Below are 54,496 nucleotides of genomic sequence, written 5' to 3'. Positions count from 1 at the left end.
GGCAGTCGCAACGTCGTGCTGCAACCTCGTAGCTCTCTCCCTGGATCAGGACGATATCCAGGGCCTGGCGATAGTGAGCGGGCAGTTCCGAAAATGCCTTTTCAAGTTCCCGGGCGCGGACCGACCATTCCTGGGGCGCCTGGACCGACGGCTGTGCCGAAATGCCTTCTCCCAGACCGATCACCTCTCGCTTGGCAAGGCCAAACTTCGTGCAGAACGTGTTGCGCATGATCGTGAAAAGCCAGGATTTCAGGCTGGTGCCCGGCTGGAACTTGTCGAGATTAGCCAGCGCTCTGAGAAGGGTCTCCTGCACGAGATCATCCACGTCGCTCGGCGTCCGGTGAAACCGGCGCGCGAAGGATCTGAGCGCAGGTATCAGATCCACGACCTCCGAACGAACATGAGAACTGGATTTATCGACCGTCATGGGGCCTCCTCACACGACAATCGACGGAACTGCGGCGAGAGCCAATTTGTTCCGATGTTTTATCTAAACCCCGGGGCGGCGTCGGAGTGACGACGGCATCGTAGTCAGCGTCCCTCGCCGATACCGCCACGTCATCCCGTCAGGCAAGGCTGTAATCATTTTGTCCTCCGCTGCGAATCCTTGTTGCAATTCATTCGCAATTGCAGAATATGAATGTAACGAGAGTGCCCATCGTTGTTGCAGGCGATCCCGAGCTGCGACGAGGCCATTCCGAACACTGATTGCAACTAAGTCCTATTCGCAAAAGGAGGCGTGCATGCTTGACAAGATACGATGGCTGGTCCTGACTGGAATGATAGGAACGGCGTTCGCCGCCGTTCTGACGGTCATGCCGGCATCGGCTCAGGACAAGTTCAAGGCGGTGACGACTTTCACGGTGATCGCAGACATCGCGAAAAACGTCGCCGGCGACGCCGCGGTCGTCGAATCCATTACCAAGCCCGGTGCGGAAATCCACAACTACCAGCCGACACCCGGCGACATCCAGCGGGCGCAGGGCGCCAAGCTCGTCTTCTGGAACGGGCTCAATCTCGAGCTCTGGTTCGAGAAGTTCTTTCAGAACCTGAAGGCCGTGCCGGGCGTCGTGGTCTCGACAGGCGTCGAGCCGATGGGCATCGTCGAAGGCCCGTATGTGGGCAAGCCCAACCCGCATGCCTGGATGTCTCCCACCGCGGCGCTGATCTATGTCGACAACATCCGCGATGCCTTCGTGAAGTACGATCCGAAGAATGCCGCGATCTACAAGGCCAATGCCGAAGCCTACAAGGTGAAGATCAAGGCGGCCATAGATCCCATCAAGGCAGAACTCGCCAGGGTGCCGGAAGACAAGCGGTGGCTTGTGACGAGCGAAGGCGCCTTTTCCTATCTCGCCCGCGATTTCGGCTTGAAGGAGTTTTATCTGTGGCCGATCAATGCCGACCAGCAGGGCACGCCGCAGCAGGTTCGCAAGGTGATCGACGCCGTTCGCAAGAACCGGATCGGTGTCGTTTTCTCGGAAAGTACGATCTCGCCGAAGCCAGCCGAACAGGTGGCGCGGGAAACCGGCGCCAAATACGGCGGCGTTCTTTATGTGGACTCGCTGAGCGAGGCCGATGGCCCGGTTCCGACCTATCTCGATCTGCTGAAGGTGACTTCGGATACTATCGCCAAGGGCCTGTCCGCTTCGCCCTGATATCTGTCGTGCGCCCATTCGCGATCCGGCGGGTGGGCGCGTGCATTTGCCGTTTTCAAGAGGATGTTTCCCATGAATGCTCAACCCCGTTGGCCGAACCATGCTCCTTCCGGCTCTGACGGAATCATGGTCGATGGCGCGACCGTGACCTACCGCAACGGCCATACGGCCATACGGGATGCGAGCTTCAGTATTCCTCAGGGAACGATTACCGCGCTGGTAGGGGTCAACGGTTCCGGCAAGTCCACGCTGTTCAAGGCGATCATGGGTTTTGTGCGCCTGGCGAAAGGCGACATCCGGGTGCTCGGCATGTCGGTCAAGGAGGCGCTGCGCAAGAACCTCGTCGCCTATGTGCCGCAGTCGGAAGAGGTCGACTGGAGCTTTCCGGTGCTGGTCGAGGACGTCGTCATGATGGGCCGCTATGGCCATATGGGCATGATGCGCATTCCGAAAGCCGCCGATCACGAGGCCGTGGCGACGGCGCTGGCCCGTGTCAGCATGAGCGAATTCCGCAAGCGTCAGATCGGAGAACTGTCGGGCGGGCAGAAGAAGCGGATTTTCCTGGCGCGCGCACTGGCGCAGGACGGCCACGTCATCATGCTCGACGAGCCCTTCACCGGCGTTGACGTCAAGACCGAGGACCAGATCATCAGCTTGCTTCGCGAGTTGCGCGACGAGGGCCGCGTCATGCTGGTCTCGACGCACAATCTCGGCTCGGTGCCGGAATTCTGCGACCGAACCATCCTGATCAAGGGCACGGTGCTCGCCTACGGGCCGACGGTCGAGACCTTCACCCAGGAAAACCTGGAAAAGACCTTTGGGGGCGTGCTGCGTCATTTTGTGCTCAGCGACGCGCAGAACGGAAGATCGACGTCGATTGGCCTGATCAGTGACGATGAGCGGCCCCTGGTGCTTCGGGGCGGGAAGGCGACCAACCGCGCATCGGACGAGGAAGGCGGAGGCCGCGAATGATCGCCGTTCTGATCGAACCCTTCACCTACAACTATATGCTGAATGCCATGTGGGTCTCGGCGCTTGTCGGCGGTGTCTGCGCCTTCCTTTCCTGTTACCTGATGCTGAAAGGCTGGTCGCTGATCGGCGATGCGCTCTCGCATTCGATCGTTCCCGGCGTGGCAGGCGCCTACATGCTCGGGCTTCCCTTTTCGATAGGCGCCTTTTTCTCCGGAGGGCTTGCAGCGGCCACGATGCTTTTCCTCAACCAGCGCACCAAGCTGAAGGAAGATGCCATCATCGGCCTGATCTTCTCCTCCTTCTTCGGGCTGGGGCTGTTCATGATCTCGCTGAGGCCCATGGCGGTGAACATCCAGACGATCGTGCTCGGCAACATCCTCGCCATCACGCCCGAGGACACGCTGCAACTCGCCATCATCGGCTTCGTGTCGCTGGCTGTTCTGCTCGTCAAATGGAAGGACCTGATGGTAACCTTCTTCGACGAGAGCCACGCCCGGTCGATCGGGCTCAATCCGACCGCGCTCAAGATCGTCTTCTTCACTCTTCTGTCGGCTTCGACGGTTGCCGCGCTCCAGACGGTCGGGGCCTTCCTGGTCGTCTGTATGGTGGTCACGCCCGGCGCGACCGCCTACCTCCTGACCGATCGTTTCCCGCGCCTCCTTGTTCTGGCGGTGATCATCGGGTCGGTCACCAGCTTTGTCGGCGCCTATGCGAGTTATTTCCTCGACGGGGCGACCGGCGGCATCATCGTGGTGCTGCAGACGGCAATCTTCCTGATCGCATTCTTCCTGGCGCCGAAGCACGGGATGCTGGCGGCGCGCAGGCGGGCAGCCCAGGCGCTGGAGGAGGCCCCATGACCATTGTCGATACGCTTCTCTCACCCTTCCAGTTCGGCTTCATGGTCAACGCGCTGCTGATCTCGGTGCTGATGGCCGTGCCGATGGCGCTTCTGTCCTGCTTCCTTGTTTTGAAGGGCTGGTCGCTGATGGGCGATGCGATCAGCCATGCCGTGTTTCCCGGCGTGGTGATCGCCTATATCGTCGGCATGCCTCTTGCGATCGGCGCTTTCGCCGCCGGCATGTTCTGCGCCATCGCCACCGGCTTCCTGAAGGAAAACAGCCGCATCAAGCAGGACACGGTGATGGGCATCGTGTTCGCCGGCATGTTCGGGCTCGGCCTCGTCCTTTATGTGAAGATCCAGTCCGACGTGCATCTCGATCATATCCTGTTCGGCGACATGCTCGGCATCTCCTGGCGTGACATCGGCGAGGCGGCCGTCATCGCGGCGATCACGGCCGGCATTCTCGGTGTGAAATGGAAGGACTTCCTGCTGCACGCCTTTGATCCGGCGCAGGCAAGGGCCGTGGGACTGAGGGTCAATTTCCTGCACTACGGTCTTCTCGCTCTCATTTCGCTGACGATCGTCGGTGCCCTGCAGGCGGTCGGCATCATCCTTTCGATCGCCATGCTGATCGCACCGGGAGCTATCGCCTTCCTGCTGACCCGCAAGTTCAGCACCATGCTGATCCTGTCCATCGCCATTGCCGTGACCGGTTCGTTCGCCGGCGTCTACCTGTCCTTCTTCATCGACAGCGCCCCGGCGCCGACAATCGTGCTCCTGCTGGCGATCGGTTTCGTGTTCGCCTTCATCCACGTTACCCGCAAGGCGGCCCGGGTCCAGACGACCGAAACGATCTAGCAGGAGGGAGGGGAGCGCCTGGTCTTGGCGTTACCCTTGATCGCGACAGGCTGGCGAGTTGACGCGCATCAAAGAACGCTGTGGCGGAAGGGCGCATAGACAGAGCTGACTGTGCCGTGCCAATAACGGATGTCCAGATCGGACATCGGCGGCTGGCCGCAACTGATGAGGGGACCGTGAAGAACCGCAGAGCGCCTGGCTGGAGTGTTGTGTTCGCGTCGATCGCGGCCTACGCGCTCGTCGTGCAGATGGTGCTTGGCTCCGTTCTTCTCGGCTCAGCGGTCGCAGCTCCTGTCATCGATGATTTTGGAAACCCGCTTTGCATTACCCATGCCGGCGGTAGCGGCCAATCCGATCACAAGGACGGTCCAAAACTGCCCGAGTGCTGCACCCAGGCATGCAGCGTTCTCGCTCCGGCGCTCGCACCGCAGTTTTCCGACAATTTTCTGAGCAACCGGCTGGAGGCCACCTCCAAGCCGGTTCCGGCCGAAACGGATATAGGTCCTTTCGAACGGCCCGAGACCTCTCCCGGAAATCCCCGCGCGCCACCGTCGGCAGCCTGAAAGCGTGCCGCGCAAAACGTCACCGTCTTGCGACACGGCATGCGAACCAAAGACTTGAAGCGTGGCTGGTGAATCTCAAGGAACGCCGGGCGCTCCAAGTGGGGCACCTCTCTGTTCCCTAAACTCGCTTCGGCCAAACGGCGATGACGCGGCAAAAGCCGTGTATCGCATCCCCGACGGCCGGCGGGATCGGAGCAAGGGCGGGACACCGTTTCAAACCATCAATCCACCCCGGACCGGCGCCTCCTCGGCTGCCGGCACCTGAAAAACAGGCCGTCCAACGCGCGGCCAAGCATGGAGATTCACATGTTGAAGACAATCACGACAACCGCCGCCATCCTCATGGTCGGCAGCACCGCCGCTCTGGCGCACGTCACCCTGGAAGCAAAGGAAGCTCCTCTAGGTTCGACCTACAAGGCCGTGCTGCGCGTGCCGCACGGTTGCGAGGGCAAGCCGACGAACACCGTGCGCGTCCAGATTCCGGAAGGCTTTTACGGAGTGAAGCCGCAGCCGAAGGCTGGTTGGATGCTCGACAAGGTCAGGGGCGCCTATGCCAAGGCCTATGACAATCACGGCTCTCCCGTCACCGAAGGGGTCAAGGAAGTGGTCTGGAGCGGCGGTAACCTCGGCGATGACGAGTATGAGGAGTTCGTGCTGCGGGGCACGATTGCCGTGGATCTGAAAGCCGGTGACATGCTCTATTTTCCGGTGATCCAGGAGTGCCCGGAAGGCCTCAAGGAACGCTGGATCGAAGTGCCGGCCGCAGGCCAGAAGGCGTCGGACCTCGAACTCCCGGCCCCGGGCGTCAAGCTTCTTCAGAAGACAGGCAACTAAGCGATCGATCCATCCGGGAGCATGAAGGCCGATGACGCCGCTTTGCTACAAGGCACTTTCACTGACCGGTACTCTGCAGCGGTTCGTATCTGCGATCCTGCTGTGGTCGGTCATGACGGCGGCGGCATCCGCCCATGCATCCCTCAACACGACCGAGCCGCGCGATGGCTCGGTCGTGTCCACGGCCCCGCGCGTGATTGCTCTGACATTCAGCGAGCCTGTCTCGCCGACCAGCCTCAAGCTCACGCGGCCGGACCGCAGTTCAGTCACGCTCAAAAGCTTCGTCCTGAAGGACAGGACGGTCGAAATTACCCCGCCGGACGACCTTTCGGACGGGAGCTATCTTCTCTCCTGGCGGGTCGTTTCGGAGGATGGCCATCCGATCGGCGGCTCGGTCGTCTTCTCGATCGGGCAGCCAAACGCCAGCGCTCGGGGTACTGCTGCCGATATCGACTGGCCGGTCCGCGCCGGCCTTTGGATCGGCAAGGTGGCGCTTTATGTCGGTCTCTTCTTCGGGGTCGGCGGCGCTTTTGCCATCCATTGGTTCGCGGACGGTTCCGGGAATGCGTTGAGGCAGGTGCTTGCTGCCCTCGGCGCCGGCTTTGCGGGCGCCTTGCTTTCAGCAGGCTTCCAGGGCCTCGATACGGTGGGCGAGCCTGTTTCGCGGCTCTTCGTGCCGGCTGTCTGGAAGGCGGGAATGGCCACGAGCTTCGGGCCGACCGTCATTTTTGCGATCGCGGCCCTGGCGCTTGCGGGGCTCGCTCTGGCCAGCGGTCGGGGCAGGGATGCCCGCTGGATATCGATATCCGCAGTCATAACCGCGGCATTTGCCCTCTGCCTCAGCGGGCACGCGAGTGCGGCAGACCCGCAATGGCTGATGCGCCCGGCCGTTTTCCTGCATGTCGCGGCCATAGCCGTCTGGGCCGGCGCGCTGCTGCCGCTCCTGGCCGAGTTCGGAAAAGACAAAGAAGCGGCCGGCGCGGCGTTGCACCGCTTCTCCTTCTTCATACCGTGGGCCGTCCTGGTTCTAGCGGTAGCCGGATGCGTGCTTGCCGTCGTCCAGGTCCGCACTCTGGCTGGGCTGGTCACGACGGCGTATGGGATCGTATTCCTCGTCAAGCTCGGGCTGCTCGTCCTGCTGTTTGCCCTGGCAGCCGTCAACCGGTGGAAACTCACCTCCGGTTCGGAGAAGGGGGAGCCTGCAGCGATCCGCCAGCTCGTTCGTTCGGTCGCTGCGGAGACCGTCATCCTGCTTCTCATTTTCGCAGTGGCCGCGACGTGGCGCTTCACGCCGCCTCCACGCACCTTGATCGCCGAAGTCCAGAGGACTGCCGTCGTTCACCTGGAGACCGGCAAGGCTGTGGCTGACGTCAGGATCACGCCGGACAGGGTAGGGGAGGTCGCGATCTCCGCGGTCATCGCCAAAAGCGACCGGTCGCCGCTCGATCCTCAGGAAGTAACGCTCGTGCTGTCGAACCCGGGGGCGGAGATCGAGCCGATAAGGCGCCGGGCCGAGAAAGGCAAGGACGGCTGGGCGGTGCCCGATATCGTGCTTCCCGTACCCGGGCGGTGGCGACTTCGCCTTGACGTGATCATCAGCGATTTCGAGATCACCAGGATGGAAGGCGAGATCGAAATCGCACCTTGACCGGACGCCAGCGGACGCTCCTCCAGAGCGGAGCGTCCGCAAGCCAACATTCCTTTATCCTTCCACCACCCGCCGCCGCACGCGGGTCAGCATCGGTCCGTATTCGAGGACAAACAGGCCGAAAGCGGCAAGCCATGCGGCCCCGGACAGCGAATAGATCAGGCTGGTAAATTCCGGAAAGAGGCCGGCGCTTGGCCTTAGAAGGGCGCAGAGCACGATTGCAGCATAGCAAGCGACGGTTGTTCGCGACGCCGTCAGGACCCGTCCGGTATGGCCCCGGCTTGCCCTTGTCATGACGGCGAGCATCATCGTGGTCACGGTTCCGACGCTCAGGACGTGGATAACAGAGGTCTGGTCGAAGAGGTTCACCGCTGCAAGGCCGATCGCAAGGAACCCCAGCGGGACGAACAGGTAGGCGATATGCAGGATTGTCACCAGCATTTCCGCGGTCGTGGTCCAGCCCCGCCAGCGTGCGAGCCGGATAGCCTGCATGGCCGCCGCCAGTCCTGCCGCCCCCGCAACAAGCTTTCCGTCGTCCAGAACGATCCAGGCGGCCAGGGCGGCGACCCCGCACAGGATGGCCGCCGTATCAAACCGGTCATAGGCGGCGGGGAAATCCGTCCGACCGGTCTTGTTGATCCAGTTGCGGGTGAAGCTCGGGATGATTCGGCCGCCCACAATGAGGATCATTGCGGTATAGGCCGAGAGGGCAAGCTTGATCCCGATGGATGGGTGCTGCCCGCCGGCCACCGCCAGATGATACAGGATGTTTGCAGTGGAAAGGGCGATCAGGCCGGTGATGACCTTCAGATCCTTCCACTTCCGTCCTGCGACCACTTCGCGCACGCAGATGACGAGGAGGAGGGGCAGAAAGGCGCTGTCGGCCAGGATGGCGGCCATGGTGCCGATAAGGTCGGACAGAAGCAGCGCCAGCCGGCCGGAGACCCAGACGAGAAACAGGAAGACCAGCGGCCAACCGGACACCGGCAGCCTGCCGGTCCAGTTGGGAACTGCGGTCAGCAGGAAACCGGCGAGCACGGCGCTTGCATAACCGAACAGCATCTCGTGTGCATGCCAATGGAGGGTGCCGTAGGAAACCGCCACGTCGATCAGTCCGGCCAGACTTGCCATCCATAACAGCATCGCGGCAGCCGCCCAGAGTGCCGACGAGAGAAAGAATGGCCGGAAGCCGTAGGAGAATATGATGGGGGCGGTTGTGGAAAGTCCCCTCGGGATGCTCCCAGGTCGCCGCCCGGCCGGAATTGTCGTCATCTTCGGAACTCCTTGTTCGGCATCCTTGTAGCGGCGGCGGCGCCCCCCTTCATTGCGGCGTCGCAAGCAGACGCGGGAATGTTTGCTGCCGGCGCGGCAATAGCGCATCTTCGATCTCGCCGCGGGCTGTGCTAGGTTCGCGCTGACCCTAGCGGAGCATAGGCCGTTGAAGATCGATAAGAGCCTCGTGAGAAGTTTTCCCCTGTTCGAAAGGATGGAGGATACCGATACGGAAGCGCTTCTTGCTCACGCGACATCCCGTCGGGTGCCGGTCGGCGAAGCCGTCTTCGAACAGGGCGCGGTCGCGATGCATTTCTATCTGCTTCTGCACGGCAGGCTGAAAGTCACGCAGGTCACCGAAGACGGTCAGCAGATCATCGTGCGGGTCGTCCACCCGGGCGATCTCTTTGGTTTTGCCAAGGCGCTTCAACGCACGGACTATCCCGGCACGGCGATGGCCGTTGCGGAAAGCATCGCGCTTTGCTGGCCGACGGAACTCTGGCCCCAGTTCGTCGATCGAAATCCCCGGCTTGCGGTCACCGCGATGCAGACGATCGGGCAGCGCCTGGAAGAAGCCCATGCCCGCATCCGCGAAATGTCGACGCAGGAGGTCGAGCAGCGGGTCGCCCATGCGGTTCTGAGGCTCGCCAAGCACGCGGGCCGCAAGGAAGGTGACGCGGTGCGGATCGACTTCCCAATCTCCCGGCAGGACATAGCCGAGATGACCGGCACGACGCTGCATACCGTCTCGCGGATCATGAGCGCATGGGAGGCGAAAGGCCTGGTCGAAGGCGGGCGCCAGAAGCTGCTGGTGAAGGATGCCGAAGGCCTGCTGGCGCTGGCCGAAAGCACGAAGGGATAGCGGAGCGGGATAGGCGTTTCTGAAACGGGCGCCGGACAACCCGGCGAGATGCCTCAGATCTCCCGGGTGATCGACTCGCTCAGGCGCTCGATTTCCTCGATGATGAACAAGGCCGGATCGTCCGCAGCGCCGGATGCTACCATTTCGTAGACCGCATGGCGCTTGTCCCGGACATTTCCCACATGCGAAACGAGCGGCGCCCTATCGTGGTGCCGTGTCTCTCTCCAGCGCCTGATCAGCGTTAGAAGCTTCATGGCGTCATCATCGAAGGGTTCCACGGCGGGTCGTAGGTCAGCTCCACCTCGACGCTCTTCACGCCGGCGACCGATGCGGCACTGGCCCGGATGGCTTCCTTCAGAAAGGTCGAGGCGGGGCAGCCTTTCGTCGTGGTCGTCATCGATATGTGCATGTCGCCGGCCTGATCCGCCTCGATGCGGTAGATCAGGCCCATGTCCACGACGCTGCGTCCCATCTCCGGATCGATGACCATGGAGAGCTGTTGCCTGACCTGTTCGATCAGGTTGGCCTGCCCGGACGTGTCAGGCATCGGCAACCCCTTTGCCGATGCGGATCATGATGCGGTATGCGCTGCCGTCCCGATCGAAATTGCCCACCCATTGATGGCCCCGGCGCGTCAGTTCCGGGAACAGGAAGACGGGCTCGCGTGCCAGCACCGCGAAGATCACCTCGCCCGGGTTGAGCGCTTCGGCCGCGCCGAGAATTCGCTGCATCGGTTCCGGCGGATCAAGGTCGGAAAGGTCGAGCTGCACGGACGGTTCCGCCCAGAGTTCGGGCGAGACCGCGTTTTCGGAGAGCGCGACCGCTTCTTGCCGGCGCGGCGTGAAGCGCACCTCGAAATCCCCGCCGTCGAGTTCGACGACGGCGTGATCGAAGCCCTTGGCATCCATGACGCGATAGAGCGGTTGCGGCTTGAAGGGCGCAAACAGCTTCAGTCCCTGACCGGGCTGCAGCGTCCCGACCGCCGTCATGATCGCTTCGAACGGCTCGCCGCCGTTCTTCAGGATCGGCCTGACATCGAGTTCCTTGAATTCCTGGGTCATCGTGACCTCCCGTTGAAGCTTGGTAAGATGAGCCGCCGTGCGGCGACGGCCGATGGCAGCCGGGTCGCGGCCGGGACCATGGCGAGGCGGCGGGCCTGGATGAACTCGAAGGCGAGAGCGCAGACAGCCGTGAGCTGAGCGAATGTAGCCGCCCTGAACATGTCCGGCATGTCGAGGATCAGGACCGCGGTCGCCGTTGCCGTCGCGGTGAAATAGAGCCCGAACCACAAGGAAGCCCGCCGCTCGTTGACGAGGTCCTGGACGCGCGGGACGGCTGTGCGGCCAAGAACGGGGCCGTAAAACTGCAGCCATGTCATGAATGCCACGATCTTGTAGAGCTGCCCGAGGCCGAGCCCGGTCAACCATCCGAATATGAAGAGATAGGCGACTGGCATCACCATCCCGGCCGGGTTGCCGATCAGGATCGAGGCGGCGAGAAGAACGAAGCAGGAGAGCAGCATGCCGATCGCCACCAGGCTCGCCATCACGTTCAGTTCCACGGACTTCCGTTTCCGCTCGCGGAAGATCGAGTGGATATCGATTGCGTAGAGAAGAGCGGCAAGTCCCGAGAGCGCTATCGCCAGGTGAAGCGGCCAGTCCGCAGGCAAGCCGGCTCCGTCGGAGAAAATGCCACAGCCGGCGGCCACGAGAGCGGCGGCCAACAGCCAGCCGATCGTCCGGCTTGTCCCGTGCGTCCTTTCGGGCGACAGCAGGAACATCGTCAGGAGGCGATAGCTGACGCCGATCGCGGTGATGGTCATCCATCCGAACAGGCCTAGATAGGCGTGCGCCGGTCCGGCCGAGAGCAGCAGCCCGACGAGATGCGGATCATCGGTAAGGCCGGAGAGGGAAAGGGCAAACAACAGCCCGACCAGCGCCGTGGCGATCAGTGGCACGCAGCCGAGCGCGACGAACTTTGCCGGCAGCGAGTACGGCCTCGCTGCCACGAGCGTGCCTGCGACCATCCAGCAGAGGCCCGCGAAGGCCAGTGTCAGAAGGAGGCCTCCGGCCGGCAGCATCCATGTCCAGAAGGGCACGATATCGGCCAGCCCCAGGAACCCGCCGAGCAGCAGGAGGAGCCCGATCATGGTCAGCAGCAAGGCGGGCAGGGCGAGATGGGGGGATTGCAACTGTCGCGAGGCGATCACCGGCACGAACTGAAGCAGTGATCCGGCAAACAGGAGACCGAGCCAGCCGATCGCAATCAGGTGAACGATCACCAGCGAGGCCGGGTCGTCGATGGGAGAAGATGGATATCCGAACCCCGATATCGTCAAGGCCAGCCCGGCGACCAGGCAGACCAGCGCCGTCGCGAAATAGGACATCGTCCAGGGAGAGAGAGTGGCGCCGGGCATGGCTTTCGTCTTTCAATGACCGCAGCAGCAGTCGCAGCCGGAGCTTTGCGCCCGCTGGATTTCGACGCGCCAGACATCCGGACCCTGTTGGAGATATTGCCAGTCGAACTCTTCCGGATACCGGCTCTCGATCTGGTAGTGCAGCGGTCGCGGATCATGGTCGCTGGTGACATGCATGACGCCGCCGGGGATGAGGGACGTCAGCACGCCAAAAATCTTCGGGTGACGTTCGGCGGGAGCGAGAGTCCTGACATCGATGGAGGGGATTTCAATATCCGACATGGCTTGTTCTGGGCCTTTCGAGCTGGTGCAGCGGCCTGGCCGATCCCGGCCGCCTTGATGAGTTAGCAGCGGCGCGATCGACGGAATTTGCGTCGGGACAAATATTTTACAGAAAGACGACCCTGTCGTTGATTTTGCACAAAGAGAGGCCGGCGGCGGGCAGCTAATGCTCTTTGAAGAAAACTGAAAGGAGCCCGACATGTCCGCAGCGATAATCGAGAAATATGGCGATGCACGGCTGCCGCGCTACACGAGCTATCCGACGGCTCCGAATTTCAGCCCGGATCTCGATGGCCTCGACTATCCGGCCTGGCTGAAGGCGTTGCCGGAGGGACAACCCACCTCGCTCTACATCCACATCCCCTTCTGTCGGTCGATGTGCTGGTATTGCGGCTGCCACACGACGATCACCGAGCGCGACAGGCCCATTCTCGACTATATCGAGATACTTCACCGGGAGATCGAGCTTCTGGCGTCCGCCAGGGACGACGGCTTCAGCGTCGGGGAAATCCACTTCGGCGGCGGCACGCCGACCATCATCAGGCCGGAGGAATTCATCGCGCTGATGGATGCTTTTCGCAACCGCCTCGGTTTTGCGAGCGCCGTCAATGCCGCGGTCGAAATCGATCCGCGAACCTTGACCAGGGAGATGGCAGTTGCGCTCGGCCAGTCGGGCGTCACCCGCGCAAGCCTTGGTGTCCAGAGCTTCGATCCGAAGGTCCAGAAGGCGATCAACCGCGTCCAGAGCGTCGAGACGACGATGGATGCGGTCGAGTATCTTCGCCGTAACGACATCAACGCGATCAACTTCGACCTCATCTATGGGCTGCCGTTTCAGACGGTCGAATCCTGCGTCGAGACGGTCGAAGCGGCTGTCACCATGCGCCCGGACCGCCTAGCCGTCTTCGGTTATGCCCATATCCCGAGCTTCAAGAAGCACCAGCGCCTGATCGACGAGGCGGCACTTCCCGACGCGCGGGAACGCGCGCTTCAGGCATCCGCGATATCAGAGGCCCTGGTGGCGGCAGGATATGTCAGGATCGGTCTCGACCATTTCGCGCTGCCAAGCGACGAACTCTCGCTTGCGCAGACCGAAGGCCGGCTGCGCCGGAATTTCCAAGGGTACACGACGGATGCCTGCGACGCCCTGATCGGGCTCGGGGCCTCGTCGATCGGCCGGTTGCCGCAAGGGTATATCCAGAACGAGGTTCCGCCGGGCCTTTATGCGACCCGGGTGTCGAAAGGCGAATTGCCGGTCGCCAAGGGCTACCGCCTCACACCGGAGGACCGTCTGCGCGGCGATGTGATCGAGAGGCTGATGTGCGACTTTGCGGTGGATGTCGCGGCCGTTGCGGCAGCGCATGGCTTCGATGCCGAGCTTCTGCTGCGGGGCAACGATCGGCTCGATGAGCTGGAACGAGACGGCCTGATCGAGCACCGGAACGGCATCATCCGCGTCTCGGAGGATCACCGGTTCATCGTTAGAGCCGCAGCCTCGGCGTTCGATGCCTATCTGAACAAGAGCGGCAGGTCGTTCAGCAAGGCGGCATAGGGTTCAGGGCGGGAAATGGAGGTCCGGCAATCCGCCGAGCCGGACCTCCATGCGGCCGGGCTCCCCTATCCCGTCAGGCCGCGATAGATGGCGGGCAGAGCCGCCGGAAGCTTTGAAATATCTCCGACAACCGCATAACCGTTGCGGCCGAACATCGTCGGCAGATAGGATTTCGCATCCTTGTCCACCGTCACGGCGAAGACGTTGACGCCAAGGCGCCTTGCTTCCTGCACGGCGCGGCGGCTGTCTTCCATCGCGAAACGCCCCTCGTAGTGGTCGATGTCGTTGGGCTTGCCGTCGGTCAGCACGAGAAGCAGCCGGGTCCGGTTAGGGCGTTTTGCGAGGTCCGTGGTGGCGTGCCGCAGGGCGGCTCCGAGGCGGGTGTAATATCCGGGTTTCAGGCCGGCGATCCGATCCTCGACAACCGGAGAAAGCCGCTCGTCGAAGCCTTTCACGGTCTCGACCCTTACCCAGGAGCGGCGCCGGGAGGTGAAGGTGAGGATCGAGTGATCGGTGCTGCAGGCGGTCAGGCCCTGCGAGAGGACGAGAAGCGCTTCCTTCTCGACATCCAGAACCCGCCGGTTGTCGATCCAGGCGTCGGTCGAAAGGGACACGTCGACGAGAATGGTGACCGCAAGATCGGGCGTCCGCTGCCGGCTTGCCACGTGGATACGGTCGGTTGCCTGGCCTCCAGCCAAAAGATCGGTCCGGCGCCGGACGACGGCATCAAGATCGAGCTCCACGCCGTCCAGTTGCGATTTGAGCATTTCCTGGCGCGGCCGCAGGATCTCGAACTGCTTGCGCACTTTCCTCGCCAGCGCCTTCGTATCCTCCGATATCTCGAGGCGGTCGCCGCTGGTCGAGGTCGGGACGGCAAGGACCCGGCAATGGTTCTTCAGATAGGTGGCCTTTCGATAGTCCCATTCTGGATAGGTCAGCTCGGCGGCGATTTCCTTCAGGTCGACCATTTCCGGCGGAAGGTCGAGATCGAAGTGGAAACGCGAGGAGGGGCGTTCCTTGCGGCGCCCGAGGACCATTTCGTCGAGATCCTCGGCGGCTTTGCCATCCTCCTCGGGTTTGTCGTCGGTCGGCCGGTCGACATTGACCATTTCCGTCATCGCCAGGATTTTCTCGAAGCGGTTGAGGATGAACGGGCTCCGTTCGGAGCGCTTCTCGTCTTCCCGCTCGCGCTGCGCGCTGAATCTTCTCTTGCCAGTCGGACCCTGCGGATCGCCGAGCGGGGTTTCCGAGTCCTCCGCCGAAGAACGGCTTTCCTCATGGGACAAGAATTCCGGCCAGAGCGGCACGTCCATCATCGGCTGGTAGCCGGGTGGGGCATGACGCGGGAAGATCGCGCTCGGCGTGTCGTCCGGCAGGCCGGCGCCTGCCCGCAGCAGGCTGATGATCCTGCTTTCCAGCAGCCGTTCCACCGAGGGAAGCCTGCCGCGGCGACGCTCGGTAAGCGTTACCTGACATAAATTTCGATAGACCGGACGCAGGCCGGGAAATGCGGCAAGCGTGTCGTCCACATTGGAGATTGCCATATGCAGCCGCTCGAGATCCCGTGCGAGGGGATCCGGCGAGGCTGGCCGGGTCTCGGGCAATGTAGCGATTGCCGCCGTCAACCAGACGTACAATGCCCGGTTCAGGCTGCGGTCCGGAAAGAAGTCGATGACATCAGGCAGCATTGCGCGGGCGAAATCCCGGCCGGAGCGGGCAATCCGCTCCTCGCCGAGCCCCACAAGCTGGCGAAGCTTCAGGCGATGTTTCGACGTGCGCTGGTGGGCCGCCACGAGCTGGATTGCGTGATCGCCCCCGAACCCGCGGAAGCAGGATGCGAGGACGGGTTTCATCTCGTCCAACGTCACCGCCTGTTCGGGATAACGCGGCAGGCTTCGTGTCTGGCCGACCAGGCGGTGCCAGGCCTTGCCGACGGTTTCTTCCAGCTCGAGAAAGTCCAGCATCATAGCACCTCAGGCAACCACGGCATTCGCCACTTCGATCAACGCCGCACGCACGTCCGGATCGTCGGTCAGCGGCTCGATCATGGCAGCCCGTATTGCACGGCGCGGATCAAGCCCGCTTTCGATCAGCGTGGCGCAGTAGACGAGCAGGCGCGTCGAAACGCCCTCCTCCAGGTCGTGTCCCTTCAGTGCGCGCAGGCGATGGGCAAGGTTTACCAGCGGCACGACGTGCCGTTCGGAGAGGCCGCTTTCGGCCGCGACGATGGCCACTTCCTGCTCCCGGGGAAGGAAGTCGAACTCGATGGCGACGAAACGCTGCTTGGTCGAAGGTTTCAATGCCTTGAGGATGTTCTGGTAGCCGGGGTTGTAGGAGACGACCAGCATGAACTCCGGCGGCGCCTCCAGCACCTCACCGGTTCTTTCGAGCGGCAGGATGCGGCGATCGTCGGTCAAGGGGTGGATGACGACGGCGACATCCTTCCGCGCTTCGACGATTTCGTCGAGATAGCAGATGCCGCCGCCGCGCACCGACTTCGTCAGGGGGCCGTCCACCCAGATGGTCTCGCCGCCCTTGAGGAGGAACCGGCCGGTCAGATCGGCGGCAGCCAGATCGTCATGGCAGGAAACGGTCGCAAGCGGCAGTCCGAGACGCTCGGCCATGTGGCAAACGAAGCGAGTCTTTCCGCATCCGGTCGGACCTTTCAGGAGAAGCGGAAGCTGCCGCCTCCACGCCGTTTCGAACAGCTCGCATTCGTTGCCTGCCGGAATGTAGTGCGGGATTGGTCCGGCCTGGGCCGGCTTTATCGTGGAAATCATGGTCATCGGAATGTCCTGATCTTTGGAGGGATGGAGGAACACGGCTCCGTCGGTGGAAGACGGAGCCGCGCTGCATCATTCGGCCGGCTGGATGCTTGGCGTCCCGGCGGGTCGCCGTTCGCGGCCCGGGACGAACAGGGCCCAGAGGAACATCAGCGCCGAGATGAGCACGAAGACGCCCGATCCGAGCCGGACCCAATAGAAGATCGCCAGCTGGTCCTGGACATCCATGAAGCTCTCGCCAAGGACGCGCTGCAGATGCACCTGAAGGATGCCGGCGAAGGTCAGCGCGAAGGTCATCACCGACATCGCCGTGCACATGATCCAGAAGCTGACCATCGAAAGCCTCTGGTTATAAGGGCTGCGGCCCCGAAGTTCCGGTACGGCATATGCCATGACGGCAAGGTTCAGCATGACGTAGGCGCCGAAGAAGGCGAGATGGCCATGGGCTGCGGTGAGCTGGGTGCCGTGGGTATAATAGTTGACCGACGACAACGTGTGCAGGAAGCCCCAGACGCCCGCGCCGAAAAAGGCCATCACCGAGCAGCCGATCGACCAGAGAAGTGCGGCACGGTTCGGATGCTTGCGCCCGGCCTTCCAGGTCATCACGAAAGTGAAGACGACCATGGTGAAGAAGGGCGCCACTTCCAGCGTCGAGAAGAGCGAGCCGATCCACTGCCAATAGCCGGGGGCGCCGATCCAGTAGAAATGGTGGCCGGTGCCGAGAATGCCGGAGAAGAGGGCAAGACCGACGATCACGTAGAGCCATTTTTCGACCACTTCGCGGTCGATGCCGTTCAGCTTGATCATCAGGAAGGCCAGCACCGAGGCCATGATCAGTTCCCAGACGCCCTCGACCCAGAGATGGACGACATACCACCAGTACATCTTGTCGAGCGCCAGGTTGACCGGGTTGTAGAAGGCGAACAGGAAGAAGATCGCAACACCCCACAAGCCGAAGATCAGGATGTTGGTGACGACCGTCTTGCGGCCCTTGAGCACCGTGAGCGTGATGTTGAACAGGAACATCAGAGCGACGATGACGATGCCGACCTTGATGAGGAACGGCTGTTCCAGAAATTCGCGGCCTTCATGATAGTGGAACAGATAACCGACCACGGCGATCGCCGCCGCGACGAGGAAAAGCCAGAACTGGGCAACCGCGATCCTGGTGCTGAACAGCTCCGTTTCGGCCTCCTCGGGCAGCAGGTAGTAGGTCGAGCCCATGAAGCCCATCAGCAGCCAGACGATGAGCGCGTTGGTGTGGACCATCCGCACGATGTTGAAGGGCAGCAGTTCCGAAAGCGTGTTCGGCAGGACGTAGATCGTTCCCGCCAGAACGCCGAACAGAACCTGGGCGATGAACAGGCCGAGCGCGCCGTAAAAATACAGCATCGCGACCTTCTGGGTTTGATATTTCATGTGTTTTTCCCTTCCCGTGAGATCAGCCGGCATCGTTCGGCGGCCAGTTCTGGGTCTTGATCCTGCTCGTCCATTCGAGGAAGTTGGCCAGATCTTCGAGTTCCCGTTCCGTCAGGTTGAACTGTGGCATCTGCCGCCTGCCTTCGATGCCGCTCGGTTGCGCGGCCATCCAGGCCTTCAGCGTCGCGCGGGCTGTGTCCGGATCGGTATCGCCGCCCCAGCGTTTCCACACATTGCCGACCTCGGGAGCGAAATAGGCGCCTTCCCCGAGTATCGTATGGCAGTTGATACAGGCGTTCTTTTCCCAGACGTGTTTGCCTCGCCCGACGGAATCCGAGAGCGTGGCTTCGTCCGTGGACGTGGTTCGCATGTAGTAGTGACTGTGGGCGGTAAGCCCGAGAAAGATTACGAAGAAGAACGCGGAGCCGCCGTAAAAGACGTTACGTGCCCCGGTCTTTGTGAGGCGTTCTGCCATCCTCATGTCCCCTTTGTGCGGATGCCTGCGGGTTGCTGCGGGGCCACATTCGCAAACGCGGACGATGACCCGTGAAGCTTCTATGAGCGGCTTTCCGGAAGCGTTCTTTGCGATTTACCAAACAAAAAAACGTTGCCCGCGAAGTCCGCTATTTTTTCGCAAGGTAAGCATCTGCTTTCCTTGCGCCGGCGGGCGTGGCCCTAGAGAAGGGTGGCCAGTACGACCTTGCCCAGCGACAGGGCAGAGAAGAAGATCGGCCAGATCATCAGCGCGCGAGCCAGGTTGGGCCGCATCCCCCGCAGGTCCATGAAGTCGAGCACGATGAGCCGTATCTTGGCGATGGTCATGACGAGGACGACGGCAAGTGCCGCCGCCGGTATCACCTCATGCTTCCATTGCGCGGCGATCAATGCGCCGACGATGCCGAGCATCATGATCCAGTTGGCGCTGCCGAAGAGTTTCGAATCGTCCATTCCGGCCTCCTAGCTCAGATAGATCAGGGGGAACATCACCAGCCAGACGATGTCGATGACGTGCCAGATGGTCGTCAGCGTGACGATCGTCGACCGCTCCAGCCTGATCGCCGCCAATACGAAGAGGACGGCCACGAACGCGACATGGGCGAGGTGGAAGCCGGTGATGAGGAAGTAGAGTTCGAAAAAAGTCTGCAGGTTCTCGTCCCCTGCCGCCGTCCATTCGGAACTGTATTCGGCGAATTTGAGGGCGACGAAGAGGAAGCCCAAAAATGCCGCGCCGAGCAGGAACAGGCGCTGCAGGCGAGGTTTTCCCTGGGATCTGGCGGCAAGCGCCGCTTGCCAGCTGCTCGCCAGCAGCACGACCGTGTTGAACCCTGCCAGCCGTGGCGCGAGATGGAGCTTTGCGAGCGCAAAACTTTCCGGATGCAGCATGGACATGACGACATAGCCGGTCAGCAGGATACCGAAAGCCGCAAGCTCGCCCCAGACGAGCACCCAGAGAAGAAGGTCGCCACCTTCATCCCTCTCTTCGCTGGTCGAGATCGCCGCCATTCCGAAACCTCCGGTATTCTTCCGCCGCGGAAAATGGAGGCAATACAGATCCGGCTCTTTGTCATATCGCAAAGAAACGGCAGATAGAGAGGTTAGGATGACGGCAAACCAAGGATTTGCCATGTCTGATGCACAAGTCGGCCTTCTGATGGCCGCCCCGATCATTGTCATATTCGCCATCGCCCTGAAACGGATGGGTGTCCTGCAGGGCTACAGCTCGCTGGCGGCGGTCGTCTTTTCCGTGGCGATTGCAGGCGTTCTCTTCTGGCAACAGTAGCGGCCGTGCCATGACGCAGTTTCTGCTGGCTTTCGTGGCCTTCATCGCCCTGCATTCCTTGCCCGCAGTCCCGAGGATCCGCGGCTCGCTGATCGGGTGGATGGGGCATGGAGGCTATATCGCCGCCTATTCCGTCGTTTCCACCGCGGCCCTGGCCTGGCTCTTCCTGTCCGCTCTGAGCCTCGATTACGTGGAAATCTGGCAACCGAGGCCGTGGCAGGCCTGGCCTGCCTTCGTGCTATCGCCGATCGGGCTCTTCCTGGTCCTTGCCGGTCTGTTCAGCCGCAATCCCTTCTCGATTTCCTTCCGCAAGGGAGGCGAGCCGGATGCGATCGTGTCCGTCACGCGCCATCCGGTTCTCTGGGGTTTTCTCTGCTGGTCGGCCGGGCACGTTCCTCCGAACGGCGATTTGCGTTCGTTGCTTCTGTTTGGCGGCTTCGCCGCCTTTTCCGCCGCCGGCGTGTTCATGCTCGAAAAGAGGGCACGCCGATCGCTGGGGCCAGCCTGGCCGGCGGCCTCGTCGCAGACTTCCGTCATTCCGTTCGCAGCGGCGATAAATGGTAAGTCTCTAATTACAGTAGACGTGCCGATGGCTGCCGCTGCGCTTTGCGCGGCAGCGTTGCTCGTCTGGCTTCTCGGCGGAGGACATGCGGTTTTGGTGGGCGCGGATCCGCTTCTGTTTCTTGGCGCCTGATCGCCTCGCGAGGCAACCGCTCACACTCGACCATGAGCCGTGTCGCGGGCACGCGCGACCCATGCTGCACCTTCGCGGGCATGGTGAAAACCGTTCGACAAGGCGGCGGTGGGATAGATCTCGCGCAGCAGCATGATCGCCTCGTCCGCGTCCAATGCGTTATCGAGCACGGCGCGGTAGAGCTTTGCGACCGCCACCATGTCGCAGTCCTGCGGCGACAAGCGGATCGCCGAGATACCGCATGCGGCGAGGCCGGCGAGCTCGCCCAGCAGGGCCTGGCAGGTGTGGGACACGGTCTGCACCCCGTTGAGCGCGAGGAAGGATTGCCGGTCAAGGGTCTTCACCGGCAGGCCGTCCGGATCTTCGCCGCAGACGAACTGGCAATTGTCCTTGATCTTGCCCTTGGATCTCGCATGAGCGCATCGCGCCGAGATGGCGAGCGGCATGCGGCCGAAGGCGAAGACCTCGAATGCGATTGCGGGCGCGCCGGCGACGATCTTCTCGACCGACGTGAAGGGCAATTCCGGCGGCAGGCAGATGTTGGTCGCTCCCCGGCCGGCGAGCAGCCTGGCCGTCGGCGCGTTGTAGACGTTGACCAGGGGGCCGATGCTGTGGGGCTTGCCGTTCAGCAGTCCGAGGGCGGAGAGGTCGTTGGCTTCGATCATATGTTCGCTGTCGGCGACGAGATCCCGGATCTGCCGGCTCTCGCGCTCCAGGGTGACGAGCGACAGCGTCGAGAGGACCACCGTCTTGCCTGCAGCTTCCAGCCTCTCGATCACCTCGGCGATATGGGGTTCGATGAAATGCTGCCGCTTGGAACAGACGGTTTCGCCGATCACAACACGTTCTACCGGCGCCTCATCGGCGATGCGAAAATGGAAATCGCGCCATTTGGGGCCGTCCCAGAGATAATAGACGGGCCCCATCGTCAGGGAGGGCGAAGCGGTGCGGTGCATGTTCATCTCCAGCGCTTCTCATAGGCGCCCGACGTGGTCTTCTGGCCTTCGCTCAGGCCACGCAGGCGCATCAGCAGCGCCGTTCGTTGCTCCGGTCCGGCCGACAGGGCCTTTTTCAGGGTCGAGACCACCTCGGCGACATAGGCCTTGCCGCGCTGGCGGCCTTCGATCTTCAGGGCGCTGACGCCCGCTGCCGAAAGCGCCTCGATCTCGCCCATGACATCCAGGGAAACCGGGTCTTCAAATGCATAGGCGGGGCTGTCGGCGATATCGAAACGACCCTTGCACAGGGTGGGGTAACCGGCCGCCTCACCGGCTGGGAAGCGGTTGATCGTGTAATCGCCGAGTTCGGACACCAGTTCCGTGCCCTCCTGGCGATAACGCACATGGCTTGCCGGCGAGCAGACTCCGTTCATGTTGGGCGACTTGCCCGTCGCATAGGAGGAGAGCGAACAGCGGCCCTCGGCCATGACGCAGAGCCCACCGAAGACGAAGACTTCGATCTCGCAGCGGATCTGCGGCGCGATGCGGGCGATGTCGGCGATGGTGAGCGTTCGCGGCAGCACGACCCGCTTGGCATGGAAGGCCTCGACGAGGAAGTTGATCGCGTCAACGTTCGAGGCGGAGGCCTGCACCGAGACATGCAGCCGCTGCTCGGGATAACGTTCGGCCACATGTGCCATAAGCCCGAAATCGGCAAGGATCAGCGCATCGACCCCAAGAGCAACGGCATCGGCGGCGGCGCGGTACCAGATCTCCTCGTCTCCGGCGCGCATGAAGGTGTTGAGGGCGACGAAGGTCTGCGTGCCATGCCGGCGGGCATAGCCGATCGCCTCGCGCAATTCCTCGCGGCTGAAATTGAGGCCGGGAAAATTGCGGGCATTGGTTTCGTCGCGGAAGCCGCAATAGACGGCGTCGGCTCCTGCATCGACGGCTTCGCGAAAGGCCGCCGGCGTTCCGGCGGGGCAGATCAGTTCCATTGGGAAGTTTCGTCGTTCAGTGCGCGGCGGCGGATATCCCGGCCCATCTTTCCGAAGAGGGGCGCAAGAGGGCCGGCAAGCCTCGACAGGTCGCGCGGCAGATCGATGTCGGCGCCATCGAGCGCATTGCGCATCGCAAGCATGGCTTCCATGTCGCCGGTGACGGAGAGATCGCGGGAGAAGAACAGCGCGTCGGCATCGCAGCGGCCTTCGAGCAGGGCAAGCAGCAGGAAGAGCGGCCCTTCGACGGAGGCATCGGCGAGGTCCTGCGTCGCCGGTTTCCGCGTGACGCGGATGGAAGGCCCGGCCGGCTCCACGATGAAGGCGAGAGGCAGGTCGCTCGGAAGAAAAGCAAAGCGTTTCGCCTTGTACTCGCCCAGCCGCTCGAACAGGTCGGGATGTTCTTTCAGGAGGCGCTGAAACAGCAGTCCTGTCGCCCGCTCGATCGCGGCAAGCGGCATGTAGGCCAAGGGGATGGCGAGTGCGCGGGGAAATTCCATGTTCATGCGTCCTGCTGAAATGCAGGCACAGGCTATCGGTTGCGGGAGCGACCGTGCTTGAGCCAGCGCAAAGAGGAACGATGGTTCTTTGAAAGGCCCGCGATCGGCGTCAGGATCCGCCGGATCGGCCTCTTCCACGGACGAAGGTCACGGCCTCGTTCTGAACCTCGCCTTCGTTGTTGAGGACGGCGCGCCAGACACGGTTTCCGAGACGAACGCTGAGGCGGGACGTTCCGAGATCCTCGGCTTCGCCACGCTCGACCGTGCTTGTGACGAGACCCTGGCGGATTCTCTGCCGGAAATCGTCGCGAGACAGCCCGAACCGACCGGCAATCTCACCGGATTCCAGGATGAAGTCGCCGTTCGGGTCGCGTTCGATATGCATCGCTCTTCCTCAGATCGACAGTGTTGCGGCAAGGTTTGCCGCTTTCTCCACCTTCTACGACACCGATTGAAATCTTGGAAACAGCACTTCGTTTTCGAGATGCATATGGACGACAAGATCGTCGGTGAATTTGCGCAGCCCCGTATAGAGCGCCGTCCAGGATCTGCAGGCACCTTCGGGCAGGGCGAGGCCGCGCGTCACGTGCTCGATCGTCTGCAGATGCTGCGCTTCGTCTTCATGTTCGTTTCGCATTTCGGCGATCGGATGGGCAATCATTCGGCTGCCGCCGTGCTGCATCATCGGAAAGAGCACCTGCTCCTCCTTGATCATATGGCTTTCCAGTTCATCGCGGAGCTGTGCCAATGTCCCGGAAAGGCCGATCGGGGCGGAAGGATGGTTACCGTGCACCCGCTCGACTTTCTGAGCGAGTGGAATGAGCCAACCCAGTTCCTCGCGATGGGCGGCGTGATATCTTGTGAGAATGTGCGAGATCAATGCCAGTGTTTCCTGCGGCGCATCCCGTCCCGATGCCTGTTGGAGGGCCTTGAGATCGGCGATCAGCGCGGCCGGCGCGAGACCCGCCTGTTCGGCGGCCATGGAGAGCGGTATGTCGCCGCCGCAGCAGAAGCTGATGCCGTGACGGCGGAAGAGCTCAGCGGCTCCCGGCAGTTCCGTGGCGATCGCTGCGACTGTCGTGTCTGGAACAATTTCGGTCATGATGTACTCCTCGTCGATGATGATTTCGGGGGTCGATGATGGTTTCAGGATTGTACTGGCGTCGGCATCATTGGCCGGCGGATAGCTTTTGCGGCTCGGCGCTCCGCAAATGATTTGTCATGGCAAGGCCTGGTCGAGGCCGAGCGATGCCCATATCCGGTCGACCTTCTTGATGATTTCGGGGGACATTTCGAGAACCCGGCCCCATTCCCGAGTCGTCTCGGAACCGATCTTGGTCGTGGCATCCAGCCCAAGCTTGCCGCCGAGGCCCGGCCGCGGAGAGGCGAAGTCGAGGTAGTCGATCGGCGTGTTGTCGACGACCATGAGGTCGCGGCCGGCATCGAAACGGGTGGAAATCGCCCACATGATATCCGGCCAGCTGCGGACATCGATGTCGGGATCGACCACGATGATCAGCTTGGTGTAGCTGAACTGCGGCAGCATGGACCAGAGGCCCATCATGATCCGTCGGGCATGGCCGGGATAACGTTTGTCGATCGACACCACCATGGTTCGATAGGAACAGGCCTCCGGTGGCAGCCAAAGATCCCTGATCTCCGGGAACTGGCGCCTGACCAGCGGGATGAAGATCTCGTTCATGGCTTCGCCCAGCCTGGACGGCTCATCCGGCGGTCGTCCGGTATAGGTGGAGAGATAAACCGGATTGCGGCGCATCGTGATCGCCGAAAGGGAAAGCACCGGGAAGCTCTCGACGGCGTTGTAATAGCCGGTGTGATCGCCATAAGGTCCCTCGTCCGCCATCTCCGTAGCGGAAATCGTGCCCTCGAGGACGATCTCGGCCTCCGCGGGAACGGGGAGCGGTACGGAAAACGCGGGCGCAACCGCCTGACGCCTGCCTTTCAGGACGCCGGCAAAATTCAGTTCGCTCATTTTGTCCGGCAGCGGCATGACGGCCGCGAGGATTGTCGCCGGGTCGGCGCCGACAACCACCGCCACCGGCATGTCCCGGCCGAGCGCCTGCCACATCCTGTGGTGCCTTGCGCCTCCACGATGAGCGAGCCAGCGGATGATCAGCCGGTCCTTACCGAGCTTCTGCATCCGGTAGACGCCGACATTGACATCCGCCGGATCGTCCGGCGCCTGGGTGATCGCCAGCGGCCAGGTCACGAGGGGGGCGGGCTCGCCGGGCCAGCAGGACTGGATCGGCAGCCGGTCGAGATCGATATCGGCGCCTTGCCAGACGATCTCCTGACACGACGGGTGCGAGACCGAGCGGGGGTTCAGCGAGAGCGCCGCCCTCAGCTGCGGAAGTTTTCGCCATGCTTCGAGCATCGATCTCGGTGGTCGCGGCTCGCGCAACTCGCTCAGGAAATCGGCAAGCCCCGTTATGCCGCCGGCTCCGAGCCCAAGGCCCCACTCTATTCTCTCGCGGGTTCCGAACAGGTTGGCGACGAGCGGGATTGCCAGGGTATTGCCGCGGGCATCGACCGGCTTTTCGAAGAGCAGCGCCGGCCCTTGCTCCACAAGGACACGTCGATGGATCTCGGTGATCTCATGTATCAGCGAAACGGGCTGCGAAATCCGCTTCAGCCGCCCCCTGCTTTCCAGAAGGGCTAAGAAGTCCTGGAGATTGCCGTAGTGGCGGGGAATTGTGGCATCTGCTTTCATGCCCCCAGATTGAGAAGAAAGAAGCTGCTGTCTTTGCGCTTGCGCAAATGGATAGACGCCGCCAGCTCTCGCTCAGAGCCTGTGGCCCGTCACCTTGTCGAAGAGGTGAACCTGCTTCGCGTCGATCGAGATACCGACCGTGTCGCCGAACCTGACATCGATGCGCTCGCGGAAAAGGCAGGAGAGCTGCTCGCCGCCGCAATCGAGCTTGGCAAAGATTTCCGAGCCGGTGCCTTCGACGATCGCCGCGCGGCCCTGGATGCCCTGGTCGCTGGCGCGGATGTGCTCGGGCCGGATGCCGTAGACGAGCGGGCGGCCGCCCGCCTTGGCCGGCGAGACTTCGGCCGGAAGCGGCAGGATCATTCCCTTTTCGGTGCGGAAAACGCCTTCTTCGATCTTGCCGTCCAAAAAGTTCATGGCCGGCGAGCCGATGAAGCCGGCAACGAAGAGGTTGGCTGGCCGGTCGTAGAGTTCCAGCGGAGCGCCGACCTGCTCGATATTGCCGTCATGCAATACGACGATCTTGTCTGCCATGGTCATGGCTTCGATCTGGTCGTGCGTCACGTAGATCGTCGTCGTGCCGATGCGCTGGTGCATGGCCTTGATCTCGCTGCGCATCACCACGCGCAGTTTCGCGTCGAGGTTCGAGAGGGGTTCGTCGAAGAGAAACACCTGGGGATTGCGGACGATCGCCCGGCCCATGGCGACGCGCTGGCGCTGGCCGCCGGAAAGCTGGCGAGGGTAGCGTTGAAGCAGGTTTTCCAGGCCGAGGATCGCGGCCGCCTTCTTCACACGCTCTGCGGTATCGGCGGGGTTCGCACGCTTGAGCTTCAGCGCGAAGCCCATGTTGTCCTCCACTGTCATATGCGGATAGAGCGCGTAATTCTGGAACACCATGGCAATGTCGCGGTCGCGGGCCGGCAGGTTGCTAACCTCGCGGGCGCCGATGCGGATCTCGCCGCCGCTGACCTCTTCGAGGCCGGCGACCATGCGCAGCAGCGTGGACTTGCCGCAGCCCGACGGGCCGACGAGAACCACGAACTCCCCGTCGGCGATATCGACGCTGAGGTCCTGGATGACGTTGACCGCGCCGAAGCGCTTCTGGATGTTGTGAAGGGTGACGGTTGCCATGAAATTCGATCCTGTTTGTGAGCCTGCTCAGCCGCCCTTGACCGCGCCGGCCGTCAGGCCTGCGACGATCTGCTTCTGGGCGAACAGGGTGAGTACCAACACGGGGAGGGTAACGATCAGCGCGGCCGCGGCGAGCGGTCCCCAGCTGACCTGTTCGAAGGAGAGCATGTTGTAGACGGCCACGGGCAGCGTTCGCGTGGTGCGGCTTGCAAGCACGATGCCGAAGACGAAGTTGTTCCAAGAGAAGATGAGCGCCAGGATGAAGGCGACGACGATGCCGGGCTTGGCGATCGGCAGAGCCACGAGGCGGAACACCTGCCAGGGCGTCGCGCCGTCGATGCTGGCAGCCTCCTCGAGTTCCATCGGTGTCGTCTCGAAATAACCGATCATGATCCACACGACGATCGGCACGGTGACGACCAGGTGGATGATGATCTGCGGCCAGAGCGTGCCGAGCAGGTTCAGCCATTGGAAGAGCAGGAAGAGCGGAATGAGAAAGGAAAGGCCGGGCGTCATGCGGGCGATCATGATGACCATCGCTGCCTTGTCCGCCTTCAACCGTGCGATGCCGTATCCCGCCGGCACGCCGATGATGAGCGCCAGCAGCGTCGCGGCCCCCGTCACCAGCACGGAATTCCAGAAATACAGGAAGAAATTGTTCTCGCGGAACACCTGCACATAATTCGACCAGGCGAAGTTTTCTGGGATGAGGATCGGTGGATAGGCACCGTTGTCGATCTCGTACTTGAGCGACAGCGAGATCATCCAGAGGAAGAACAGCACGACCGGCGACACCATGACGAGGGCCGCGAACAGGAGGCCGATGCGATCGAGCGTCTTGCGTCTGATGAGGGGGCGTTTGGTGAGGGCGTGTTCCATCAGCGCGTCTCCATGTCCGACCAGTTCGTCCGCGCGCGGACCATCATCAGCAGGAAAGAAAGCGCGACGATGATCACGAAGAAGACGACCGCCATCGCCGAGCCGTAGCCGATGTCGTAATAGGCGAAGGCGGTGTTGTAGAGGTAGATATTGATCGTCTCGGAAGCCGTGCCCGGCCCCCCTTGCGTCATCGCGTAGATGATGTCGAAGCTCTTGATTGCGTCGATCGAGCGGATGATGACGCCGATCATCAGAAAGGGCGCGATCATCGGAAGCGTCAGGTAGCGGAATTTCTGCCAGGCGTTGGCGCCGTCGATCTCTGCGCTCTCATAGGGTTCGCGGGGAAGTGCGGCGAGGCCGCCGAGCACGATCAGCATGATCAGCGGCGTCCATTGCCAAGTCTCGACGAGGACCAGCGAGGGAATGACGCTGTAGCGGTTATAGATCCATTCCTGCGGGCCGATGCCGACCAGCGACAGCAGATAGTTGAGGACGCCAAGCTGGGGATGGTACATCATGGTCCAGACGAGTGCGATGGCGACCGGGGTCGCCATCATCGGCATGACGAAGACGCCGCGAAGGAAACCTCTCCCCGGAAATTGAGCATCGAAGATAAGTGCTGCGAGCGTGCCGAGAAACAGCGGTGCCACGACCGCCAGCACCGTGAAGATCAGCGTGTGCCAGAGCGATTCCCAGAAGCGGAAATCGGTCGCCAGCCGGATGTAGTTGTCCAGCCCGGAGAAGGTCTGCTCCTGTCCCAGCGTCCAGCTGTTCACGCTCATCCACAGGGTGAAAACCCACGGGAAGACGATGACCGCGCCGATGACGATGAGGGCGGGAACGACGAAAGGCCAGTAGTTGGGAGCAAGCCTGCTCGGCTTGCTCCTCTTGTTACCGGTTTCCGTCCGTGCTGTTTCGATGCTCACGGAGGCCATTATCCCTCGCTCTTGGCAAGGACCGGTTCGAACTGCGCCGTTGCCGTCTTGAGCTCCGTCGCCGGGTCGGCACCGCCGATCATGTTGGTGAGACCGACGCCGTAGATGTCGCGGAATTCCGTGACCGGGATGATGACCGGCAGCGCAAGCTGCGACACCTTGCCGGAAGCGGCGACCGCATCCACCCATGCGCTGGGCATGGTGACGCCCTTGCGGACTTCCGCATCGGCAAGGATCGACTGGCGGAAGGGAACGCCGGCGCCGGCCTGCAGCAGGCGTGCGCCCATCTCCTTCGAGATGACCCACTGGCAGAACAGATAGGCGGCTTCCTTCTTCTGGCTGCCGGCGGTGACGCCGATGCCATCGCCGAAGGTGGCGGCCGCCTGCGCCTTCGGTCCCTTCGGCATGACGCCGTAACCGACCTTGCCGACGACACGGGACTTCTGCGGGTCTTCGAGCGGCGGAGCAAATCCGACGCCATCCAGCCACATGCCGACCTTGCCCTGCAGGAAGGCAGACTGGGCTTCCGCCCAGTTGAAGCCGGAGATGCCGGCCGGGGCCGACTTGGTCATCAGGCGCTGGTAAAGCTTGGCGGCTTCGACGGCCTCGTCAGAGGTCGTGCGCAGCTTGCCGTCAGGCCCAAGCGCCGTCGCGCCGTAGCCGAGCATCAGCGCCGTCCACACCGGAACGTTGGCGTTCTTCAGGCCGCGGGCGACGAAGCCGTAGGTATTGGTGGTCTTGTCGGTCAGCGCTTCCGCTGCCGCTGCCATTTCATCGAAGGTCTTCGGATAGGCGAGGCCCTTCTTCTCGAAGAGTTCCTTGTTCCAGTAGACGATCCAGTAGTCGACCGAGAAGGGCAGGGAGCGCAGCTTGCCGTCCTTGTCCTTGGCAAAGGTGAGGCCGGCTTCGGCGAAATCGCTTTCGCTCAGCGACGGGTCAGTGAGCGTCGGATCCTTCAGGAAGCCGCTGATATCGGCAAGCCAGCCGCCCTTTTCGAACTGGCGCTTCTGGACGTGGTAGCTCAGGTGGATGACGTCGAAGCTCGGCTTGCCGGACGAGAGCTCGATCGTCGCTTTCTGGCGCTGCTGCTGTTCCGGGGTCGCTTCGGCATTGACCTTGATGCCGGTCAGCGCCTCGAACTCGGCCAGATACTTGATGATCGTATCGCCGCGCGGACTTTTGACGAGGTTCACTTCCAGCGTGGTGCCGGCGAAGCGCTTCCAGTCGACGGCGGCCGAGGCCGGGCGCGAACCGACCAAACCGGCAGCGCCGAGCGCGGCCGAACCGGCCAGGAAGCTGCGGCGGGTGGGCTTCCAGAACGAAGATGACATGCTATTCCCTCCTCCTAATGTGCCGGATACCCTTGTCTCCGGCTGCTTTTTCTAAAGTCTGATCGCGCGATCCCTCGCGTGATTGATATGGGCGACGAGTGCTGCGACCGCTTCCTCCACGGAGCGTCGCTCGATCGCTTCGAGCACCTTCAGATGCTCGTTCATGACGGGGCCAACCCGGCCGTCGATGCGGAACCGCTCCTGCCTGATCAGCCGCATCTTGATGGAATTCACCCGGTAGACGTTCGAAATGATGGTGTTGCCGAGCGCGTCGATAAAGGCGTCGTGCATGCCCCAGTCGACCGCCTGCGCATGGAGTTCCAGCTCGCGGCTGTCGTTGCCGCCCTGGATCGCCTGAACGATGTCGCGATGCTCTTGCAAAAGCCTGGCGATCGCCTGGTCCGGGGCCGATTGGGTGAACAGTGCAACGGCTTCCTTTTCCAGGAAGAGGCGAAGCTGGAAGGCTTCACGGATGAGGTTGAGGTCAATATGGGCGATCTGCAGGCCGCGCTGCGGTACTGTCTTGATCAGTCCCTCGGTCTCCAGCCGCGGCACGAGTTCGCGGATTGCGCCCAGCGTCAGGCCCGTCAATTCCACCAGCCGGCGTTGCGAGACGAACTGGCCCGGGCGAACGTCACGCGCCAGAAGGTGGCGCGTGAAGCTCTCGTAAGCCTTCTCCCTCAGCGTTGGCTGCTCCTCGACCGGATTTTCCGTGGGGCGCGCCTGATCCATGGTCTTCAGGCCGCCTTCGAACGGAACAGGGTGTCGAAGGCCGACGCCAACAGGCGCTGACCCTCGTCGGTGATCGAAAGAAGCGGCGGCCGCACCGTCAGCCACGACGGATTGTTGGAAAGATGGGCGATCATCACCTTCACGGCCGGAATGACGGGATATTTCAGCAATTCCACAACGAGATCGACGACCCGCTGATCGTCTTCGCCATCCACGGCCATGCGCCGAACTTCGCGCGGGGCGAAATTTGCGACGCCGGAGATCGCGCCCTGTCCGCCGAGACGCACTCCCTGGGCCAGATGCCGCTCGTCGCCGATCAGGATGATGAGGTCGCCATGTTCCTTGAGCAGCTTTTCGGTAAAAGCCCACTCGCCCCCGGAATCCTTCACCCCTGTGACAATGCCGGGAAATGCCTGGCGAAGCCGGCCAATCAGCGCGTGGCTCAGCGGCACCATCGTGACCGATGGGATATGGTAGACGATGATGTCGCGGGCCTTGTCGCCCAAAAGGGCGAAGACCGTGGAGAACCAGCCGAACAGGCCCTCGTCGCTGACATTCTTGAAATAGGAGGGCGGGGCGAGAAGAATGTTGCGCGCACCTGCCGATAGAGCGTGTGCGGCCTGTTCTGCGGCGTCCCCGGCTGCGTCGACGAGAACACCCGCAACGATCTGGCGCGGCGCGATGCCGCCCGAAATCATGGCGGCGAGGACCTTTTCCCGTTCGCTATTGCCGATCGAGGCGCCTTCACCGGTCGTGCCGAAGACCGTGACGCTGTCGCAGCCGGCATCGAGGCTGCGGCGAGCTTGGGTGACCATCGCGTCGAGCACGATCTTGCCGTCTTTGTCAAAAGGGGTCGCGAGTGCGACGGAGAGCCCGAAACGCATATTGGTTTATTTATCCTCCCAGTGTTGTTCCAACATTTGCATACTGACATGTTAGAAATCAAGTAAGTAATTTGATAGGAGTTGAGGGGTGAGCCTTGGCTACTGTTCGTTAGTGGGTTTCGAGAGATGTTCGGTCATCGCCACATCCCTCGAGGTCGTGTCAGCTCAGGTCGAGGACGAACCGTTGTCCGCCCATGTTCACTTCGATCCTGCCCGGTTCCGCGACCGGGATCAGTCCGCATAACGTGCCCGTCGTCGTCACCTGTCCGGCCTTGAGCATGGAAAAGGAGGAGAGTTGTTTCTGGTTCGCCAGCACGACCATGGTCTTCAGCGGGTCGCCGTCGGAATGCACTGCGGGCTTGTCGAATCCTGACTGTCCGTCGATGAAAACCGACAGCTGACCGATCGATGCGCCTTCGTCGAGCAGGCTCCGGTCCAGCGGCGGGCCGAGAACATAACCGACATTGCTCATCATGTCGGCGGCGGCGAGGGCCGGATCGCCCCGGGAGCCGCCCTGGTAACGGCTGCGGAGAAGCTCCACGCCGATCCGCACCGAGCCGATCGCGTCGACGATATCCTGGCGGGTCACTTCGCCGTCGCGGGCCACGACATCCTTGTCGAGCACGAAGGCCAGTTCCACTTCCAGCGAGATGCCCGGCTGATGGGGATGGCTGGTTTCTTCGTCGACGGACAGAAGCGGTGCGCTCTGGCAGAAATCACCCTTCAGGGTCAGCTTGGCGCCCTTGAACGGCTGGCCGAGCGCGCGAAACACGTCTGTCTGCACCGCATACGCATCCGCCAGCGGCAGCCCGAGAAAGGGCTCCGGATCAAGCGCGGTCCTCGACAGGATGGCATTGCGAATGGCACTCGCGAGGCGGGCGGGGAGGGTGTCGGCAGGCATGTCCGGCATAGGTTCAGTTTCCTTGGTTTGAGGTGGAAGCCCAGGGGCATTCGCAATTAGTACCAATAGCCGAGCTTTCAAGCATCCCAATAAAATCAATGGATTTTGCACGCTTCAAAATATGCCGACGGCAGTCGCGCATCCGTTCCTCCATCGCCAATCCCCAAGCGCAACATGCCGCAGCGGGCGGCTGATGTAAATATATATTTGACGACTGATACCTACACTGATTATATCAGTCCTATAACGAGGAACCTGTTCATGTCGAATGCAGCGCTGAAGGGCATTGTTGCCGCCTCCGTCACGCCGGTGACGGCCGAATTCCGTATCGATGCCCTCCGGCTGAAGGCGCACATCGACCGTCTCCTGGCAAATGGCTGCAGCTTCATTTCCACGTTCGGCACGACGGGCGAGGGCGCATCCTTTTCGACCGTTCAGAAGCTCGAAGCTCTCAAAACGCTGAAGGCGGGTGGGGTGGATATGGGCCGTCAGATGCCGGCGATCATGACAGCGAGTTTCGACGACGCGGTGATCTCGCTGATCGCCTATGGAAAACTCGGCTGTCGCGCCGCGCTCGTCCTGCCGCCCTTCTATTACGGAGCGAGCGAGGACGGTATCGCGGCTTTCTTCGATGCGCTGATCGAGCAGACCAGGACGCATACGGAAATCGATCTCGTGCTCTACAACATCCCGCAGTTCAGCCGCGTCCGTTTCACGCAGCCGCTGGTCGCGGCCCTGATGCGCAGGCATGGCAGCCGCATCGCCGGGATCAAGGATTCGACCGGAGATCTCGAAAACGGCCTGATGCTGGTGAAGTCCTTCTCGGGGCTTGCCGTCTTTACGGGCGACGACCGGGTTCTGCCGACGCTCATCAAGGCTGGAGGCGCCGGCATGATCGGCGGCATGCCGAACGTCTTTGCCAGCGATCTGAGGGCGCTTTACGACAATCCCGACGATGCGGGCATTCTGGAGAAGCAGTCGCGGCGCATCGAGGCAGTGGATGCCTACGGATCGCTCGTTGCCCTCAAGGCGGCTCTTGCCCATTATCGCAACGACGAAAGTCTAGCATATGCGGTGCCGCCTCTGGTTGCTCTCAATCAGCGCGATCGTGCTATGCTCATTGAATTGTTTGAGCGGACGGGTTATCGCGCCGCTGCTTGACCCGCCCGGTATCGCCGGCGATAGGAGACAGATGAGCGCACGTACTGCACCGCCCGGCACCGAACAGCCAGAACTTCGCTCGGTCAAACAGATCGCCTATGAGCGGTTTCGCGAGGCGCTGTTCGATGGCCGGCTGCGGCCGGGTCAGTTCGTGTCCCAGCGGGAGCTCGTCGCTCTCCTTGGCCTATCAATCGGCGCTCTGCGCGAGCTGTTGCCGCGTCTGCAATATGAAGGCCTGCTGGTGGTCATGCCGCAGCGAGGCATCCAGATTACCCAGATCGATCTCTCGATCATCCGCCAGGCTTTCCAGGTGCGTATGGCGCTGGAACGCGAGGCGGTGCTGACGGCCGTCAGGCGGATGCCCGACGCTATCCTCGACGAACAGGCCAGGCTTCACCAGTCGATCCTCGACGAGGTCCGCAATGCTCCCTCGCGGGATGTCTTCGAGCGCGGCCAGAAGGTCGACGACGGATTTCACAACCTTCTCGTCGACTCGACCCAGAACGATCTGCTGATCCAGGCCTACGCGGTCAACGCGATCCGCATGCGGCTCATCAAGCTCGACAGGATCAGCCTTTCCGAGCAGGTCCTGCCGCCGGCCTTTGCCGATCATCTGGCGATCATCGACGCCATCAAATCCCGCGATCCGCATGCGGCAGGCGATGCCATCGACCGCCACATCATGCATGCCCGCGAGCGTGCGATCGAGCTCTGACGGGCGGCGGCCCGGTATTTAAATCCTATAGGTCGTTTCCAGGGGCTCCACGCTCCCGGTGACGCTCTTGATGTATAACTGATCATATCAGTTTGCATAGAAGTTATCGAACAACCTGTTTACAGGTCCGGTTTTTTGTTGCATGGTGAAGCTGTCAGGCATCTGACGCTTTGGGAGAAGCAATTCAGGGGAGGGCCGAGCTTTGGCGCGTCTGGAGCTATCCAACGTTTCGAAAAGCTACGGGGCGTTCGACGCCATCACGGACGTATCGCTTGCCATCGAGGACGGAGAATTCGCGGTTTTCGTCGGCCCGTCCGGTTGCGGCAAGTCCACCTTGCTGCGCCTGATCGCGGGGCTCGATCCGATCAGCGACGGCGCGATCAGAATTGGCCCGGACGACGTGACCCGCCGGCCGGCCGGCACGCGGAGTGTGGCGATGGTCTTTCAGTCCTACGCGCTCTATCCGCATATGAGCGTCTACGACAACATCGCCTTTCCGCTGCAGATGGAGCGCCGTTCGAAGGGCGACATCCGCCAGCAGGTCGAGAAGGCCGCCGGCACCGTGCAGCTTTCCACCCGGCTGAAGGACAAGCCGTCGAAGCTTTCAGGCGGCCAGCGGCAGCGCGTCGCGATCGCCCGAGCGATCGTCCGCAAGCCGAAAATATTTCTGATGGACGAGCCGCTTTCCAATCTCGACGCGGCATTGCGCATCGAGATGCGCACCGAGCTCACCCAACTCCATAAGGAGCTCGGCGCCACCATGGTCTACGTCACCCACGACCAGCTGGAGGCCATGACCATGGCCGACCGGATCGTGGTGCTGAACGGCGGCCGCGTCGAGCAGGTCGGGAAACCGATGGATCTCTATCACAAGCCGGTAAACCGTTTCGTCGCCGGCTTCATCGGCAGCCCGCCGATGAATATGTTGCGTGGCAAGGTGAAGGCGATCGAGAGCGAATATTATTCCTTCGAAGCCAACGGCATCGGGACGATCGTGATCGACGGACTGGCAAAGCGCCTCAAGATCGGCGAGGAGGTCGTCCTCGGAATTCGTCCGGAATTCCTGGCGCCGCATCCGGCCGGTAGCGAGCCGCTGGTGAAGATCGGCGCCGTGCCGCGGTCGGTCGAGAGGCTGGGTGCCCAGACGATCGTTCACAGCGCTATCGAGGGTCAGAATTTCACCTGCGTGTTTGCCGGCGACCAGGTCGTCGAACCGGGCCGGGCGCTGAACGTCTATTGCGATGCGGCGAATATCCACGTCTTTGACGCTGCAGGGATTACGGTCAGCAGAAACTAAATCGTCGTCGATAAATCGGGAGGAGTTTACGATGAAGAATGATGTCATGCATGCCATGAGGCCTACACGCCGTGCATTTCTGTCGGGCACCGCTGCCGGTCTCGCCAGCCTGCCGATCCTGATGTCGGCTTCCGGCCGCGCGCTTGCGGCCGACCAGCAACTGGTTTTCTGGTCTCAGCTCGCAGGCAGCAAGAAGGCCGCCGGCGAAGCGCTCGAAGCCGCTTTCAAGACCGCCCATGCGGAAGTCGCGCTGCAGTCGAGCCTTTATGCGGAACCGTCGCAGCTCAATGAAAAGATGCTGACGGCGATCAACGGCAATACCGGCCCGGACCTGATCGTTCAGCATTGGGACTACAATCTCACCTATGCTTCAGGCAAGAAGCTCGTCGAACTCGGCAAGGCGCTGCCGAGTGTGAAGACGGCGGATCTCGACCCCTCGCTGCTCGCCTACGGCCGTGTCGACGGCGGTCAGTATTCCATGCCGCTCTACGGCACTTCGCGCGGTCTTGGCATCAATCGCAAGCTCATCAGCGAAGCGGGCCTCAATCCGGACAAGGGGCCGCAGAACTGGGCCGAACTTCGCGAATGGGCAAAGGCCGTCACCAAGCGCCCCGGCGGCGGCATGCTGCAGGTGTCCGGCATCCAGCTCTATCAGAACGACCTCGAGGCCTTCGAACTCTTCACGCTGCTGCTGCAGGGGGCGGGCGGTTCGTTGCTGACGGCGGATCTGTCGGCGCCGGGCTTTGCCGGTCCGGAAGGCGTCAAGGCGCTGACCTTCCTGCAAGATCTCGTCGTCACCGACAAGATCACCGATGCGGGCTTCGGCGTCGGCCCCGGCGGCATGGCCAACCCGTTCAACCAGGGACGCGCCGCGATGCTGATCGCGGGCAACTACTCCACCAATAACGCTCTGAAGGCCGGCGTCGAATTCGACGTCGTTCCCTTCCCGAAGGAGAGCGGCGGGTTCACATCGCTTGTCGATCCCTTTTGCTTCGCCGTCCGGGCAGGCGCACCGAACCAGGAAGCGGCCCTCAAGCTCGTCGAGTTTGCGATGTCGCCGGAACAGCAAATCGCCTTCGCGGTGGCCAGCAAGAACGTGCCGGCCCTGAAGTCCGCCCAGCAGAACAAGGACGTTCAGGCCGACCCCTACCTCTCCAAGTTCATCAAGACCGCGAGCTACGCCCCGCCGACCGCGCCGGCAACGCCGGTATTCCCCCGCATGATGTCGCTCGTCGCACGCGGCGTTCAGGAAGTCATTTTCCAGAAGAACACGCCCGACAAGGCGCTGAAGGCGGCCGCGGACGAAGTGCAGACATTGCTGAAAAAGGGCTGAGGAGCGGGTGATGGCGCTTCAGAACTCGACATCCAGGCCGATCAAAACGGTCAGTTTTCATCAGAACTGGAGCGCCTACGCATTCCTCGCACCGGCGCTCGTCATCCTCTTCCTGTCGCTGCTGCTGCCGGCGGTGGCGACGCTGTTGATGAGCTTTACCGACGTCTCGTTCCTGAAGCCGACGAGTTTCGTCGGCTTCGACAATTACATCAAGCTTTTCAATGACACCCGCTTCCAGCAGGCGGTCGGCAATACGATCCACTATACGATCGGCGTAACCTTCCCGACCATGGTGCTCGGCCTGCTGGCCGCGGTCGCGCTCAATCAAAAAGTGCCGGGGCGCATCGCTTTCCGGACGATCTTCTACCTGCCGGTCCTGACCTCGTTGATCGCGGCCGCTGTCGTGTGGGCCTATGTCTACGAGCCCTATGCCGGGCCGCTGAACGGTGTCCTGACCCGGGTCGGCCTGCCGCCGCAGCCGTGGCTTCAGAACCCCAGCCTTGCAATGAATTCGCTGATCATCATGGCGATCTGGCGCGACTTCGGCACTGCGATGATCATCTATCTGGCGGGTCTTCAGGATATCCCGAACGACCTCTACGAAGCTGCGCGCCTCGATGGGGCGAAGGGCAAGGACATCTTCCTGCGCATCACCGTGCCGATGCTGAGTTCCGTCACCTTCTACCTGCTGATCATCCTGATCGTGCAGACCTTCCAGGTGTTCGGCGCGATCTACGTGATGACCCAGGGCGGGCCGCTCGGCTCGACGGAAACCGTCGTTTACCAGATGTACCAGACGGCCTTCGGTTATACCGAGTTCGGTTATAGCGCGGCCATGTCGACCATACTCTTCCTGACCATCCTGGTGTTCTCGATCATCGGGACCCGGATCATGCGGAGGAAAGACGCATGACCGACCTTGCACAGCCCGCCGCGATGGAACGACAGATCACGGCCCGCCGCCGTGGCCGGGAATTCCCGCGCTTCGACGTGATGAACGTCATCGGCTACCTGCTGCTGCTGTTTGCAGCGCTCGCCACAGTGATGCCTTTCCTCTGGATGGTCTCGACCTCGTTCAAGGGCGACCAGGAAATCTTCCGGTTTCCGCCGAGTTTCGTTCCGGACGGCCTGCGATGGCAGAACTACCTTGATGCTATGGCCTCGCCGGATGCCGGCCGGCAGCTGGTGAACAGCCTGATCTACGCGCTGGGCTCGACGGTTTCGAACCTAATCTTCTGCTCGCTCGCAGGTTACGCGCTTGCCCGCATGCAGTTTTCCGGCCGCAACCTGATCTTCGCGCTTGTCGTCGGCTTGCTGATGGTGCCGGCCCAGAGCCAGATCGTCCCCGTCTTCCTGATCGTCCAGAAGATCCCCTTTGCCGGCGGCAACGACTGGCTCGGCAATGGCGGCACCGGCCTTCTCAATACCTATTGGGGCATGATCCTGCCGACTGCGGCGACACCTTTCGGCATTTTCATGATGCGGCAGTTCTTCACCCGCATCCCGATGGAATACGAGGAATCCGCCAAGCTCGACGGTGCGTCGCCGTTCACGATCTTCCGGCGCATCCTGCTGCCGCTGGCCCGTCCGTCGCTCGCCGTGCTCGGCGTCTTGAGCTTTCAGAGTGCCTGGAACGACTTCGTCTGGCCGCTCATCCTCAACTCGCACCGGGAGATGGCAACCCTGCAGATCGGCCTGCAGCTTCTGCAGAGCGGGCCGGATGCACGCTGGAACGTCGTCATGGCGATGGCGACGCTCATAACCCTGCCGGTCATCATCGTCTACCTGCTGGCGCAGCGGCACGTGATCGACGGCGCAGTGACGAGCGGCGTCAAGGGTTGATCGATCAATCAAGAGATGAATGAGCCGCTTCGGCGGCAAGGAGGAAACGCGTGATCAAGCCAGATGCGATCAGGAATGTCGAAGTCTACCGCAAACCGGGCGAATTTGCTGCATGGCCGGCGAATTACGGCCTGTGGCTCTGGGGCGAGGAAGCGGTGACGATTTTCGTCCAGGGTTTCCGCGGCGAGGCGGAAAACCTGCACGCGCGCGACAAGACCCGGCCGTTCATTCCGGTGCAGGCCCGCAGCATGGATGGTGGCGAAACCTGGACGATCGAGCGGTTCAACGCTTTCGTACCCGGCAGCCAGACGCTTTCGGGCGACGAACATGTGCTTCCGGAACTCGAGGCCCAACCGAAGATCGATATCGAACGGGACTTGCGCCCACTCGACCAGCCGATTGATTTCACCGATCCGGAAACGATCGTCATGTGCGCCCGCACCGGCCTGCTGGGTGGTGCGATCAGCTGGTTCTATGTCAGCAACGACCGGGCGAGGACCTGGCGCGGTCCCTACCGGCTCGGCGATTTCGGCCTGCCGGGCATTTCGGCGCGCACCGACATCGTGCCGCTCGGCAAGCATGACGCGCTCTTCCTGTTGAGCGCTGCCAAGCCGAACGGCAAGGAAGGCCAGGTCTTCTGCATTCGCACCCGCGACGGCGGCAAGAGTTTCAGCTTCGAAAGCTTCGTCGGAGACGAGCCGGAGGGCTTTGCGATCATGCCTGCGTCGATCCGGCTGAAGGACGGCAAGGTGCTGACGCTGGTGCGCTGCTCGACGGCAAGCCGCGGCCCGGACCGCAAGGCCTGGATCGAGGCCTATACGTCCGGCGACGAGGGCAGGACCTGGGAACTGATCGGCCGGCCGGTGCCGAATACCGGTTATGCCGGCAATCCGCCCACCCTCAACCGGTTGAAGGACGGCCGGCTGGTGCTTGTGTTCGGTTATCGCGACGCGCCCTACGGCCTGCGTGCCCGGGTGAGTTCCGACGAGGGCAGGACCTGGAGCGGCGACATCGTCATCCGCGACGACGGCGGCATGTCCGATCTCGGTTATCCGCGTACGGTCGTCAGGCCGGACGGGAAGCTGCTGAGCGTCTATTATTACAACTACGGCAGCGATCAGGAGCGCTTCATCGGTGCATCGATCTTCGGCATAGCCGACTGATCAGCCTTGATTGGCTAAGCCCCCGCGGCCGACAGGACAATTGCACATGGGATGCGGGACGGCGCGTGGAGCCCCTCCCCCTTGTGGGGAGGGGACTTCATCCTGCATCAAAACCGCTCCCGCCTGCCGGCCACCCTCCCCACAAGGGGGGTTGCGAATGCCGCGCCGCCATACATCCTCATATGCGATTGCCTCCTCTGCTTCAGAGAGCAGATTCGGAAAACATGTCTGGTGCCTGCTCCAGCCACTGCGTAGCGAGTGGGGAAGGCGGCATTTTGGATTGACAGCTGTCGTAAGACATCATATCTCTTGGATCGCGATTATCTATCTGCCGGGAGGAGACCGGCAATCCAAGGGAGGACGGCCATGACGCCGCTATCGAGAATAATGGGACCGGTATTGCTCGGTTCCGCTCTGTTTTTCCAGCCTGCCTATGCCGAAACCCCACCCAATATGCTGGTCGTCGGCTTCTCGATGACCAATATCCTGACGCTCGATCCCGCCGCCATCACCGGCAAGGAGACCGTACAGGTTCTCACAAACATATATGACAACCTTGTGGCGCTCGATGCCGTCAATCGCGCCCAGGTCAATCCGCAGCTGGCGGAAAGCTGGACGATCGCCGACGACAACGGCTCGATCACCTTCAAGCTGCGCAAGGGGGCGACCTTCGCTTCCGGAAACCCGGTCACTTCGGCGGACGTGGTCTGGTCCTTCAAGCGGTTGATGAAGCTCAACCTGGCGCAGGCGTCATTCCTGAAGACCCACGGCTTCTCTGCGGCCAATGCCGATGCAAGCTTTACCGCTCCGGACGACGGCACGGTCGTCATCAAGCTGCCGAAGAAGGTCGATCCGCAGGTCATCGTGCAGACGCTCGGCATCGTCGGGCCGGGCTCCATCCTCGACATGAAGGCGGTCACGGAGCACGACAAGAACGGCGATATGGGCGCCGCCTGGCTCACCAACAACTCTGCCGGCTCCGGTCCGTTCACGCTCGGCCAATGGCAGTCGAACGAGCGCGTCACGCTCGAGCAGAACGCGAAATACTGGGGCGAGAAACCGGCCATGCGCCGGATCATGATGCGTCATCTGGCTGAATCGCAGAGCCAGCGGCTGATGCTCGAAAAGGGCGATATCGACATCGCCTTCTCCATGTCGGCTGCCGACCTCAAGGCACTCGAGAGCAGCAAGGACGTCAAGATCCAGACGAATGGCGGCAGCGGCTTCTATTATCTGGCCGTTTCCATGAAGGACGAGAAATTCCAGAAGCCGAAGGTTCGCGAGGCGCTTCGTTACCTCATCGACTACCAGGGCCTGAACGACAGCGTGCTGCCCTATTTCGGCAAGCTGCGCGATCGTCCGGTTCCGGCGGGCATTTTCGGCGCCTTGCCGAATGCGGGCTACAAGCTCGACGTCGCGAAGGCCAAGGCGCTGCTTGCCGAGGCCGGTTATCCGAATGGCTTCCCGACCACGCTGCGCGCCATTTCCGACGTGCCGTTCATGAGCCTTGCGACCGCCATCCAGGCGACGCTGGCACAGGCCGGCATCAAGGCCGAGATCGTCACCGGCTCCGGCGACCAGATCTACGGCGCGATGCGCGAACGCAAGTATGAGCTTCTCGTCGGTCGCGGCGGTGGCGGCCAGTTGCCGCATCCGGACTCGAATTTCCGCGCCATCGTCTACAATCCCAACAATGCGGATGAGGCGAAGCTGACGAATTTCCAGGGCTGGCGCACGTCCTTCTATGATGAGAAGATCAACAAGATGGTCGATGATGCTCTCGTCGAAGGCAACAAGGACAAGCAGACCAAGCAGTATCAGGAGATCCAGACCTATTACGCGGATATGGTGCCGGCGATCCAGCCCTTCTCCGAAGTGGTCGACAGTGTCGGCTTCCGGGCCGACATCAAGGGTCTCGAACTGAACCCGTCCTGGTCCACCCAGCTTCGCACCGTCAAGAAAGAACGATAATCGTCGGCAGCCGCGGCGTCGGCCTCCTGGCCTGGCAGCGCCGCGGCATCCGGTACGGTTCTGAGGAAGTCCCATGAACAACGAGCGTCTCACCGCTTTCACGCGGCAGGCCGGCACCATATTGGCAACCCTTCTCGGGTTGCTGATCCTGACCTTCTGCATCGGACGGCTGATGCCTGTCGATCCGGTCCGCGCCATTGTCGGCGAAGAGGCCGACCAGGCCACATACGACACGGTCGCGGAACGGATCGGCGCGAACCTTCCTCTCTACCAGCAGTTCTTTCGCTATGTGAGCGATTTGGCTCACGGCGATTTCGGGACGTCGATCCGGACAGGGCAGCCGGTCATCAACGACATCCTGCATGTCATGCCGGCGACGATCGAGCTTGCGACATTCGCGATCATCGTGGGGGCGGGGCTGGGCATTCCGCTCGGGATACTGGCAGCCGTGCGCCGCAACCGGCCGGTCGACCACATCATCCGGTTCCTCACCCTGATCGGCCATTCCATGCCGATCTTCTGGACCGGCATGATCGGCCTGATCATCTTTTATGCGGCGCTGGATCTGGTCGGCGGCGGCGGCCGCCTGTCGGATTATTATATCGGCCTCGTGCCGGAAACGACCGGCTTCCTGCTGATCGACTCGATCATCGCCGGCGACTGGGAGGTCTTGCGGGATGCGGTCAACCATCTGCTGCTGCCGGCGAGCATCCTCGGCTATTCGTCGATGGCCTATATCACCCGCATGACCCGCAGCTTCATGCTGGACCAGCTGAACCAGGAATACGTTACCACGGCGCGGGTGAAGGGGCTCTCGAAGGGCCGCACCATCTGGCACCACGCATTCGCGAATATCCGGGTGCAGCTGGTGACGATCGTGGCGCTCGCCTATGGCAGCCTGCTGGAAGGAGCGGTCCTCATCGAGACCGTGTTTTCCTGGCCGGGCTTCGGCCAATACATCACCAACAACATGCTGATCGGCGACATGAACGCGGTGATGACCTGCGTGCTGCTGGTCGGTATCATCTTCATTGCGCTCAACCTGCTTTCCGACGCGCTTTACAAGATCTTCGATCCGAGGACGCGGTGACATGGCAGCTCAATCTCTCGACATGCAGGACGTGGCCATGAACGGTACTCGCTCAAACCCAAATTCGGCTTTCCGCCGGCTGCTCGCCGTCATCCGCGAGCTTCTCGGCAACCCGTCTTCGGGCTTCGGCCTCGTCGTCATCACCATCCTGGTCCTGACGGCGATCGTCGCGCCGCTGATCGCGCCCTATGATCCGAATGTCATCGATCTCGGCAACACGCTGAAGCCGCCGAGCGCCGAGCACTGGTTCGGGACCGACGAACTCGGCCGCGACATCATGAGCCGCATCATCTACGGCACGCGCATCAGCCTGACGATCATCACCATCGTGTCGGTCATCGTCGGCCCGATCGGGCTGCTGGTCGGCACGACGGCCGGTTATTTCGGCGGCTGGTACGACACGATCATGATGCGTATCACCGATATCTTCCTGTCCTTCCCGAGCCTCATCCTGTCGCTCGCCTTCGTGGCAGCCCTCGGTGCCGGCCTCGAAAATGCGATCATCGCCATCGGGCTGACCACGTGGCCGCCGATCGCCCGCCTTGCACGCGCCGAAACGCTGACCTTCCGCGGTGCCGACTATATCTCGGCCTCGCGCATGCAGGGGGCATCGGCGCTGCGCATCATCATCAAGTCGATCATGCCGATGTGCCTGCCTTCTGTTCTGGTGCGCATCACGCTTTCGATGGCGACCGTCATCCTGACGGCAGCCGGCCTCGGTTTCCTGGGGCTCGGCGCCCAGCCACCGCTGCCCGAATGGGGGGCGATGATCGCCACCGGCCGGCGCTACATGCTGGACAACTGGTGGCTGGTCGCCTTCCCGGGCGGCGCCATCCTGCTCGTCAGCCTTGCCTTCAACCTTCTCGGCGACGGCCTGCGCGACGCGCTGGATCCGAAACAGCGTTAGGACTCTCCCCATGGATAACAGCCAGGCACTCCTGAAGGTCGAAAATCTCTGCGTCAGCTATCGCAGCGGCAAGACCTACAACACCGTCGTCAAGGGCGTCTCCTTCGATCTCGGCCGCGAGCGGCTCGGTATCGTCGGCGAGTCCGGCTCCGGCAAGTCGACGATCGGCCGCGCGCTTCTGAAGTTGCTGCCGACCGCGAAGATCGAGGCCGACCGCATGGATTTCAGCGGTACCGACCTCATCTCCGCCACCGAAAGGCAGATGCTGACGATCCGCGGCCGACGCATTTCGATGATCCTCCAGGATCCGAAATTCTCGCTCAACCCGGTGCATCGCGTCGGCGACCAGATCGCCGAGGCCTACCGCGTCCACAGCAGGGCATCGGCCCAGGCGGCGAAGCAGAAGACGCTGGAAATGCTGGAAGCGGTGAAGATCCGCGATCCGGAACGGGTGTTCGGCCTTTATCCGCATGAAGTGTCGGGCGGCATGGGCCAGCGCATCATGATCGCCATGATGCTGATCCCCGAGCCGCAGATCATCATCGCCGACGAGCCGACCTCCGCGCTCGACGTCACCGTGCGCATGCAGGTCCTCAACATCCTGAACGAGCTGGTGACCAACAAGGGCATCGGCCTCATCATGATCAGTCACGACCTCAATCTGGTGCGCAATTTCTGCGACCGGGTTATGGTCATGCGCCATGGCGAGGTCGTCGAGGAGCGGGCGGCCAGGGACATGCGCAACTGCACGCATCCCTATACCCAAGGGTTGCTTGCCGCACAGCCGCATATCGGCGGCAGCCGCAAGCCGCTTCCGGTCCTGAACCGCCAAACCATCTCCCCAGAGACCAAAGAGGTGCGCGCATGACCGCCATCGACGTCCGCAACCTCTCGATCGATCTCGGCTACGGTCTGGCAAAGAAGCGCATTCTCGGCGACGTCTGTTTTTCGGTCGAAGCTGGCGAATCCTTCGGGCTTGTCGGCGAGTCCGGTTCCGGCAAATCGACCATCCTGCGCTGCATCGCCCGTCTTCTGAATGTCTGGGAAGGCGATATCCAGCTCGAGGGGCGGTCGGTCAACGACATGCCCTTCGTCGAATATTGCCGCACGGTCCAGATGGTGTTCCAGGATCCCTACGGTTCGCTCCATCCGCGCCAGTCGATCCGCACGGCGCTTCAGGAGCCGCTCCGCATCCATCGCATGGACCGCCAGGTCGAACGCATGGAGCGGGCCCTGATCGATGTCGGTCTCGATCCGGCCTTCCTGTCGCGTTTTCCGCACGAGCTTTCCGGCGGCCAGCGCCAGCGCGTGGCGATCGCACGGGCGCTCATTCTCGAACCGCGCATCCTGCTTCTCGACGAGCCGACCTCGGCGCTCGATGTCTCGGTGCAGGCGGAAGTGCTCAATCTGCTCGCCGATCTGCGTGCAAAACGCAACTTGACCTATCTCTTCGTTTCCCATGATCTTGCGGTGATCGATCATATGTGCGAGCGGCTGGCGGTAATGCAGCATGGTCGCGTGGTCGAGGTGATGAGCCGAGACGTGCTGGCGACAGGTCAGGCCAAGGATCCCTATGCCCGGGAACTGATCCAGGCGAGCCTCGAATACGACCACGCTGTCTGAGTTTCACATCTGAGACGCCATGGAGTGCCCGATGACAGCCGAAGCCCCATCCGCTACCTGGCGCCGCAGGGAGACCCTGAGTTCGCAGGTCGTGCGCACGATCGCCGAGCGTATCAAGCTTGGGGACTATCCGCGCGGGTCGAAGCTTCCGACGGAAAAGGCGCTGATCGACGAACTGGGCGTCAGCCGGACGGTTGTTCGGGAGGCGATCGCCAATCTTCGGGCAAGCGGCCTCGTCTCGATCCATCACGGTATCGGCGTCTTCGTTCGTCAGGATGCGGGTGTGACGCCTTTCCGCCTCGGGGATGAAAACCTGATGCTGGTCGAAAACCTGGTGAAGGGGCTCGAGCTGCGCATCGGCATCGAATCGGAAGCGGCAGCACTTGCCGCCGACCGGCGGACCCAGGCGGATATCCAGGCCATGACCGCGGCCTGCAAGGCGATGGATGTCGCCGTCCGCCGTGCAAGCCGGGACACGCAGGCGGATTTCGATTTCCACCGCGCCGTTGCCACCGCCAGCCATAACGAGCACTTTTTCCGTATCTTCAACTATCTCGGCGAAACCCTGATGCCGCGCATGCGGCTTTCGACCCATGCGGTCGATGACGCGAGCCTCTCCGTGCATCTCGCACGCGTCAATGAAGAACACCGTGCCATCCTCAAGGCAATCGAAGCCCGCGACGTGGAAGGCGCGCGCGGAGCGATGCGCAAGCACCTGGGCGACAGCCGCGACCGGATGCTCGAACGGCTGCGGCAGGAGAAATGATCGACAGCGAGAACATGTCCAGCCTCGCGGCGAGGCTGCGCGACAACCTCTCGTTCGACTGGAATTTCCAGCCGGCGGCGGAAGGCTTTTCCGACTGGAAGGACCGCACACGGAACAAGGTACGGCAGGCACTCGGCGTCGGGCGGATCGCGCCCGCAAGCGCGTCCGTCGTCACGGAGTGGGCTGAAGACGGATGCAGGGCCCAGGAGCTCGAACTCGGCTTTTCGAACGGCGAAACGACGCGAGCCTATCTCCTTCGCCCAGATACAAATGGCGCTACGCCTGCCGCGCTGCTGCTGCACGACCACGGCTCGTTCTTCTCGATCGGCAAGGAGAAGATGATCCGCCGCTCCGGCGAGGTTTCCGAGATCGCAGCGGACACGGATCGATGGGCGGCGAAACTTTACGGCGGCCGGCATGTCGGCAACGAACTCGCCCGGCGCGGTTACACTGTGCTTTGCGCCGATGCGCTCGGCTGGGGCAGCCGGAAAGGCAACGGTTACGAAGCGCAGCAGGCGCTAGCGGCCAATCTCATGCAGTTCGGGGTTTCCTACGCCTCCGTCATCCTGCTCGAAGACCTCGAGGCCATGGCATGGCTTCGCGCGCTGGCCGGCGTCGATGGAAGCCGTGTGGCGAGCTTCGGGTATTCGTTGGGCGGCTCCCGCGCCTGGCAGGCGGCCGCACTTTCGGACGATGCCAGCGCCTGTGTCGCCGGCGGCTGGATGGGGACGCTGCAGGGCCTCATGCAGCCAGGCAACAACCAGCTTCGCGGCCAGTCGGCCTTTTCCATGCTGCATCCGCCGATCGCGGGAAAGATCGATTATCCGCATTTTGCAGGCCTCGCCGCGCCGAAACCGGCACTGATCTTCAGCGGCGCCGAAGACCGGCATTTTCCGGTGCCTGCCGCCTTGGCGGCGCAAGAGCAACTTCATGCGATCTGGGCGGCCGCCGATGCGGAACGCTGCCTCGAAACGAGGCTTTGGCCCGGCGCAGCCCATGCATTTCCGGTTGACCAGCAGGACCATGCGATGGACTGGCTCGATCGGGTGATGTGAGGTGGGTTGGAAGGCAGGTCCTTCGCGAAAAGCGGGGTTGGCTCTGGCCGAGCCTGCTTCCTTCTAAAGGTTCCTGAATGGCCGCGAGAATGCCGCGAGGCACCCCCCTCTGCGCTGCCGGGCATCTCCCCCTCAAGGGAGGAGATCGGCCAGAAGCAAGGTCTTCTCCAGCCAAAAGCCTCGACATTGCCGAATTCCACTCCCCGCAAGCTTCCTGCCGTTGCACAAATCAGAGAGGGACAACTGAGGACGCCTCCTTCGATCTCCCCTTGAGGGGGAGATGTCCGGCAGGACAGAGGGGGGTGCCACACAGCACAATCAATGATTTGGCAAGAAAACTGGCAAAAACAGCCCCTACTTCATCCCCACCTTCCCAGCCCATGCCTACAATCCCCTCGCTTCCGTCGCCGGAGTGTTTCGCGAGACGTTCGCGGGCAGGCGGGAGCCGGCGCTTTCATCGGAACCGTAACGTGCGGGAATGGTGGAAGAGGTGAAAGCCATGGAGGGTGCGTCGCAAGACGACCATTCCTATCAAGCCTCCCCCGGACAGCCATGTCCGGTTCGGTTGAGCCGTGCAAGTGGCAGGCCTGTCCCGAAAGGATGGGCGCGAACAAAGCCACGCAGCGAGGCGAGATGATCAGCTGTAGAGGCCGGAAGCCTCGAAAGAACGCCGAAGGCCACGCGAATGCGGAGCCATACTATTATTTTACTATGAGGTTCCGCATTCGTGTGGGCTCTCCGATCTTTGAAAACCACGGCAGGCGACTGCGCGGGGCTCCGGAGTGTGTTGCCAAAGGCTTTTAATTCTCGGTGATGGATCCTCGGGTCGAGCCCGAGGATGACGAGCATGTGGGGAGCTCACTCTCCCAAAAGTACCGTTTTGGCCCATTGCGTTGCTTGCTTTGGACCGGGGCACACCCTCTCCGTCGTCATCCTCGGGCTCGGCCCGAGGATCCAATCACAGACGACAAGCTTGGGAGGCAGAATAAACGGTTCACTCGACCAGATTGGCGTTGATGAAGTCGAAGTTGATGTCCTCGCCCATGCCCGGCTTGTCGGAAATATGAACGAAACCGTCTTCGTCCATCGGGTCGACGAGGGCGTTCAGGTATTCGAAACCGTCGTCATATTCGAGGAACGGGTGCAGCAGGCCGCGCTCGTACCATTTCGCATTCTTGGTGCAGGCAGCAATGATCAGGTTCGGAGCGCCATTGCCGTGAATTTCGCAGTTCATGCCGAAGGATTCGGCCAGATGCATGGTCTTCATTGCCGGGCTGATGCCGCCGACGTCGTGGACGCCGGTGCGCAGGATGTCGCAGGCCTTCGAGGTGATCCATTCGGCGCGGCTGAAATGCTTGCCGCCGGCGCTTTCCGGTCCGAGGACCGGAATGTCGAGGTTTTCCGCAAGCCAGGCGTAGGAGGCGGAACTCTGCTCGTCCATCGGCTCTTCGATCCAGTCGAAGCCGAGCTTTTCGAGGCCCCTGCCGAGTTCCAGCGCTTCCGTGCGGGTATACCAGTGGAAGGCATCGATCATCAGGTGGATATCCGGACCGACCGCCTCGCGAACCGCGGCGCAGGCCTTGAGATCCATCTTGACGTCCGGCGCCCAGGAGACCGGCGGCATCCAGGTGTGCAGCTTGATGCCCTTGTAGCCGCGCTTGACGAGCGTTTCGCCAAACCGGCCGTAATCTTCCGGCGTCGCGAGCCCGTTCTCCAGCTCGTCGCCACACATGATCGAGCCATAGGCCGGGATCTTTTCGCGGTAGCTGCCGATCAGTTTGTGAACCGGCATGTTCAGCTTGCGGCCGGCAAGATCCCACAGGGCGCAATCGACGATCGCAAGTGTGCGGTCGGTCAGCTGCATCGCGCTGCCGCGCTGCCAGTGAGCGAGGTCCTGCCACAGCCTTTCGCGGGCGAACGGATCTTCGCCGATCAGCACCTTCTTGACGAACTTGTCGATCACGTGCGGGCGAACGACTTCCGGCGCGGCAAAGCAATAGCCTTCCGCTCCGTCGTCGTCGACGATGGTCAGCAGCGCCAGGTTGACCTTGTGCGGCGGGCCCGGATGAGCATGGCCGGCGGTATCCTGGTGACGGCGCGTGGTATGGGAGAATACGCGCACATTGACGTCTACGATCTTCACGAAATTCCTCCTGTCAGAAGCGGAGGGACGAACCTCCGCCATTTCATGTCGGGACCCGGCGAGGGCCGGATCGGAGCCGCCCGTCGGGCGGCGGAAGCCTGTCGTTCACGCATCGTCCGGATGGCCGGCCGAGGTGAAGGCGCCGCCTTGATAGATGACGGCGGGATCGGTCGGGTCTTGCCTGCCGGCCGCCGTTTCCACCTCGACGCGCCACTTTGCGGATGTGTCCTCGGGTTTCCAGCCGAGGAAAGCGGCATTGCGATTGTCCCACCACTGCTCGTCGTTGGCAGAGGCGCCGTAGATGATGGTGTGTGCGATCCGCGGCGCTGCAAAGGCGCGCCGGCAGAGGGAAAAGAAATCACGGTAGCTGAGCCAGGTCGCCAGCATGCGCGTGTTGACCGGTTTGTCGAAGCACGAACCGATGCGGACGGACAAAGTCTCCTGTCCGAATTTTTCGAAATAGAGGCTGGCAATAGCCTCTCCGAAGACCTTCGAAGCCCCGTAGAGCGAGTCCGGCTTCGGCACGACCGTGTTGTCGAGCCGTTCATCGCACCGATAGTAGCCGATCACATGGTTGGAGCTTGCGAAGACGATGCGCGGCAGGCCGTTATGCCGGGCGGCTTCATAGATATTGTAGAGGCCGACGATATTGCCCTGGACGATGAGGTCGAACGTCTTTTCGAGGGAAATGCCGCCGAGATGAATGATGCCGTCGACGCCCTCGACCAGTTTGGCGACACCCGCGGCATCCGCCAGATCGCATTGGACGAAGGTTTCGCCGGCGCCCGCATCGGCGATCTCACCGATATCCGACAGCACGACATGCTCGGCGATCTCCCTCAGCATCGGCCGGATTGCCCGGCCGACACCCCCCGCGGCGCCGGTTAAAAGCAGTTTCTTGAGCATTCGTTCCTCATGGGCGGGCCGTCGGTGAATATGCGCCGGTTCGCCTTGTCATCATACCTCATAGGTCATCTCATACTATAGGTCCATGGCTGGGCGTCAATAAAATTCTTGCTCGGCGCTTGACAACAAGGGCAGGTTTTACCCCTCTAAGTAGCTGAAATGGCAAAGCGAGAGAGCGGGCTGACATTGAAGAGAGCAGATAACATCACCGGGGAGGCACCCTCGCGAAAAGGCCGCAATCTGGTCGAGACGGTTGGCCGGCGGATGCGGGATGCGATCGCGAGCGGCGCATTGAAGCCCGGTGACAAACTGCCCACGGAGAGCGGGCTGACGCTGCAATACGAGGTCAGCCGGACGGTTATCCGCGAGGCGATCGCTTCGTTGCGGGCCGACAATCTCGTCGAGGTCCGCCATGGCGTCGGCGTCTTCGTTCTGGCGCCGCAAGGCGGGCTGCAGGCGGGCTTCCGCACCGTGGATGCCAACCGCGTTTCCTCCATCATCGAAATGCTGGAAGTCCGCGCTGCCATCGAGATAGAGGCTGCGGGTCTTGCTGCGATCCGTTCGTCGCCGGCGCAGCAGGAACTGATCTTCGAATGTCTCGAGACGATCAAGCGGCAGATCGCTGCCGGTGCGGCAACGGTTGAAAGCGACCGGGCTTTCCATTTGGCCATCGCGGACGCGACCAACAACCCGCGTTTCCGGGAACTCTTAGAAGCGATCGGCAAGCAGATGATCCCGCGATCGCTGCTGCAGGAGGGCGAGGTCGAAATTTCGCCGCCTGAATACCTGGCCCAGATCCAGGATGAACATGCCCGTATCGCCCGCGCAATCACGGATGGTGATGATTCGGCTGCTCGCGACGCCATGCGCATGCATCTCAAGGGGAGCCAGCAACGCTATCGATCTCTGATACGGCGTCCTTGAGTCGCCCATAAAGATAATACAACTATTGACAGTCATAATATGACTTGGTAGCCTTCTGGAAATCAACCAGGAAGGGACTGCCATGTCTATGGATCCAAATGAACTGAAGCATGCGCTCGGCGCCGGCCTCCTGTCGTTCCCCGTCACGCCGTTCGGCAATGATGGCCTCTTCAACCGCAAGGCCTATGAGCAGCATGTCGGCTGGCTGGCCGGTTTCGATGCTTCGGTGCTTTTTGCCGCCGGCGGCACGGGCGAGTTCTTTTCACTGGAGCCTTCCGAAATTCCGGAGATCATCGTCGCCGCCAAGGCTTCGGCCGGCAGCACGCCGATCGTTTCCGGCTGCGGTTACGGCACGCGCATCGCCGTCTCGATCGCCAAGTCTGCCGAAAAGGCCGGTGCCGATGGCATTCTCCTGCTGCCGCACTACCTGATGGATGCAAGCCAGGAAGGCCTTTACCAGCATATCAAGACCGTCTGCCAGTCGGTCGGCATCGGCGTGATGGTCTATAATCGCGACAACTCGATCCTGACGGCGGAAACGCTGGCGCGCCTTTGCGAGGCCTGCCCCAATCTGGTTGGCTTCAAGGACGGTTCCGGCGACATCGGCCTGGTGCGCAAGATCACGGCGGTCATGGGCGACCGCCTGACCTATCTCGGCGGCATGCCGACGGCCGAGCTTTTTGCCGACGCCTATCTCGGCGCGGGCGTCACCACCTATTCCTCGGCGGTCTTCAACTTCGTCCCGGCGCTGGCCCAGAAGTTCTACAAGTCGCTCCGGGCCGGAGATACGGCTGCCACCAACCAGATCCTCGTCGACTTCTTCTATCCGTTCATGGAGATCCGCAACCGCCAGAAGGGTTACGCGGTTTCCGCCATCAAGGCCGGCGTGCGGCTGATGGGCTTCGATACGGGTCCGGTTCGCGCGCCGCTGACCGACCTGACCGCCGAAGAAGTCAAGATGATGGAGGCTCTCTGCGAGCCCTATCGCAATGACGCTCTCGGGGTGCAGGCGGCCGAATAGGCGTCCTCCCCTCCAACCCTCTCCGCGAGTGCATCAGCCGGCAGGTCCACCCTGCCGGTTTTTTCGTGTCCGCAGCCGAGCGTTGGCGGCCCATAAAAAAGCGCCCGCAACCGGGGTTGCGAGCGCTCGTCCTGGGAGGGACTTATCGCTTGAGTGGATCAGCGCTGCTTGGACACGCTACGCAGACGAACCGTCCAGCCGTAGTGGTTCACGTAACCCTTGACGTCGGCGCGATAGACGACGCTGTCGATGACCGCCGAGATCGGCTGCAGCGCGGGAACGAGCTCTTCGTATCGCTTCTGGATGTCTTCATAGGCCGTCTTCTGCTTCGCCTGATCGCGCTCCACCAGTGCCTTGGCGGACATGTCGTTCAGCTGCTGGTCGAAGAAGGACGTGCGCCAGCCGATGATGCCGCTGAGCTTGGCGTCGTCGGCGTTGTTCGGGTTGATGACGAGGGCGCGCAGGTTGGAATGCGGATGCGGCTCCTGGCCGCCGCCGCCGCGACCGACGAGCATTTCGAACTTGCGCTCGCGCATCGGGCCATAGATCTGGTCGCCGGCGCCCTGGACGATTTCGGCCTTGATGCCAGCCTGGGCGAGGGTTGCCTGGATCGCGGTGGCGGTGTCCGTGAAAGGCGGCTCGTTGAGCGTCAGGAGCCTGACCGGGAAACCGTCGGGATAACCTGCCTTGGCGAGCAGTTCCTTTGCCTTGGCGACATCGAGCTTGTAGTCCGGATCGGGCAGGCTGCCGATGACGCCGTCGGCGACCGGGCGAAGACGCTTCGTGCCGTAGTTCGGCATGATCGACTTGTTGATGCCGTCATAGTCGATCAGATGGCGGATCGCGAGGCGCACATCCGGGTTCTTGAAGCGCTCGTCCTTCATGCTCACGGCGAGGAAGTAGAAGCCCGAGCTCGGCGTGCTCTGCACCTCTACGTCCTTGTTCTTGGCGAGCGCGGCGATATCGGGAACCGAAAGGCCGACCGCGACGTCCACGTCGCCCTTTTCCAGCATCAGCCGCTTGGTCTGGGATTCCGGCATGTGCCGGAAGATCACGCGCTTCATCTTGGGCTTCTCGCCCCAGTAATCGTCGAACCGCGTCAGGATGAGCATTTCGTTGGAGGACCAGCGCGTCAGGCTGAAGGCGCCGGAACCGGCGACATTGATCTTCAGCCAGGCCGCGGCCTTGTCGCCGTTCGCCTCGTGGCTCATGGCGGTCTTCATGTCGATGACCGCGCTGGCATCCGGCTTGCCAAAAATGTCGAGCGTGAGCTGCGGATCAGTCGGCTGAGCCGGCTTGAGGGTGATCTTGTTGCCGTCGGCCGTCAGCAGCTGGTCGATATTGTTGGCCTTGTAACCGAAGGACGACCAGACGCCCGCGCCGACCAGGCCAAGGCTGATGTTGCGTTTGATCGACCAGATGACATCGTCGGCCCGGACCGGGTTGCCGGACGTGAACTTCGCGCCTTCCCTCAGCGTGAAGGTGATCGAGCCGTCATCCGCGACCGTCCAGGAGCTGGCGAGACCCGGATTGACGGTCTTCTTGTCCGGCGCGAGTTCCACCAGCGTATCATAGAGATTGGCGATGACGCCTGTCGCCTCGCGGCCTGAAATCGCCGCCGGGTCGAGGGTCAGGATATTGTTCATGCTGAGGCCGACGATCAATTGGTCGGCGGGGGTATCTGCGTATGCGCCGACCGGCGCAGACAGCGTCAGAGCCGTGGCCAGAGCCACATGCTTCATCCATTTCATCTGGGGTTCCTCCATTCCAGGCACTCAAGTGAGTATGACGTCACATGACTGCTACGTTGTATGAAGACGGAAAAGATAACCCTCGTCAACTGAGGTGGGCCCAGAAAATAATGCATCTCGCGCCATTTTGACCTCGGAGTGGCGCGGCGGATGCCTTGATATCCTATTTCGAGCTTTAGGTCATATTATGAGTTGACGTGCATTCGAGGCACCTTCTAGATTGCAGGCAGCATGTCGAGGAGGAACGGGGATGAAGCGGCTTCTGATCACAGGGGCGGCCGGCAACATGGGCAAGGCCATGCGCCGGCGGCTGGGGCACCTGGCGGAGGTCATCCGCGTTTCCGACATCTCTCCTCTGGACGACGTCTCGGCCAATGAGGAACCTTTTGCCTGCGACCTGGCGGATTCCGATGCCGTCCTGCGCATGGTGGAAG

Annotated in this window: 57 protein-coding genes (2 of these 57 cut by a window edge); 28 read left to right on the top strand and 29 right to left on the bottom strand. The window is 62.1% G+C overall.

Annotated elements, in window-relative coordinates; translation table 11 throughout:
* A protein-coding gene (locus ACSQ3G_RS16925) for a sigma-70 family RNA polymerase sigma factor (RefSeq protein WP_436110866.1) crosses the window boundary here: on the bottom strand, positions 1-427 show its 5' portion. It extends 74 nt beyond the left edge of the window; 427 of the gene's 501 nt are visible here — the first part of the coding sequence; the start codon lies at positions 425-427; its stop codon lies off the left edge, out of view.
* A gap of 352 nt (positions 428-779) precedes the next feature.
* Here ACSQ3G_RS16925 and ACSQ3G_RS16920 point away from each other — a divergent pair, with 352 nt between their 5' ends.
* The 7 genes from ACSQ3G_RS16920 to ACSQ3G_RS16890 all read left to right on the top strand — a co-directional run bounded on the left by ACSQ3G_RS16920 (position 780) and on the right by ACSQ3G_RS16890 (position 7,374).
* Complete coding sequence (locus ACSQ3G_RS16920; RefSeq protein ID WP_436111732.1) at positions 780-1,658, top strand: metal ABC transporter substrate-binding protein; 879 nt, start codon at positions 780-782, stop codon at positions 1,656-1,658.
* Between the two features lie 72 nt (positions 1,659-1,730).
* Positions 1,731-2,630: a manganese/iron ABC transporter ATP-binding protein gene (locus tag ACSQ3G_RS16915; protein ID WP_436110865.1), complete on the top strand. Its 900-nt coding sequence runs from the start codon at positions 1,731-1,733 to the stop codon at positions 2,628-2,630.
* On the top strand, positions 2,627-3,487 hold the full coding sequence (locus ACSQ3G_RS16910) for a metal ABC transporter permease (RefSeq protein WP_436110864.1): 861 nt from the start codon (positions 2,627-2,629) through the stop codon (positions 3,485-3,487). Before ACSQ3G_RS16915 ends, ACSQ3G_RS16910 begins: the two co-directional genes overlap by 4 nt.
* The gene (locus ACSQ3G_RS16905) at positions 3,484-4,329 is read left to right on the top strand and encodes a metal ABC transporter permease (protein ID WP_436110863.1); all 846 of its coding nucleotides are present in this window, start codon (positions 3,484-3,486) and stop codon (positions 4,327-4,329) included. Before ACSQ3G_RS16910 ends, ACSQ3G_RS16905 begins: the two co-directional genes overlap by 4 nt.
* 176 nt (positions 4,330-4,505) lie before the next feature.
* A complete protein-coding gene (locus tag ACSQ3G_RS16900) occupies positions 4,506-4,892 on the top strand; it encodes a hypothetical protein (protein WP_436110862.1) in 387 nt (128 codons plus the stop codon).
* A 306-nt stretch (positions 4,893-5,198) separates the two neighbouring features.
* Positions 5,199-5,726, top strand: a complete 528-nt coding sequence (locus ACSQ3G_RS16895) for a YcnI family copper-binding membrane protein (RefSeq protein WP_436110861.1) — start codon at positions 5,199-5,201, stop codon at positions 5,724-5,726.
* A 31-nt stretch (positions 5,727-5,757) separates the two neighbouring features.
* On the top strand, positions 5,758-7,374 hold the full coding sequence (locus tag ACSQ3G_RS16890; protein ID WP_436110860.1) for a copper resistance CopC/CopD family protein: 1,617 nt from the start codon (positions 5,758-5,760) through the stop codon (positions 7,372-7,374).
* 54 nt (positions 7,375-7,428) lie between these two features.
* Here the strand turns inward: ACSQ3G_RS16890 and ACSQ3G_RS16885 are convergent, their stop codons facing one another.
* Complete coding sequence (locus ACSQ3G_RS16885; protein WP_436110859.1) at positions 7,429-8,646, bottom strand: NnrS family protein; 1,218 nt, start codon at positions 8,644-8,646, stop codon at positions 7,429-7,431.
* Between the two features lie 166 nt (positions 8,647-8,812).
* On the opposite strand from ACSQ3G_RS16885, the gene ACSQ3G_RS16880 reads away from it, so the two are divergent.
* Positions 8,813-9,508: a Crp/Fnr family transcriptional regulator gene (locus ACSQ3G_RS16880; RefSeq protein ID WP_436110858.1), complete on the top strand. Its 696-nt coding sequence runs from the start codon at positions 8,813-8,815 to the stop codon at positions 9,506-9,508.
* A gap of 53 nt (positions 9,509-9,561) precedes the next feature.
* Here the strand turns inward: ACSQ3G_RS16880 and ACSQ3G_RS16875 are convergent, their stop codons facing one another.
* From ACSQ3G_RS16875 to ACSQ3G_RS16855, 5 genes are read right to left on the bottom strand one after another with little or no spacing between them, the layout of a single operon-like run.
* On the bottom strand, positions 9,562-9,762 hold the full coding sequence (locus ACSQ3G_RS16875) for a hypothetical protein (RefSeq protein ID WP_436110857.1): 201 nt from the start codon (positions 9,760-9,762) through the stop codon (positions 9,562-9,564).
* On the bottom strand, positions 9,759-10,055 hold the full coding sequence (locus tag ACSQ3G_RS16870) for a metal-sulfur cluster assembly factor (protein WP_436110856.1): 297 nt from the start codon (positions 10,053-10,055) through the stop codon (positions 9,759-9,761). The genes ACSQ3G_RS16875 and ACSQ3G_RS16870 overlap by 4 nt, the downstream gene beginning before the upstream one ends.
* Positions 10,048-10,569: a DUF2249 domain-containing protein gene (locus tag ACSQ3G_RS16865; RefSeq protein WP_436110855.1), complete on the bottom strand. Its 522-nt coding sequence runs from the start codon at positions 10,567-10,569 to the stop codon at positions 10,048-10,050. The genes ACSQ3G_RS16870 and ACSQ3G_RS16865 overlap by 8 nt, the downstream gene beginning before the upstream one ends.
* Complete coding sequence (locus tag ACSQ3G_RS16860) at positions 10,566-11,924, bottom strand: hypothetical protein (protein ID WP_436110854.1); 1,359 nt, start codon at positions 11,922-11,924, stop codon at positions 10,566-10,568. Before ACSQ3G_RS16860 ends, ACSQ3G_RS16865 begins: the two co-directional genes overlap by 4 nt.
* Before the next feature lie 12 nt (positions 11,925-11,936).
* The gene (locus ACSQ3G_RS16855) at positions 11,937-12,206 is read right to left on the bottom strand and encodes a DUF2249 domain-containing protein (protein ID WP_436110853.1); all 270 of its coding nucleotides are present in this window, start codon (positions 12,204-12,206) and stop codon (positions 11,937-11,939) included.
* Between the two features lie 199 nt (positions 12,207-12,405).
* Here ACSQ3G_RS16855 and hemN point away from each other — a divergent pair, with 199 nt between their 5' ends.
* Positions 12,406-13,758 carry an oxygen-independent coproporphyrinogen III oxidase gene (gene hemN, locus ACSQ3G_RS16850; RefSeq protein ID WP_436110852.1) on the top strand — a complete coding sequence of 451 codons (1,353 nt, stop codon included), beginning with the start codon at positions 12,406-12,408 and terminating at the stop codon, positions 13,756-13,758.
* A gap of 65 nt (positions 13,759-13,823) precedes the next feature.
* On the opposite strand, the gene ACSQ3G_RS16845 is transcribed toward hemN, so the two are convergent.
* From ACSQ3G_RS16845 to ACSQ3G_RS16820, 6 genes are all read right to left on the bottom strand, one after another.
* On the bottom strand, positions 13,824-15,722 hold the full coding sequence (locus ACSQ3G_RS16845; RefSeq protein ID WP_436110851.1) for a nitric oxide reductase activation protein NorD: 1,899 nt from the start codon (positions 15,720-15,722) through the stop codon (positions 13,824-13,826).
* Between the two features lie 9 nt (positions 15,723-15,731).
* Positions 15,732-16,544 (bottom strand): CbbQ/NirQ/NorQ/GpvN family protein, encoded by an 813-nt coding sequence (locus ACSQ3G_RS16840; protein WP_436110850.1) that lies wholly within the window; start codon positions 16,542-16,544, stop codon positions 15,732-15,734.
* A gap of 69 nt (positions 16,545-16,613) precedes the next feature.
* Positions 16,614-17,960, bottom strand: a complete 1,347-nt coding sequence (locus tag ACSQ3G_RS16835; RefSeq protein WP_436110849.1) for a cbb3-type cytochrome c oxidase subunit I — start codon at positions 17,958-17,960, stop codon at positions 16,614-16,616.
* A gap of 22 nt (positions 17,961-17,982) precedes the next feature.
* On the bottom strand, positions 17,983-18,435 hold the full coding sequence (locus ACSQ3G_RS16830; RefSeq protein ID WP_105426817.1) for a c-type cytochrome: 453 nt from the start codon (positions 18,433-18,435) through the stop codon (positions 17,983-17,985).
* A gap of 200 nt (positions 18,436-18,635) precedes the next feature.
* Entirely contained in the window at positions 18,636-18,908 is a 273-nt protein-coding gene (locus ACSQ3G_RS16825; RefSeq protein ID WP_436110848.1) for a cytochrome C oxidase subunit IV family protein, read from the bottom strand.
* Positions 18,909-18,917: 9 nt separating this feature from the next.
* Positions 18,918-19,463 carry a cytochrome c oxidase subunit 3 gene (locus ACSQ3G_RS16820; RefSeq protein ID WP_436110847.1) on the bottom strand — a complete coding sequence of 182 codons (546 nt, stop codon included), beginning with the start codon at positions 19,461-19,463 and terminating at the stop codon, positions 18,918-18,920.
* Between the two features lie 121 nt (positions 19,464-19,584).
* Here ACSQ3G_RS16820 and ACSQ3G_RS16815 point away from each other — a divergent pair, with 121 nt between their 5' ends.
* Both ACSQ3G_RS16815 and ACSQ3G_RS16810 read left to right on the top strand, forming a co-directional pair.
* Positions 19,585-19,740, top strand: coding sequence for a hypothetical protein (locus ACSQ3G_RS16815; RefSeq protein ID WP_167551678.1), 156 nt, complete (start codon positions 19,585-19,587; stop codon positions 19,738-19,740).
* A 10-nt stretch (positions 19,741-19,750) separates the two neighbouring features.
* The gene (locus ACSQ3G_RS16810) at positions 19,751-20,434 is read left to right on the top strand and encodes an NnrU family protein (RefSeq protein WP_436110846.1); all 684 of its coding nucleotides are present in this window, start codon (positions 19,751-19,753) and stop codon (positions 20,432-20,434) included.
* Between the two features lie 20 nt (positions 20,435-20,454).
* On the opposite strand, the gene ubiV is transcribed toward ACSQ3G_RS16810, so the two are convergent.
* From ubiV to ACSQ3G_RS16745, 13 genes are all read right to left on the bottom strand, one after another.
* The gene (gene ubiV, locus ACSQ3G_RS16805; protein ID WP_436110845.1) at positions 20,455-21,390 is read right to left on the bottom strand and encodes a ubiquinone anaerobic biosynthesis protein UbiV; all 936 of its coding nucleotides are present in this window, start codon (positions 21,388-21,390) and stop codon (positions 20,455-20,457) included.
* Between the two features lie 2 nt (positions 21,391-21,392).
* On the bottom strand, positions 21,393-22,370 hold the full coding sequence (gene ubiU, locus ACSQ3G_RS16800) for a ubiquinone anaerobic biosynthesis protein UbiU (protein WP_436110844.1): 978 nt from the start codon (positions 22,368-22,370) through the stop codon (positions 21,393-21,395).
* Positions 22,361-22,870 carry a ubiquinone anaerobic biosynthesis accessory factor UbiT gene (gene ubiT, locus ACSQ3G_RS16795; RefSeq protein ID WP_436110843.1) on the bottom strand — a complete coding sequence of 170 codons (510 nt, stop codon included), beginning with the start codon at positions 22,868-22,870 and terminating at the stop codon, positions 22,361-22,363. The genes ubiU and ubiT overlap by 10 nt, the downstream gene beginning before the upstream one ends.
* 109 nt (positions 22,871-22,979) lie before the next feature.
* Positions 22,980-23,255 (bottom strand): DUF6522 family protein, encoded by a 276-nt coding sequence (locus ACSQ3G_RS16790; protein ID WP_436110842.1) that lies wholly within the window; start codon positions 23,253-23,255, stop codon positions 22,980-22,982.
* A 54-nt stretch (positions 23,256-23,309) separates the two neighbouring features.
* Positions 23,310-23,972 carry an iron-sulfur cluster repair di-iron protein gene (gene ric / locus ACSQ3G_RS16785; RefSeq protein WP_436110841.1) on the bottom strand — a complete coding sequence of 221 codons (663 nt, stop codon included), beginning with the start codon at positions 23,970-23,972 and terminating at the stop codon, positions 23,310-23,312.
* A 117-nt stretch (positions 23,973-24,089) separates the two neighbouring features.
* Positions 24,090-25,601 carry a UbiD family decarboxylase gene (locus tag ACSQ3G_RS16780; protein ID WP_436110840.1) on the bottom strand — a complete coding sequence of 504 codons (1,512 nt, stop codon included), beginning with the start codon at positions 25,599-25,601 and terminating at the stop codon, positions 24,090-24,092.
* Positions 25,602-25,673: 72 nt separating this feature from the next.
* Positions 25,674-26,732: an ABC transporter ATP-binding protein gene (locus tag ACSQ3G_RS16775; protein WP_436110839.1), complete on the bottom strand. Its 1,059-nt coding sequence runs from the start codon at positions 26,730-26,732 to the stop codon at positions 25,674-25,676.
* A 27-nt stretch (positions 26,733-26,759) separates the two neighbouring features.
* Entirely contained in the window at positions 26,760-27,581 is an 822-nt protein-coding gene (locus ACSQ3G_RS16770) for a carbohydrate ABC transporter permease (protein ID WP_046634738.1), read from the bottom strand.
* Between the two features lie 29 nt (positions 27,582-27,610).
* Positions 27,611-28,546 (bottom strand): carbohydrate ABC transporter permease, encoded by a 936-nt coding sequence (locus tag ACSQ3G_RS16765; protein ID WP_436110838.1) that lies wholly within the window; start codon positions 28,544-28,546, stop codon positions 27,611-27,613.
* The gene (locus ACSQ3G_RS16760; RefSeq protein WP_046666286.1) at positions 28,546-29,877 is read right to left on the bottom strand and encodes an ABC transporter substrate-binding protein; all 1,332 of its coding nucleotides are present in this window, start codon (positions 29,875-29,877) and stop codon (positions 28,546-28,548) included. The genes ACSQ3G_RS16765 and ACSQ3G_RS16760 overlap by 1 nt, the downstream gene beginning before the upstream one ends.
* A 51-nt stretch (positions 29,878-29,928) precedes the next feature.
* On the bottom strand, positions 29,929-30,609 hold the full coding sequence (locus tag ACSQ3G_RS16755) for a GntR family transcriptional regulator (protein ID WP_436110837.1): 681 nt from the start codon (positions 30,607-30,609) through the stop codon (positions 29,929-29,931).
* Between the two features lie 5 nt (positions 30,610-30,614).
* Positions 30,615-31,493 (bottom strand): dihydrodipicolinate synthase family protein, encoded by an 879-nt coding sequence (locus tag ACSQ3G_RS16750; protein ID WP_436110836.1) that lies wholly within the window; start codon positions 31,491-31,493, stop codon positions 30,615-30,617.
* A gap of 160 nt (positions 31,494-31,653) precedes the next feature.
* Positions 31,654-32,403, bottom strand: a complete 750-nt coding sequence (locus ACSQ3G_RS16745) for a hypothetical protein (protein ID WP_436110835.1) — start codon at positions 32,401-32,403, stop codon at positions 31,654-31,656.
* Between the two features lie 252 nt (positions 32,404-32,655).
* Between ACSQ3G_RS16745 and ACSQ3G_RS16740 the strand changes: the two genes are divergently transcribed.
* The 14 genes from ACSQ3G_RS16740 (at position 32,656) to ACSQ3G_RS16675 (ending at position 47,317) form a co-directional block, all read left to right on the top strand.
* Positions 32,656-33,555: a dihydrodipicolinate synthase family protein gene (locus ACSQ3G_RS16740; protein ID WP_436110834.1), complete on the top strand. Its 900-nt coding sequence runs from the start codon at positions 32,656-32,658 to the stop codon at positions 33,553-33,555.
* Between the two features lie 31 nt (positions 33,556-33,586).
* A complete protein-coding gene (locus ACSQ3G_RS16735) occupies positions 33,587-34,270 on the top strand; it encodes a GntR family transcriptional regulator (protein WP_436110833.1) in 684 nt (227 codons plus the stop codon).
* 202 nt (positions 34,271-34,472) lie between these two features.
* Complete coding sequence (locus ACSQ3G_RS16730; RefSeq protein ID WP_436110832.1) at positions 34,473-35,567, top strand: ABC transporter ATP-binding protein; 1,095 nt, start codon at positions 34,473-34,475, stop codon at positions 35,565-35,567.
* Positions 35,568-35,598: 31 nt separating this feature from the next.
* Entirely contained in the window at positions 35,599-36,900 is a 1,302-nt protein-coding gene (locus tag ACSQ3G_RS16725) for an extracellular solute-binding protein (RefSeq protein WP_046602070.1), read from the top strand.
* 10 nt (positions 36,901-36,910) lie between these two features.
* Positions 36,911-37,813 carry a carbohydrate ABC transporter permease gene (locus ACSQ3G_RS16720; RefSeq protein WP_436110831.1) on the top strand — a complete coding sequence of 301 codons (903 nt, stop codon included), beginning with the start codon at positions 36,911-36,913 and terminating at the stop codon, positions 37,811-37,813.
* The gene (locus ACSQ3G_RS16715) at positions 37,810-38,742 is read left to right on the top strand and encodes a carbohydrate ABC transporter permease (protein WP_436110830.1); all 933 of its coding nucleotides are present in this window, start codon (positions 37,810-37,812) and stop codon (positions 38,740-38,742) included. Before ACSQ3G_RS16720 ends, ACSQ3G_RS16715 begins: the two co-directional genes overlap by 4 nt.
* Before the next feature lie 50 nt (positions 38,743-38,792).
* Entirely contained in the window at positions 38,793-39,905 is a 1,113-nt protein-coding gene (locus ACSQ3G_RS16710; RefSeq protein WP_436110829.1) for a sialidase family protein, read from the top strand.
* A gap of 366 nt (positions 39,906-40,271) precedes the next feature.
* On the top strand, positions 40,272-41,876 hold the full coding sequence (locus ACSQ3G_RS16705; RefSeq protein ID WP_436110828.1) for an ABC transporter substrate-binding protein: 1,605 nt from the start codon (positions 40,272-40,274) through the stop codon (positions 41,874-41,876).
* A 73-nt stretch (positions 41,877-41,949) separates the two neighbouring features.
* On the top strand, positions 41,950-42,966 hold the full coding sequence (locus tag ACSQ3G_RS16700) for an ABC transporter permease (RefSeq protein WP_046634007.1): 1,017 nt from the start codon (positions 41,950-41,952) through the stop codon (positions 42,964-42,966).
* Positions 42,967-42,988: 22 nt separating this feature from the next.
* Positions 42,989-43,873: an ABC transporter permease gene (locus ACSQ3G_RS16695; protein WP_407668912.1), complete on the top strand. Its 885-nt coding sequence runs from the start codon at positions 42,989-42,991 to the stop codon at positions 43,871-43,873.
* Between the two features lie 10 nt (positions 43,874-43,883).
* The gene (locus tag ACSQ3G_RS16690; protein ID WP_436110827.1) at positions 43,884-44,741 is read left to right on the top strand and encodes an ABC transporter ATP-binding protein; all 858 of its coding nucleotides are present in this window, start codon (positions 43,884-43,886) and stop codon (positions 44,739-44,741) included.
* Positions 44,738-45,496, top strand: a complete 759-nt coding sequence (locus ACSQ3G_RS16685) for an ABC transporter ATP-binding protein (RefSeq protein ID WP_436110826.1) — start codon at positions 44,738-44,740, stop codon at positions 45,494-45,496. The genes ACSQ3G_RS16690 and ACSQ3G_RS16685 overlap by 4 nt, the downstream gene beginning before the upstream one ends.
* A gap of 31 nt (positions 45,497-45,527) precedes the next feature.
* Positions 45,528-46,262: a FadR/GntR family transcriptional regulator gene (locus tag ACSQ3G_RS16680; RefSeq protein WP_436110825.1), complete on the top strand. Its 735-nt coding sequence runs from the start codon at positions 45,528-45,530 to the stop codon at positions 46,260-46,262.
* Entirely contained in the window at positions 46,259-47,317 is a 1,059-nt protein-coding gene (locus ACSQ3G_RS16675; RefSeq protein WP_436110824.1) for a dienelactone hydrolase family protein, read from the top strand. Before ACSQ3G_RS16680 ends, ACSQ3G_RS16675 begins: the two co-directional genes overlap by 4 nt.
* Positions 47,318-48,311: 994 nt before the next feature.
* Here ACSQ3G_RS16675 and ACSQ3G_RS16670 read toward each other — a convergent pair.
* Positions 48,312-49,460 (bottom strand): mandelate racemase family protein, encoded by a 1,149-nt coding sequence (locus ACSQ3G_RS16670; RefSeq protein ID WP_436110823.1) that lies wholly within the window; start codon positions 49,458-49,460, stop codon positions 48,312-48,314.
* Positions 49,461-49,565: 105 nt separating this feature from the next.
* On the bottom strand, positions 49,566-50,366 hold the full coding sequence (locus ACSQ3G_RS16665) for an NAD-dependent epimerase/dehydratase family protein (protein WP_436110822.1): 801 nt from the start codon (positions 50,364-50,366) through the stop codon (positions 49,566-49,568).
* A 159-nt stretch (positions 50,367-50,525) separates the two neighbouring features.
* On the opposite strand from ACSQ3G_RS16665, the gene ACSQ3G_RS16660 reads away from it, so the two are divergent.
* A complete protein-coding gene (locus tag ACSQ3G_RS16660; protein ID WP_205836962.1) occupies positions 50,526-51,290 on the top strand; it encodes a FadR/GntR family transcriptional regulator in 765 nt (254 codons plus the stop codon).
* Between the two features lie 88 nt (positions 51,291-51,378).
* The gene (gene kdgD, locus ACSQ3G_RS16655) at positions 51,379-52,311 is read left to right on the top strand and encodes a 5-dehydro-4-deoxyglucarate dehydratase (protein WP_436111731.1); all 933 of its coding nucleotides are present in this window, start codon (positions 51,379-51,381) and stop codon (positions 52,309-52,311) included.
* 158 nt (positions 52,312-52,469) lie between these two features.
* Here kdgD and ACSQ3G_RS16650 read toward each other — a convergent pair whose 3' ends face one another.
* Positions 52,470-54,053, bottom strand: coding sequence for an ABC transporter substrate-binding protein (locus ACSQ3G_RS16650; RefSeq protein ID WP_436111730.1), 1,584 nt, complete (start codon positions 54,051-54,053; stop codon positions 52,470-52,472).
* A 259-nt stretch (positions 54,054-54,312) separates the two neighbouring features.
* Between ACSQ3G_RS16650 and ACSQ3G_RS16645 the strand changes: the two genes are divergently transcribed.
* Positions 54,313-54,496, top strand: the beginning of a protein-coding gene (locus ACSQ3G_RS16645; RefSeq protein WP_436110821.1) for an NAD-dependent epimerase/dehydratase family protein. It continues 632 nt past the right edge of the window; the window shows 184 of its 816 coding nt (coding positions 1-184); its start codon is at positions 54,313-54,315; the stop codon falls past the right edge of the window.

It is taken from the genome of Neorhizobium tomejilense, assembly GCF_964254135.1.
GTDB classification, from domain to species: Bacteria; Pseudomonadota; Alphaproteobacteria; order Rhizobiales; family Rhizobiaceae; genus Neorhizobium; species Neorhizobium tomejilense.
The sequence above is the reverse complement of the archived record's forward strand: the minus strand, read 5'-3'. Positions and strand labels throughout refer to the sequence as shown.

Bases quoted from the DNA above. Each gene is read 5' to 3' on its own strand.
- ACSQ3G_RS16815 (WP_167551678.1), top strand. From the start codon at position 19,585: ATGTCTGATGCACAAGTCGGCCTTCTGATGGCCGCCCCGATCATTGTC.
- ACSQ3G_RS16790 (WP_436110842.1), bottom strand. From the start codon at position 23,255: ATGCATATCGAACGCGACCCGAACGGCGACTTCATCCTGGAATCCGGT.
- ACSQ3G_RS16890 (WP_436110860.1), top strand. From the start codon at position 5,758: ATGACGCCGCTTTGCTACAAGGCACTTTCACTGACCGGTACTCTGCAG.
- ACSQ3G_RS16740 (WP_436110834.1), top strand. From the start codon at position 32,656: ATGTCGAATGCAGCGCTGAAGGGCATTGTTGCCGCCTCCGTCACGCCG.
- ACSQ3G_RS16825 (WP_436110848.1), bottom strand. From the start codon at position 18,908: ATGGACGATTCGAAACTCTTCGGCAGCGCCAACTGGATCATGATGCTC.
- ACSQ3G_RS16690 (WP_436110827.1), top strand. From the start codon at position 43,884: ATGGATAACAGCCAGGCACTCCTGAAGGTCGAAAATCTCTGCGTCAGC.
- hemN (WP_436110852.1), top strand. From the start codon at position 12,406: ATGTCCGCAGCGATAATCGAGAAATATGGCGATGCACGGCTGCCGCGC.
- ACSQ3G_RS16660 (WP_205836962.1), top strand. From the start codon at position 50,526: ATGGCAAAGCGAGAGAGCGGGCTGACATTGAAGAGAGCAGATAACATC.
- kdgD (WP_436111731.1), top strand. From the start codon at position 51,379: ATGGATCCAAATGAACTGAAGCATGCGCTCGGCGCCGGCCTCCTGTCG.
- ubiT (WP_436110843.1), bottom strand. From the start codon at position 22,870: ATGGAATTTCCCCGCGCACTCGCCATCCCCTTGGCCTACATGCCGCTT.
- ACSQ3G_RS16715 (WP_436110830.1), top strand. From the start codon at position 37,810: ATGACCGACCTTGCACAGCCCGCCGCGATGGAACGACAGATCACGGCC.
- ACSQ3G_RS16780 (WP_436110840.1), bottom strand. From the start codon at position 25,601: ATGAAAGCAGATGCCACAATTCCCCGCCACTACGGCAATCTCCAGGAC.
- ACSQ3G_RS16920 (WP_436111732.1), top strand. From the start codon at position 780: ATGATAGGAACGGCGTTCGCCGCCGTTCTGACGGTCATGCCGGCATCG.
- ACSQ3G_RS16820 (WP_436110847.1), bottom strand. From the start codon at position 19,463: ATGGCGGCGATCTCGACCAGCGAAGAGAGGGATGAAGGTGGCGACCTT.
- ubiV (WP_436110845.1), bottom strand. From the start codon at position 21,390: ATGCACCGCACCGCTTCGCCCTCCCTGACGATGGGGCCCGTCTATTAT.
- ACSQ3G_RS16680 (WP_436110825.1), top strand. From the start codon at position 45,528: ATGACAGCCGAAGCCCCATCCGCTACCTGGCGCCGCAGGGAGACCCTG.
- ACSQ3G_RS16915 (WP_436110865.1), top strand. From the start codon at position 1,731: ATGAATGCTCAACCCCGTTGGCCGAACCATGCTCCTTCCGGCTCTGAC.
- ACSQ3G_RS16685 (WP_436110826.1), top strand. From the start codon at position 44,738: ATGACCGCCATCGACGTCCGCAACCTCTCGATCGATCTCGGCTACGGT.
- ACSQ3G_RS16745 (WP_436110835.1), bottom strand. From the start codon at position 32,403: ATGCCGGACATGCCTGCCGACACCCTCCCCGCCCGCCTCGCGAGTGCC.
- ACSQ3G_RS16870 (WP_436110856.1), bottom strand. From the start codon at position 10,055: ATGCCTGACACGTCCGGGCAGGCCAACCTGATCGAACAGGTCAGGCAA.
- ACSQ3G_RS16845 (WP_436110851.1), bottom strand. From the start codon at position 15,722: ATGCTGGACTTTCTCGAGCTGGAAGAAACCGTCGGCAAGGCCTGGCAC.
- ACSQ3G_RS16810 (WP_436110846.1), top strand. From the start codon at position 19,751: ATGACGCAGTTTCTGCTGGCTTTCGTGGCCTTCATCGCCCTGCATTCC.
- ACSQ3G_RS16725 (WP_046602070.1), top strand. From the start codon at position 35,599: ATGAAGAATGATGTCATGCATGCCATGAGGCCTACACGCCGTGCATTT.
- ACSQ3G_RS16910 (WP_436110864.1), top strand. From the start codon at position 2,627: ATGATCGCCGTTCTGATCGAACCCTTCACCTACAACTATATGCTGAAT.
- ACSQ3G_RS16705 (WP_436110828.1), top strand. From the start codon at position 40,272: ATGACGCCGCTATCGAGAATAATGGGACCGGTATTGCTCGGTTCCGCT.
- ACSQ3G_RS16905 (WP_436110863.1), top strand. From the start codon at position 3,484: ATGACCATTGTCGATACGCTTCTCTCACCCTTCCAGTTCGGCTTCATG.
- ACSQ3G_RS16865 (WP_436110855.1), bottom strand. From the start codon at position 10,569: ATGACCCAGGAATTCAAGGAACTCGATGTCAGGCCGATCCTGAAGAAC.
- ACSQ3G_RS16720 (WP_436110831.1), top strand. From the start codon at position 36,911: ATGGCGCTTCAGAACTCGACATCCAGGCCGATCAAAACGGTCAGTTTT.
- ACSQ3G_RS16665 (WP_436110822.1), bottom strand. From the start codon at position 50,366: ATGCTCAAGAAACTGCTTTTAACCGGCGCCGCGGGGGGTGTCGGCCGG.
- ACSQ3G_RS16835 (WP_436110849.1), bottom strand. From the start codon at position 17,960: ATGAAATATCAAACCCAGAAGGTCGCGATGCTGTATTTTTACGGCGCG.
- ACSQ3G_RS16750 (WP_436110836.1), bottom strand. From the start codon at position 31,493: ATGCGTTTCGGGCTCTCCGTCGCACTCGCGACCCCTTTTGACAAAGAC.
- ACSQ3G_RS16775 (WP_436110839.1), bottom strand. From the start codon at position 26,732: ATGGCAACCGTCACCCTTCACAACATCCAGAAGCGCTTCGGCGCGGTC.
- ACSQ3G_RS16855 (WP_436110853.1), bottom strand. From the start codon at position 12,206: ATGTCGGATATTGAAATCCCCTCCATCGATGTCAGGACTCTCGCTCCC.
- ACSQ3G_RS16765 (WP_436110838.1), bottom strand. From the start codon at position 28,546: ATGGCCTCCGTGAGCATCGAAACAGCACGGACGGAAACCGGTAACAAG.
- ACSQ3G_RS16650 (WP_436111730.1), bottom strand. From the start codon at position 54,053: ATGAAGCATGTGGCTCTGGCCACGGCTCTGACGCTGTCTGCGCCGGTC.
- ric (WP_436110841.1), bottom strand. From the start codon at position 23,972: ATGACCGAAATTGTTCCAGACACGACAGTCGCAGCGATCGCCACGGAA.
- ACSQ3G_RS16885 (WP_436110859.1), bottom strand. From the start codon at position 8,646: ATGACGACAATTCCGGCCGGGCGGCGACCTGGGAGCATCCCGAGGGGA.
- ACSQ3G_RS16735 (WP_436110833.1), top strand. From the start codon at position 33,587: ATGAGCGCACGTACTGCACCGCCCGGCACCGAACAGCCAGAACTTCGC.
- ACSQ3G_RS16860 (WP_436110854.1), bottom strand. From the start codon at position 11,924: ATGCCCGGCGCCACTCTCTCTCCCTGGACGATGTCCTATTTCGCGACG.
- ACSQ3G_RS16700 (WP_046634007.1), top strand. From the start codon at position 41,950: ATGAACAACGAGCGTCTCACCGCTTTCACGCGGCAGGCCGGCACCATA.
- ACSQ3G_RS16875 (WP_436110857.1), bottom strand. From the start codon at position 9,762: ATGAAGCTTCTAACGCTGATCAGGCGCTGGAGAGAGACACGGCACCAC.
- ACSQ3G_RS16760 (WP_046666286.1), bottom strand. From the start codon at position 29,877: ATGTCATCTTCGTTCTGGAAGCCCACCCGCCGCAGCTTCCTGGCCGGT.
- ACSQ3G_RS16755 (WP_436110837.1), bottom strand. From the start codon at position 30,609: ATGGATCAGGCGCGCCCCACGGAAAATCCGGTCGAGGAGCAGCCAACG.
- ACSQ3G_RS16895 (WP_436110861.1), top strand. From the start codon at position 5,199: ATGTTGAAGACAATCACGACAACCGCCGCCATCCTCATGGTCGGCAGC.
- ACSQ3G_RS16695 (WP_407668912.1), top strand. From the start codon at position 42,989: ATGCAGGACGTGGCCATGAACGGTACTCGCTCAAACCCAAATTCGGCT.
- ACSQ3G_RS16840 (WP_436110850.1), bottom strand. From the start codon at position 16,544: ATGACCATGATTTCCACGATAAAGCCGGCCCAGGCCGGACCAATCCCG.
- ACSQ3G_RS16675 (WP_436110824.1), top strand. From the start codon at position 46,259: ATGATCGACAGCGAGAACATGTCCAGCCTCGCGGCGAGGCTGCGCGAC.
- ACSQ3G_RS16830 (WP_105426817.1), bottom strand. From the start codon at position 18,435: ATGGCAGAACGCCTCACAAAGACCGGGGCACGTAACGTCTTTTACGGC.
- ubiU (WP_436110844.1), bottom strand. From the start codon at position 22,370: ATGGAACTGATCTGCCCCGCCGGAACGCCGGCGGCCTTTCGCGAAGCC.